The sequence below is a fragment of the Lacrimispora xylanisolvens genome, assembly GCF_002934545.1.
GTDB classification, from domain to species: domain Bacteria; phylum Bacillota; class Clostridia; order Lachnospirales; family Lachnospiraceae; genus Lacrimispora; species Lacrimispora xylanisolvens.
On sequence record NZ_PTJA01000002.1, the window covers coordinates 287,789 to 345,459 of the forward strand.

48 protein-coding genes and 2 pseudogenes (2 of these 50 running past the window's edge) are annotated in these 57,671 nt (G+C 42.6%); 39 read left to right on the top strand and 11 right to left on the bottom strand.

Annotated elements, in window-relative coordinates; genetic code table 11:
* From BXY41_RS04710 to BXY41_RS04740, 7 genes are all read left to right on the top strand, one after another.
* Window positions 1-265: the final stretch of a peptidoglycan recognition protein family protein gene (locus BXY41_RS04710; RefSeq protein ID WP_104435211.1), read on the top strand. The gene continues 467 nt to the left of window position 1, outside the view; 265 of the gene's 732 nt are visible here — the last part of the coding sequence; the start codon falls outside the window, past its left edge; the stop codon is at window positions 263-265.
* Window positions 266-289: 24 nt separating this feature from the next.
* Complete coding sequence (locus tag BXY41_RS04715; protein WP_104435213.1) at window positions 290-1,120, top strand: response regulator transcription factor; 831 nt, start codon at window positions 290-292, stop codon at window positions 1,118-1,120.
* Window positions 1,117-2,856 (top strand): sensor histidine kinase, encoded by a 1,740-nt coding sequence (locus BXY41_RS04720; RefSeq protein WP_104435215.1) that lies wholly within the window; start codon window positions 1,117-1,119, stop codon window positions 2,854-2,856. Before BXY41_RS04715 ends, BXY41_RS04720 begins: the two co-directional genes overlap by 4 nt.
* Window positions 2,857-3,073: 217 nt before the next feature.
* Window positions 3,074-4,435 (top strand): ABC transporter substrate-binding protein, encoded by a 1,362-nt coding sequence (locus BXY41_RS04725; RefSeq protein ID WP_104435217.1) that lies wholly within the window; start codon window positions 3,074-3,076, stop codon window positions 4,433-4,435.
* A 69-nt stretch (window positions 4,436-4,504) separates the two neighbouring features.
* Window positions 4,505-5,377, top strand: coding sequence for a carbohydrate ABC transporter permease (locus BXY41_RS04730; protein WP_104435219.1), 873 nt, complete (start codon window positions 4,505-4,507; stop codon window positions 5,375-5,377).
* A 64-nt stretch (window positions 5,378-5,441) separates the two neighbouring features.
* Window positions 5,442-6,230, top strand: a complete 789-nt coding sequence (locus tag BXY41_RS04735; protein ID WP_432765503.1) for a carbohydrate ABC transporter permease — start codon at window positions 5,442-5,444, stop codon at window positions 6,228-6,230.
* 17 nt (window positions 6,231-6,247) lie between these two features.
* Window positions 6,248-7,585: a glycoside hydrolase family 30 protein gene (locus tag BXY41_RS04740; protein ID WP_242980039.1), complete on the top strand. Its 1,338-nt coding sequence runs from the start codon at window positions 6,248-6,250 to the stop codon at window positions 7,583-7,585.
* 10 nt (window positions 7,586-7,595) lie between these two features.
* On the opposite strand, the gene BXY41_RS04745 is transcribed toward BXY41_RS04740, so the two are convergent.
* Window positions 7,596-8,030 carry a C-GCAxxG-C-C family protein gene (locus tag BXY41_RS04745; RefSeq protein ID WP_104435223.1) on the bottom strand — a complete coding sequence of 145 codons (435 nt, stop codon included), beginning with the start codon at window positions 8,028-8,030 and terminating at the stop codon, window positions 7,596-7,598.
* 45 nt (window positions 8,031-8,075) lie between these two features.
* The gene (locus BXY41_RS04750) at window positions 8,076-8,852 is read right to left on the bottom strand and encodes a TMEM164 family acyltransferase (protein WP_104435643.1); all 777 of its coding nucleotides are present in this window, start codon (window positions 8,850-8,852) and stop codon (window positions 8,076-8,078) included.
* Between the two features lie 181 nt (window positions 8,853-9,033).
* Between BXY41_RS04750 and BXY41_RS04755 the strand changes: the two genes are divergently transcribed.
* From BXY41_RS04755 to BXY41_RS04770, 4 genes are all read left to right on the top strand, one after another.
* Window positions 9,034-9,876 (top strand): basic amino acid ABC transporter substrate-binding protein, encoded by an 843-nt coding sequence (locus BXY41_RS04755; protein ID WP_104435225.1) that lies wholly within the window; start codon window positions 9,034-9,036, stop codon window positions 9,874-9,876.
* 18 nt (window positions 9,877-9,894) lie between these two features.
* A complete protein-coding gene (locus BXY41_RS04760; RefSeq protein WP_104435227.1) occupies window positions 9,895-10,587 on the top strand; it encodes an amino acid ABC transporter permease in 693 nt (230 codons plus the stop codon).
* 4 nt (window positions 10,588-10,591) lie between these two features.
* Window positions 10,592-11,326, top strand: coding sequence for an amino acid ABC transporter ATP-binding protein (locus tag BXY41_RS04765; RefSeq protein WP_104435646.1), 735 nt, complete (start codon window positions 10,592-10,594; stop codon window positions 11,324-11,326).
* A gap of 420 nt (window positions 11,327-11,746) precedes the next feature.
* Window positions 11,747-17,116 (top strand): S-layer homology domain-containing protein, encoded by a 5,370-nt coding sequence (locus tag BXY41_RS04770; RefSeq protein ID WP_104435229.1) that lies wholly within the window; start codon window positions 11,747-11,749, stop codon window positions 17,114-17,116.
* An 85-nt stretch (window positions 17,117-17,201) separates the two neighbouring features.
* Here BXY41_RS04770 and BXY41_RS04775 read toward each other — a convergent pair whose 3' ends face one another.
* A complete protein-coding gene (locus tag BXY41_RS04775; RefSeq protein WP_104435232.1) occupies window positions 17,202-17,696 on the bottom strand; it encodes a GNAT family N-acetyltransferase in 495 nt (164 codons plus the stop codon).
* 158 nt (window positions 17,697-17,854) lie between these two features.
* Between BXY41_RS04775 and hemA the strand changes: the two genes are divergently transcribed.
* From hemA to ftsH, 7 genes are all read left to right on the top strand, one after another.
* Entirely contained in the window at window positions 17,855-19,015 is a 1,161-nt protein-coding gene (gene hemA, locus BXY41_RS04780; RefSeq protein WP_104435234.1) for a glutamyl-tRNA reductase, read from the top strand.
* Between the two features lie 2 nt (window positions 19,016-19,017).
* Window positions 19,018-19,659 (top strand): precorrin-2 dehydrogenase/sirohydrochlorin ferrochelatase family protein, encoded by a 642-nt coding sequence (locus tag BXY41_RS04785; protein WP_104435236.1) that lies wholly within the window; start codon window positions 19,018-19,020, stop codon window positions 19,657-19,659.
* The gene (hemC, locus tag BXY41_RS04790) at window positions 19,649-20,548 is read left to right on the top strand and encodes a hydroxymethylbilane synthase (protein WP_104435238.1); all 900 of its coding nucleotides are present in this window, start codon (window positions 19,649-19,651) and stop codon (window positions 20,546-20,548) included. The genes BXY41_RS04785 and hemC overlap by 11 nt, the downstream gene beginning before the upstream one ends.
* Before the next feature lie 18 nt (window positions 20,549-20,566).
* Window positions 20,567-22,084 carry a uroporphyrinogen-III C-methyltransferase gene (gene cobA / locus BXY41_RS04795; RefSeq protein ID WP_104435240.1) on the top strand — a complete coding sequence of 506 codons (1,518 nt, stop codon included), beginning with the start codon at window positions 20,567-20,569 and terminating at the stop codon, window positions 22,082-22,084.
* A 6-nt stretch (window positions 22,085-22,090) separates the two neighbouring features.
* Entirely contained in the window at window positions 22,091-23,365 is a 1,275-nt protein-coding gene (hemL, locus tag BXY41_RS04800; RefSeq protein WP_104435242.1) for a glutamate-1-semialdehyde 2,1-aminomutase, read from the top strand.
* A 173-nt stretch (window positions 23,366-23,538) separates the two neighbouring features.
* A complete protein-coding gene (bilS, locus tag BXY41_RS04805; RefSeq protein ID WP_104435244.1) occupies window positions 23,539-24,081 on the top strand; it encodes a flavodoxin family protein BilS in 543 nt (180 codons plus the stop codon).
* Window positions 24,065-25,933, top strand: coding sequence for an ATP-dependent zinc metalloprotease FtsH (ftsH, locus tag BXY41_RS04810; RefSeq protein ID WP_104435246.1), 1,869 nt, complete (start codon window positions 24,065-24,067; stop codon window positions 25,931-25,933). Before bilS ends, ftsH begins: the two co-directional genes overlap by 17 nt.
* 170 nt (window positions 25,934-26,103) lie before the next feature.
* Here the strand turns inward: ftsH and BXY41_RS04815 are convergent, their stop codons facing one another.
* The 4 genes from BXY41_RS04815 to BXY41_RS04830 form a co-directional block, all read right to left on the bottom strand.
* A complete protein-coding gene (locus BXY41_RS04815; RefSeq protein ID WP_104435248.1) occupies window positions 26,104-28,686 on the bottom strand; it encodes an ABC transporter permease in 2,583 nt (860 codons plus the stop codon).
* Window positions 28,683-29,369 (bottom strand): ABC transporter ATP-binding protein, encoded by a 687-nt coding sequence (locus BXY41_RS04820; RefSeq protein WP_104435250.1) that lies wholly within the window; start codon window positions 29,367-29,369, stop codon window positions 28,683-28,685. Before BXY41_RS04820 ends, BXY41_RS04815 begins: the two co-directional genes overlap by 4 nt.
* An 82-nt stretch (window positions 29,370-29,451) precedes the next feature.
* Window positions 29,452-30,441, bottom strand: a complete 990-nt coding sequence (locus BXY41_RS04825; RefSeq protein WP_104435253.1) for a sensor histidine kinase — start codon at window positions 30,439-30,441, stop codon at window positions 29,452-29,454.
* Window positions 30,428-31,114: a response regulator transcription factor gene (locus BXY41_RS04830; RefSeq protein ID WP_104435255.1), complete on the bottom strand. Its 687-nt coding sequence runs from the start codon at window positions 31,112-31,114 to the stop codon at window positions 30,428-30,430. The genes BXY41_RS04825 and BXY41_RS04830 overlap by 14 nt, the downstream gene beginning before the upstream one ends.
* 167 nt (window positions 31,115-31,281) lie before the next feature.
* Between BXY41_RS04830 and BXY41_RS04835 the strand changes: the two genes are divergently transcribed.
* Window positions 31,282-31,899, top strand: a complete 618-nt coding sequence (locus BXY41_RS04835; RefSeq protein WP_104435257.1) for an RNA polymerase sigma factor — start codon at window positions 31,282-31,284, stop codon at window positions 31,897-31,899.
* Window positions 31,892-32,668, top strand: a complete 777-nt coding sequence (locus BXY41_RS04840) for a hypothetical protein (RefSeq protein ID WP_104435259.1) — start codon at window positions 31,892-31,894, stop codon at window positions 32,666-32,668. The genes BXY41_RS04835 and BXY41_RS04840 overlap by 8 nt, the downstream gene beginning before the upstream one ends.
* Here BXY41_RS04840 and BXY41_RS04845 read toward each other — a convergent pair whose 3' ends face one another.
* Window positions 32,669-33,616 (bottom strand): helix-turn-helix domain-containing protein, encoded by a 948-nt coding sequence (locus BXY41_RS04845; protein ID WP_104435261.1) that lies wholly within the window; start codon window positions 33,614-33,616, stop codon window positions 32,669-32,671. It lies immediately after the preceding gene.
* Between the two features lie 285 nt (window positions 33,617-33,901).
* Here BXY41_RS04845 and BXY41_RS04850 point away from each other — a divergent pair, with 285 nt between their 5' ends.
* From BXY41_RS04850 to BXY41_RS04875, 6 genes are all read left to right on the top strand, one after another.
* A complete protein-coding gene (locus BXY41_RS04850) occupies window positions 33,902-34,858 on the top strand; it encodes an ABC transporter permease (RefSeq protein WP_104435263.1) in 957 nt (318 codons plus the stop codon).
* Between the two features lie 12 nt (window positions 34,859-34,870).
* The gene (locus tag BXY41_RS04855; RefSeq protein ID WP_104435266.1) at window positions 34,871-35,785 is read left to right on the top strand and encodes a carbohydrate ABC transporter permease; all 915 of its coding nucleotides are present in this window, start codon (window positions 34,871-34,873) and stop codon (window positions 35,783-35,785) included.
* Between the two features lie 32 nt (window positions 35,786-35,817).
* On the top strand, window positions 35,818-37,491 hold the full coding sequence (locus tag BXY41_RS04860; protein WP_104435267.1) for an extracellular solute-binding protein: 1,674 nt from the start codon (window positions 35,818-35,820) through the stop codon (window positions 37,489-37,491).
* Between the two features lie 82 nt (window positions 37,492-37,573).
* Complete coding sequence (locus BXY41_RS04865) at window positions 37,574-38,782, top strand: rhamnogalacturonan acetylesterase (protein ID WP_170072217.1); 1,209 nt, start codon at window positions 37,574-37,576, stop codon at window positions 38,780-38,782.
* Window positions 38,779-40,935: a 1,3-beta-galactosyl-N-acetylhexosamine phosphorylase gene (gene gnpA, locus BXY41_RS04870; protein WP_104435272.1), complete on the top strand. Its 2,157-nt coding sequence runs from the start codon at window positions 38,779-38,781 to the stop codon at window positions 40,933-40,935. The genes BXY41_RS04865 and gnpA overlap by 4 nt, the downstream gene beginning before the upstream one ends.
* Before the next feature lie 132 nt (window positions 40,936-41,067).
* On the top strand, window positions 41,068-43,227 hold the full coding sequence (locus BXY41_RS04875; RefSeq protein WP_170072219.1) for a methyl-accepting chemotaxis protein: 2,160 nt from the start codon (window positions 41,068-41,070) through the stop codon (window positions 43,225-43,227).
* Between the two features lie 598 nt (window positions 43,228-43,825).
* Here the strand turns inward: BXY41_RS04875 and BXY41_RS04880 are convergent.
* Window positions 43,826-44,740 carry a radical SAM protein gene (locus tag BXY41_RS04880; RefSeq protein WP_104435276.1) on the bottom strand — a complete coding sequence of 305 codons (915 nt, stop codon included), beginning with the start codon at window positions 44,738-44,740 and terminating at the stop codon, window positions 43,826-43,828.
* A gap of 96 nt (window positions 44,741-44,836) precedes the next feature.
* Here BXY41_RS04880 and BXY41_RS04885 point away from each other — a divergent pair, with 96 nt between their 5' ends.
* From BXY41_RS04885 to BXY41_RS04900, 5 genes and pseudogenes are all read left to right on the top strand, one after another.
* Complete coding sequence (locus tag BXY41_RS04885) at window positions 44,837-45,547, top strand: AzlC family ABC transporter permease (RefSeq protein WP_104435278.1); 711 nt, start codon at window positions 44,837-44,839, stop codon at window positions 45,545-45,547.
* The gene (locus tag BXY41_RS04890; RefSeq protein ID WP_278321413.1) at window positions 45,544-45,879 is read left to right on the top strand and encodes a branched-chain amino acid transporter permease; all 336 of its coding nucleotides are present in this window, start codon (window positions 45,544-45,546) and stop codon (window positions 45,877-45,879) included. Before BXY41_RS04885 ends, BXY41_RS04890 begins: the two co-directional genes overlap by 4 nt.
* A gap of 413 nt (window positions 45,880-46,292) precedes the next feature.
* Window positions 46,293-47,240: pseudogene (locus BXY41_RS27415) on the top strand (PDC sensor domain-containing protein); the annotation flags it as partial.
* A 186-nt stretch (window positions 47,241-47,426) separates the two neighbouring features.
* Window positions 47,427-48,092 (top strand): annotated as a pseudogene (locus BXY41_RS27420) (response regulator transcription factor); the annotation flags it as partial.
* A gap of 135 nt (window positions 48,093-48,227) precedes the next feature.
* Window positions 48,228-49,274 (top strand): TRAP transporter substrate-binding protein, encoded by a 1,047-nt coding sequence (locus BXY41_RS04900; RefSeq protein WP_242980040.1) that lies wholly within the window; start codon window positions 48,228-48,230, stop codon window positions 49,272-49,274.
* A 54-nt stretch (window positions 49,275-49,328) separates the two neighbouring features.
* On the opposite strand, the gene BXY41_RS04905 is transcribed toward BXY41_RS04900, so the two are convergent.
* Window positions 49,329-49,535, bottom strand: coding sequence for a hypothetical protein (locus tag BXY41_RS04905; RefSeq protein ID WP_104435283.1), 207 nt, complete (start codon window positions 49,533-49,535; stop codon window positions 49,329-49,331).
* A gap of 161 nt (window positions 49,536-49,696) precedes the next feature.
* Here BXY41_RS04905 and BXY41_RS04910 point away from each other — a divergent pair, with 161 nt between their 5' ends.
* Window positions 49,697-50,140 (top strand): LytTR family DNA-binding domain-containing protein, encoded by a 444-nt coding sequence (locus tag BXY41_RS04910; RefSeq protein ID WP_104435285.1) that lies wholly within the window; start codon window positions 49,697-49,699, stop codon window positions 50,138-50,140.
* Window positions 50,141-50,327: 187 nt separating this feature from the next.
* Here the strand turns inward: BXY41_RS04910 and BXY41_RS04915 are convergent, their stop codons facing one another.
* Window positions 50,328-50,984, bottom strand: a complete 657-nt coding sequence (locus tag BXY41_RS04915; protein WP_104435287.1) for a DUF6709 family protein — start codon at window positions 50,982-50,984, stop codon at window positions 50,328-50,330.
* 189 nt (window positions 50,985-51,173) lie between these two features.
* On the opposite strand from BXY41_RS04915, the gene BXY41_RS04920 reads away from it, so the two are divergent.
* The 7 genes from BXY41_RS04920 to BXY41_RS04945 form a co-directional block, all read left to right on the top strand.
* Window positions 51,174-52,214: a LacI family DNA-binding transcriptional regulator gene (locus BXY41_RS04920; protein WP_104435289.1), complete on the top strand. Its 1,041-nt coding sequence runs from the start codon at window positions 51,174-51,176 to the stop codon at window positions 52,212-52,214.
* Window positions 52,215-52,590: 376 nt separating this feature from the next.
* Window positions 52,591-53,958 carry an ABC transporter substrate-binding protein gene (locus tag BXY41_RS04925; protein ID WP_104435292.1) on the top strand — a complete coding sequence of 456 codons (1,368 nt, stop codon included), beginning with the start codon at window positions 52,591-52,593 and terminating at the stop codon, window positions 53,956-53,958.
* A gap of 71 nt (window positions 53,959-54,029) precedes the next feature.
* Window positions 54,030-54,914 carry a carbohydrate ABC transporter permease gene (locus BXY41_RS04930; protein WP_104435295.1) on the top strand — a complete coding sequence of 295 codons (885 nt, stop codon included), beginning with the start codon at window positions 54,030-54,032 and terminating at the stop codon, window positions 54,912-54,914.
* A gap of 1 nt (window position 54,915) precedes the next feature.
* On the top strand, window positions 54,916-55,758 hold the full coding sequence (locus tag BXY41_RS04935) for a carbohydrate ABC transporter permease (protein ID WP_104435298.1): 843 nt from the start codon (window positions 54,916-54,918) through the stop codon (window positions 55,756-55,758).
* A 498-nt stretch (window positions 55,759-56,256) separates the two neighbouring features.
* Window positions 56,257-56,925 carry an exonuclease domain-containing protein gene (locus BXY41_RS04940; protein WP_170072221.1) on the top strand — a complete coding sequence of 223 codons (669 nt, stop codon included), beginning with the start codon at window positions 56,257-56,259 and terminating at the stop codon, window positions 56,923-56,925.
* A gap of 71 nt (window positions 56,926-56,996) precedes the next feature.
* Complete coding sequence (locus BXY41_RS26610) at window positions 56,997-57,173, top strand: hypothetical protein (RefSeq protein WP_170072222.1); 177 nt, start codon at window positions 56,997-56,999, stop codon at window positions 57,171-57,173.
* Window positions 57,174-57,187: 14 nt separating this feature from the next.
* Window positions 57,188-57,671, top strand: partial view of a GNAT family N-acetyltransferase gene (locus BXY41_RS04945; RefSeq protein ID WP_104435301.1) — the 5' portion only. The gene runs 35 nt beyond the window's last position; 484 of the gene's 519 nt are visible here — the first part of the coding sequence; the start codon lies at window positions 57,188-57,190; its stop codon lies beyond the right edge, outside the window.

The window sequence follows — 57,671 nt, forward strand, 5'->3', positions numbered from 1 at the left end:
CTCAAAGGAGAAAAATAAGGATACGGTTTCCATAGAATGCTGTCATCCCGATGAAACCGGTAAATTTAATGACCAGACTTATGCTTCTTTGGTGAAATTTACGGCTCTTTTGTGCAAAGAACTGGGATTGACGGAAAAGGATGTAATCCGGCATTATGATGCCACCGGCAAGGATTGCCCCAGATATTTCGTGGCCCATGAGGATGCATGGAAGCAGTTCTTACAAGATGTAAAAACAGAGAGAAAGGGTATCAAAGAGGAGTAAAACTACAGGCAATGGGGGATTGCAATGTACCGATTATTGATTGTTGACGATGAAGCCATTATCAGACAGGGACTTGGAATGCTGCCCTGGAAGGAAAATGAGATTGAGGTTGTGGGGATTTTAAAAGACGGCATTGAGGCAGAAGAGTGGATCGACAGTCAGGAGATCGATATTTTACTTACGGACATCCGGATGCCCGGGCTATCTGGAATCGAACTGGCAAAACGTACCCTGCAGAATTATCCGGATGCAAAAGTCATTCTTCTCACGGGATACGGTGAGTTTGAATACGCAAGGGAAGCCATTTCACTTGGGGTATCTGACTATATCTTAAAACCATCCACACCAGACGAAATCATGGCATGTGTGAAGAATGCATGTGAGAAATTTAATCAGGAAAAAAAGACGAAAATAAAGCTGGAGGAGCTGGAATCAAAAATTCAGGGATATTCAGCTCTTGTTAAGCCTGCAGAAGAGATTCTGGAAGCAGAAGAAGAACGGATTGGAAAAATCATAAAATATATCTATGAAAATTATGACAGAGAGTTAAGCTTATCGGTTCTTTCCGAAGAATTTCACTTTACCACTGTTTATATGAGCCATTATATAAAAAAAGAAACAGGATATACATTTCTTGAGATTCTCACTTCCGTGAGAATGTATTATGCCGCAAAATATCTTACAGAAACCAAGCTGAAAAACGGAGAAATCTGCAGTAAAATCGGTATCTCAGACGAACGGTATTTCGGACAGATATTTAAGAAGAACTATGGTATGACACCGTATGAATACCGAAAATCAGGAAGCCATGCAGTCAATCCCTTTCAGAAATTTACGGAGACAGCCCAGTTATGAAAAGATGGTATCGCAGACAAAATTTTCACAGTAAGCTGATGTTTCTTTTTCTCACTCTGATTCTCGTTCCCGTCATTTTTCTCTCGTTTATGGAGTTTTCCTATGCAAGAAGAATACTGGCGGATAAAACCAATGATTACTTAAAGAATCTTGCGTCAGTCACACTTTCAAAAATTGAAAGCACAGTGACTGCGATTGAAAATGTTGCTTTTTATATCAATGGAAACGATACCATACAAAGTTCTTTAAAATCAGAACAGGAGCTGGCAGACGACAGACTGGCTTATTACCGTCTCCACAGCAATATCCGGGAGATCCTTTCTTCCTATGCCCTGCTGCGGCAGGAGATTAACGCAATCAGCATCCGGTCTGACTCAGACAGAGAGTACACTTATACGAAAATTCGCAGCGGGACTCCCATGGATATCAGAGAATATATCCGGGATGAGAATCAGTACTGGGAAGTAAAAAACGGGCATATTGTTCTGATGAAAAAGCTGTATGGATTTCCTTCAAAAAAGTCCCTTGGATATGTTGCCCTGGATGTAAATGAGAAAAGTTTATATGATATTATTTCTGATATCGATCTGTCCCAGGAAGGCAACGTTTTTCTTGTCAATGAAGAAGGGCGCATTCTGGCTGCCAGTTCCAAGGAGCTTTCCGGAGAAGTGTTGAAAGAACCTTATATTAACTGCTTCGGGGAGAAGGAAGCATTCTACCGGGATGTAAAAATCGGAGATCAGAATTACAGCATTTATAACAGTGCTCCGATCTCAAATGGCTGGCACATGATGCTTGCCATACCAAGAGATTATTACCTGCGGGATGTAACAAAACTAAAGAACATCGTTATACTGGTCACCGCCATAACGGCTTGTCTGGCAGCCCTCATCTCTGCTCTGGTATCCAGAAATATGACTAAACCCCTTCGGGAACTGACAAAGGCCATGGAGAATTTCGGTCAGGGAGATTTTAATATAAACTGCGAAGTCAATTCCGAAGATGAGATCGGACGGCTGAGCCATACCTTTAATCAGATGGTAAACGATATGAACAGTCTGGTCAGTACGGTCTATGAGCAGAAGGTAATGAAACAGGAAGCCCAGATGAAATCTCTGCAGATGCAGATTAATCCTCATTTTCTCTATAATACCCTGGACACCATTAACTGGATGGCGCGAATCCGTCACGCAGATGATATCGGGGATATGGTGGCAGCCCTGGGTAATATGATGCGTTATTCTCTGGAAAAGAAGTCATTCGTCCGCATTCGGGAAGAGGTTAAGAATTTAGAGGATTATCTAGCGATTCAGAATTACCGTTATCAGGATAAGATGGAGGCAGTCATAAAAATTGATGAAAGCCTGATGGATCTTTCTATCCCCCGCCTTTTAATACAGCCCATTCTGGAAAATGCTATCGTACACGGTATTGAGGAAAAGCTGGACAAAGGACATATTGTGGTTGCAGCCTGGTTAGAGGGTGACGATTTGTATATCCAGGTGGAAGATGACGGCGTGGGCATGACGGAAGAAGCCATTTCCCAAATCCTGTCCGAGGATTACTCCATGAAAAAGAGAGGCCATACTTCCATTGGAGTTGTCAATGTCAATCGCAGAATCCAGATGATTTACGGTCAGGATTATGGTCTTCTGATACAAAGTGTATTAGGAGCCGGAACCAGAATGACCATACACATTCCGGCTGTTTTAAAAGAGCAAAATGAAATAAAGTAAAAATTAATGAAGTTCGGTAGGCATGAATAATGCCTGCTGAACTTTTTTTGATCAATATGATTAATATTTTAAACATTTTCATTAAATTAGTATGTATAAACCATAACTATAAATTGCTATAATAAGGAACAGAAATCAGCGCTGATGGGGAATGATAAGTAATATTGGCAACCAGAATGATATTTTGCCGTTTTATGACGGCAGATTGGAGAGGGCTATGAAAAAAAGACAAATCGGAATGTTGTTATGTGCAGCGGCAGCAGCCATTGCTCTGGCAGGATGCGGCAGCGGGAAAACAAAAACGGAGGACACCAAGGCTGGTCAGGAAAGCAGTAAGGAAACCGGTAAGGAAAGCAGTCAGGCTGCAGCAGGCGGGGATGTGGTAATCAAGGTATTTTCCAACTTACCAGACCGTACCAGCGGCCAGGGTCTCATCGAGCAGATGCTGTTTGACCAGTATATGGAGAAGAATCCCAATGTAAAGATCCAGGTGGAAGCGCTGGACGACGAAAGCTATAAAACCAAATTCAAAGCATATGCATCAGGTTCCGATATGCCGGATTTAGTAAATGCATGGGGGCAGCCGTCATTTCTTGATGAAGTGATTGATGCCGGGCTTCTGGCAGAATTAAATCCAGCAGATTATAAGGATTATGGATTTATCCAGGGTGCTCTGGACGGATTCAGCAAGGATGGAAAATTATATGGACTAGCAAGAAATACCGACGTAATGGCATTTTATTATAACAAGTCCATGTTTGAAAAATATGGAGTAAAGGTTCCTGAGACCTATGATGATTTACTGGCAGCTGTTAATACATTCAAGGCAGCAGGCGTAATTCCGGTATCCATGGATGGTTCTGACAAATGGCCTCTTTCCATCTATATCAATGCATTGTATCAGCAGTATAACGGCAGCTCATCTTCCAAGGAAATCAGAGAGGCAGTAAAAACAGGTGATTATTCCAACGAAGCATGGACAAAATCTCTGGATCAGCTGAAAAAATCCATTGATGCAGGTATTTTCCAGACCGGATTTGAGACAACCGATTATGCCACCAGCATGAATTTATTCACCAATGGCCAGGCTGCCATGTATTACATGGGAAGCTGGGAGATGTCCATGGCAACCAATGAAAATATTCCGGAAGAGATCAGAAATAACATCGGCGTATTCAACATGCCGGCAGTAGAAGGCGGAAAAGGCACAAAGACCGATCTTACGGCATGGAATGGCGGCGGTCATGCAGTAACAGCCAACTCCAAGGTAAAAGCGGAAGCCATCAAGCTGTTAAATTATATGTATCAGCCTGAAAACTGGTCCAAACTTTGCTGGGAAAAGGGAGTATGTATGTCAGCCCAGAATTTCTCACAGTATTTAACAGGCAAAGAAACTGCACTGCAGCTGGAGTTTGTAGATAAAGTAAATCATGCAACAAGCATTTCCGGAGTAACATTTAACGATCTGGGAACCAACCAGTTTAAAACTGTCAGTGAGGATGCCTCTGTTGAATTTGCCATCGGTCAGCTTACAGCAAAGGATTTTACAGATAAACTGGCAGGTGCAATGAAGAAATAGAACTTCGGTTTTCACATAAGGGGGCTGCAGCAACAGCTCCCTTTGTCTTACAAAAAGTGAGGAAAAAATATGCATAAATTATACAGCAATAAGAAAGTCATCTTTTCTTTGATGGCTCCCGGGCTCTTTGTATTTGCAGCTGCCATTCTGGCGCCCATTCTTTTAAGTGTGTATTATGGTTTTACCGACTACTCAGGAATCGGAAAAAGCAGCTTCATCGGACTTGATAACTACAGGACCCTGTTTCAGGATTCCGTATTCTGGACAGCTCTTCGCAATTCCCTGTTTTTAGCCATTGGTTTCATCTGTATCCAGCATCCACTTGCCATGCTGACTGCCATTAAGCTAGACCAGCTCCAGGGAAAGGCAGAGGGACTGTTTCGCTGTATTTTCTTTATCCCAAACGTAATTTCTGTTGCAGTAATCGCCTACCTGTGGAAATTTATCTATAATCCCAACTTCGGTCTGGTGGCTAAGGTGTTAAAGAACTTAGGATTTACGGGCCAGCTTAATCTCTTAGGCTCCGGCAACGCAATCTGGTCGGTTCTGGTGGTCTTAATCTGGCACGGATTTGGCTGGGGAATGCTGATTTATTATACTGGTGTTAAAAATATAGATCCTGTTATGTATGAAGCAGCCTCCATTGACGGGGCAAATGGAAGGGATATTTTCTTTCATATCACTCTGCCCTTAATGAAACCGGTCATTCAGGTGAATGTGACCATGGCGGTAATCGCAGCATTAAAACAGATGGAGACCGTATATTTACTCACGGCAGGTGGTCCCGGCAATGAGACCCAGTTTATGGCAAGTTACTTATACAAACAGGCGTTCCAGTCCTATAAATACGGTTATGGAAATTCCATCAGTGTAATGTTTATTGTGATCTGTCTGATATCCACTGTTGCACTTAACCGCATATTTGCAGAAAGAGGGGAATAGGCATATGGATAAATCAGCGATAGCAACCAGAAATAATCCGGGAAGAGTGCTGACCATCACGGTTATGACGATCATAGCCGGAATCCAGATGTTTCCGTTAATCTGGCTGATTGACTTTTCTCTATGCAACAGCAATGAACTGTTTACAAATGGAATTCTGGTATGGCCGAAAAAAATTCAGTGGGTGAATTATGTTCTGGCTTTTACAAACGGAAATTTTTTCCATTATTTGAAAAACAGCCTGTTAATCAATACACTGGCGGTGGTACTTGTCTTAATTATCTCCATTATGGCGGCATTTGCCTGCAGCAGAATGGAGTGGAAATTAAAGCACGCAGCCTCCATTTTAATGGTGATGGGTATGATGATTCCGGTCCATGCAACCCTGCTTCCCAATTACGTAATTTATGACAAACTGGGGATTACAGATACCATATGGGCACTGCTCATTCCCTACGTGGCATTTTCCCTGCCTCAGGGCTTTTTCCTCACTACCAGTTTCATGAGCTCCATTCCCAAGGAACTGGAAGAGGCCGCTTTGATTGACGGTTGTGGAATTTACCGCATCCTGACCATCATTATTTTTCCACTTATGAAATCTTCAATCGTTACAGTATCAATTATGACCTATTTAAATAACTGGAATGAATTTATGCTGGCAATTACCTATTTAAGCAGTAAAAAATGGAAGACCCTCCCCTTTGCCATTCTGGAATTTACAGGGCAGTATTCATCCAACTACGCAGTTCAGTTTGCGGTAATGGCTTTGTCAGCAGCACCGGCATTAATTATTTATATTATTTTAAATAAGCACATTACAAAAGGGGTAGCACTTGGAGCAGTTAAGGGTTAAGAAAAGGAGGTATGGCGTTGAATATACATCAGTATCTGACATTTGGCGATGCAATGCTTTTGCAGGAAGAATCGGCTGGGGAATTTCTTCCTGATGATGGAACGGAAAATGAGGTGATTAATCTTTATCCTCACATGGGTTATCAGACCATGGAAGGATTTGGAGGTGCATTTACCGATGCAGCAGGATCTGTATTTGCAAAGATGAGCAAAGAGCAGCAGGATGAGCTGATTGGGAAGTATTTTTCACCAGAGCAGATGAATTACCAAATGGTCCGGATTCCAGTGGACAGCTGTGATTTTTCCACCCATATGTACGCAGCAGATGATAAGGAAGATGATGAAGATTTTGAATATTTCAGCTTTCAGGATGTAGAGCAGTACATTCTGCCTCTTTTGGACCGGGCAGAGGCATACTGCAAACGAAAACTGCCGATCATGCTTTCCCCGTGGTCTCCTCCCGCCTATATGAAAACCAATTTAAACCGGAAAGAGGGCGGAGCCCTGAGAAAAAAGTATTACAGCCGGTGGGCCAGATATTTATGCCGTTATATGAAAGAATATACGGACAGAGGCTATCACATTCAGAGGCTTTCCATACAAAATGAACCAAAAGCAGTACAGCCATGGGATTCCTGTGTTTACTCTGCCAGCGAGGAACGAGATTTTATCAGAGATTTCCTGGTGCCGGAGATGGAGAAAAACAATTTAAGCCATATCGAATTGTTTATATGGGATCACAATAAAGAACGGGCATTTGAACGGGCCTGTGAAGTGATGAGTGACAAGACAGAAGAACTGGTTGCAGGCGTGGCGTTTCACTGGTACAGCGGAGATCATTTTGACGCTCTGTCACTGATTCACGAGAAATATCCGGATAAAAAGCTGATCTTATCCGAAAGCTGTCTGGAGTTCTCTAAATTTGGAAAAGAAGATCAGTCTGTCAATGCCGGAAGGCTGGCCCATGATATGATTGGCAATTTAAATCACGGAATGAGCGGATTTTACGACTGGAACGTTCTGCTTGACGAAAAAGGAGGGCCGAATCATACCGGAAATTACTGTGATGCACCATTTCTTTATCATGAAGAGACAAAAGAACTGGAAGAGAGGTTCGTACTTCGGTATTACTGGCATTTTACCCATTTTATTCAGCCAGGTGCAGTGAGAATTGCAGCTACCTGTTATACGTCTTTCCTTGATGTAACGGCCTGGGAAAATCCGGATCATTCCATTGCAGTGATCATTCTGAACAGAAGCAGCAGTGATCTGCCCTATGTGCTTCGAATATCCGGAAAGCTGGTAAAATATACAGCAAAGGCTTCCTCCATTATAACAGCAGTAATAAAAGAATAGAAGAATCGGATTAACGTTCCGATTCTTCTTTAAATAATGTCCGTTCGATTATCATGACCGCATCAGCGATGCAGTCGTTGCAGGGGCGAAGAACCTTTCCGGTTTCAACCCCTTTTAAATCCTTACATACAACGCTTCCATTCTGTTCTTTAAAGCTTTGAAGACATGCTTTGGATGCTTCGTAAGAAGTTCTTTTGGAGTTTGGTTTATCTAGCTGAGCCGTACTGTTTTTTAAACCCGACAAAACGGCAGCAGCACCGATGGCTCCGCATGTCCCCTCCATTCCTCCCATTCCAAGCCCCATGCCTTCCGTGAAACGGAACATAGTTGCTTCATCCACACCGGTTTTATCGCAGAATACGCAGGAAACTGCCTGTGCACAATTATAACCCTCTGCGTGTTTTTCCAGAGCTTTCTTTGCTCTGTCAGTCATTGGTTCTGTCATGTGTCATTCCTCCTGATGAATGATTTAAATTAATATAACTCCTGGTCAGACAGTCTGCCGGGAAGAATAAAGATGAAATTTCCCAAATATGACGTGAAAGATAAATCCTCCCAGGCAGGTAACGGCCAGATAGAGGGCATTCCCGATGGAAATTCCATATTTTATGGCGATATCATGAAATACAATCTGTGCAGATGGATAATAAGGTGAGATATAAAACATATCCGCCTGGCCCAAAGGCTTTGCAGTCCGGTTAATGACTGATGCTACAATACAGCAGACAAAAAATAAAGGCAATGTCCGCACAAATCCCTTCAGGGTGGTGTCAGAACAGCGGGAAAAGGCAATTACCAGGCCGATATAAATCAGCAGCAGGTGCCAGATCAGGCCGTGAATAGTCAGTACCCAGTAAGGATGAAATAATCCTGACGGTTCAGCCAGTGCCATAATTCCGCCAAGGAGGTTAAAATCCTGCATAAAAGTATAGAGCACCGTCTTATTTCCAGCAGAGGGTACAAATGGCAGCACCAGACAGAAATACATGGGAAGGCTGCACAACTGAAATGGAAAATACCACCAGTTGTAAGTCTGGTCATTCACCACATAATATAAGAATAACTGTTTATAGCATTCCGAGGCTGCAAGTACAATGCCGCAGAGAAATAAAAGTCCGGGTATCTGGTTGTTCTTTATTTTTCTTGTGGTGTAATAGGACAGAAAAACTACGAAAATGAGCCCTGCAGAGACAAAAAAAAGGTGAAAAAACGAGTAGGGGGCAGGCGGTGTCATAGGCCATGCCGTTTTTATAAGGATATCCTTCATATCGGTTCCCTTTCTTCCCTGATTATCAATCAGGTATATTATAATGGATGGCAAAAAAACATGCAAGGCAATTGAACAATCTTCCTTCTAAGTACTTGATTAATTCCGAAAATGCTATATAATGTATAACTGATACTTATATTATAATTATGCAGATTTGTGTATAAGAGGAGGAATCATTATGAAGAAAAATAAAATTGCAGTTGCAGTAGCATTATGTATGGCAGCAGTATTAACCGCATGCGGCGGGACAGCAAAAACAGAGACAACAAAAGCAGCAGGAGCTGAGACAACCAAAGCTGGAGCTGAGACAACAAAAGCAGCAGGAGAAACAACAAAAGCTGGAGCAGAGAGCTCAGCAGCAGGCGGTAAGCTGGTTATGGTAACCAATGCAGAGTTCCCTCCTTACGAATATCATGATAACAATGATATCGTAGGTATTGATGCAGATATCGCAAAAGCCATTGCTGATAAGATGGGCATGGAACTGGAGATTCAGGATATGGCATTTGATTCCCTGATCCCTGCTGTTCAGTCTGGCAAAGCAGATTTTACTGCAGCTGGTATGACTGTAAATGAAGATCGTAAAAAGAATGTGGACTTTACTGATACCTATGCACAGGCAGCTCAGGTTATTATTGTAAAAGATGGCAGTGAGATTAAGGCACCGGCTGATTTAGACGGCAAAAAGATTGGTGTTCAGACCGGAACAACCGGAGATATTTATGCAGGAGACATTAAGGATGGCAATATTCAGCGTTTCAACAAGGGAATGGAAGCTGTTATGGCTCTTACCCAGGGAAAAGTTGATGCCGTAGTCATTGACCGTGAACCAGCAAAAGTATTTGTAAAAGAAAACGCAGGCTTAAAGATTCTTGATGAAGCATTTACAGAAGAAGAATATGCAATTGCTGTTAAAAAAGGTAATACAGAACTGTTAGAGAAGATGAATGCTGCAATCAAGGAATTAAAAGATTCCGGCGAACTTCAGAAGATTGTGGATAAATACATCACAGCAAAATAAGAATAAAGGAAGAGTGCCATGTGGGAAAAGCTAAGAGATGATTTCTATCAGAATTTTATCGTAGACAACCGTTGGAAATATATTGCCGACGGATTGCAGAATACGTTAAAAATCACGTTTTTTGCAGTCTTAATCGGAATATTGCTGGGATTTTTAGTTGCAGTGATCCGGTCTACTTATGAAAATACACATAAGCTGAAGGTACTGAACTGGATCTGCGGGGTTTATCTTACGGTAATCCGCGGAACACCGGTAGTAGTTCAGCTCATGATCATGTATTTTGTGATCTTTTCCTTTCATGATCCGGGACAGGTATTTACTGCGGTAGTCGCATTCGGAATCAACTCCGGTGCCTACGTGGCTGAAATCTTCCGAAGTGGTATCAGCAGCATTGAAAAGGGGCAGTTTGAAGCGGGAAGGAGTCTGGGCTTTAATTATGCCCAGACCATGTGGTTTATTATCATGCCCCAGGCATTTAAAAATGTAGTTCCGACTCTGGCCAATGAGTTTATCGTGCTGTTAAAGGAAACCTCAGTAGCAGGTTACATAGGACTGCAGGATCTAACGAAAGGCGGAGATATTATTAAGAGCCGCACCTATTCTGCATTCATGCCTCTGATCGCAGTGGCAGTCATTTATCTGGTTATGGTTATGGTGTTTTCACGGCTGGTAAAGGTACTGGAGAGGAGGCTGCAGAGAAGTGAGCATTAATAATATGGAAAAACCTTTGATTCAGGTACAGAATCTGGGAAAAAAATTTGGCGATATGGAAGTGTTGAAAGACATCTCCGTTGATATTTACAAAGGTGATGTGGTGTGTGTAATCGGACCTTCCGGTTCGGGAAAAAGTACATTCCTGCGTTGCTTAAACAGACTGGAAGAGCCCAGCGGCGGTCATATTCTTTTTGAAGGTGCCGATATCGTGGACAAGAAAACCGATATTGACAAGCACCGTCAGAAGATGGGAATGGTATTTCAGCAGTTTAACTTATTCCCTCATATGACAATTTTAAAGAACTTAACAATTGCACCCGTTAAGTTACAGGGAAAAAGTGAGAAAGAAGCGAAAGAACAGGCTTTAAAGCTCCTTCATAAGGTAGGACTGGCTGACCGTGCGGATGCTTATCCCAACCAGCTCTCCGGTGGTCAAAAGCAGAGAATTGCCATTGTGCGCGCTTTGTGTATGAATCCGGATGTGATGCTGTTTGATGAACCGACTTCTGCACTTGATCCGGAGATGGTAGGAGAAGTGTTAACCGTTATGCGGGAACTGGCAGAAGAAAAGATGACCATGGTAGTTGTTACCCATGAGATGGGATTTGCCAGAGAGGTAGCGACCAGAGTGATGTTTATGGACGGCGGTTACTTCCTGGAGGAGAATGAACCTGGAGAATTTTTTGCTAATCCAAAGAATGACCGGTTAAAGCTGTTCTTAAGTAAAGTACTTTAATGGTATTATAGTTTCAAAACTTATAAAAATATCTTAAAATGTCACTGATTTGTTACTGAATCGGTGACATTTTTGTTTAACAAATCTGATTATTGAAAATATTCTGCAGTATAAAAAATTACATCTATTATTTTCCGAAAACATGTGATATACTACAAAAAAATGTCGAATTTGTTGCTTTTATGTTGAATTATCAGAGACCACTAGGCTAAGATTTAGTCAGGATTGCTGATTTTTTTTAATTAAACTATTTTTGAAAGGGGTTGAACATTAAGATCAATTATAATGTATCATTTATGACATTGCGGCCAAACAACTAGAAGGATGAATCAAGGTTCTATCACGTTTCAGAGCAGGGAAGCCAGTGACAAGGACCGGACATAACTCCGTATCTCTGTAAGAAAAATTGGGAGAAAACGTATGATGAGGAGAATAATAAGCATATTTCTTATAATATGCATGGTCGTTGGTCTGACGCCGATATCGGTAGTGGCAGAGGAAGGGAATCCTGGCCAGACATCGGAAAGTTTTACCACACAAAGTGAAAATTATGAATCAGCAACACCGTCTGAGGCGGAAGAAGAGCCAGAGACGGAAGAACCACAGACAGAACCACAGACAGAAGCACCGCAGGAAACAACCGCAGAACCGGAACAGCTTGCAGAACCGGAAGCAGTTACAGAACCAGCTGCAATGCCTTTTGAGTTTGAAGAAGCAACGCCGGCTCAGGCATTGATGGCAGGTCTGGTGCCTGATATTGAGTATCTTGGGTTAACTTCTTATACATTTAATGCAGCGGATGAAGGCTATAGTTGGATAGCACCAAATCAAATACGTATTAACAACAACGGGGAAGCTTCTACTGGAAATTTGGATATTGTATTAACTGGAAGTAACAAAGATGACTATAGTATTAGTAAAACGTCTCTTCCCAGCATTGGGAAAAATGAATCTGATTATTTTAACGTATCGCCAAAAACCGGGCTTTCAGTTGGTATTTATACGGCTACTGTAACAGTATTGGACGGCAACGACGTACTTGGAAGTACGGAATTAAGTTTTACCGTTACACCTGCTGGATCAAAGTATCCTGTAATAATAAAAACTTATATTGATAACACTCTCTCCGATATGGAAGGAGCGGTGGAATTAAGAAATTTACAGACCACTACTGAGGTTCCTAAAACGGGAACTGGTTCGTATGAAACTACAGCTGCAAATGGTACATATAATGTCTATGTAGACGGCAAGGATACAAACCAGATTATTGAAATAAGTAATGCAACAAAGTATGTATTTCTTGATTATTATACAGTCAGTTTTTCGGCTTCCTATGCCGGAACAGCAACGGGAAGCAGTATTAATGCGACTGCTGGAGGGACAACCATTGCCAACGGTGCAAAGGTTATAAGAGGAACCGTTGTTACGATTATAGCAGCCGGAGTTGGTGCTGCAGGGTATGCTTATGCGTGGAGCGGAAGCGGAATAACCAGCGGTCAGACTACAGAATCACTGACAACGACTTACCTCTCCGGACCGATAAATGCAACATGCCTGGTAACCGGAGTAGGGGTAATGCCAACAGATCCTGATTATAAAATTGGTGACAACAGCTATATGTGGACCGGATCAGATCAGACAATTGTACTGTCAGGAACCAATGATACACTTAGTATTTTAAAATCTCCCACAGCTGTTATCAGAATTGACGTCAGATCTGAGGATTTATCCACAGTAACAATTGATGGAAATGATATTTCCTGTGATAAGACTTATATAGAAGTCTATAATGATATTACGCTGAATCTGATAGACCTTACGATTACTGCGCCTGATAAAGCGGGAGTGGAAAGCTCTGCAATGGTCCTTAATAAAACTGATGACGAAACGGATCAGATGAATATTATTGTAAGTGGAACCTGTAATTTAACCGGTTCCAGCTGGGGAAGTGGTATTCGCTCCATACACGACCAGGATTTATCCATTACCGGTAACGGTACATTAAATGTAACCGGCGGCAGCACTACCGACAGCAATCTTACCGCAGGTCAGGGAATCGATATGGAAGGTTATACTTATGCCAGCAATTCCGGTGCCAGGCTTACCATTGACGGAGGCGTAACGGTTAATGCAACGGGAGGAAATGGTGAGAATAATAACGGGGGAACCGGCATCAGAGTTGGCTGGGGAACGATCCGGATTGGAAATTCGGTGGTTACAGCAACTGGAGGAAATTCAAGCGCAGCCAGTAGCTGGACTCCTGGGCATGGTATTCAGGTTTCCTTCCCTGCCAATAATCATTCCAAGGGAGGAAATATTCTCATTGAGGATGGTACTGTAACGGCAACCGGAGGTGATTCGGAAAACACCCCTGCCGGAAGAGGAATCGATGCAATGAGCCAATTGGACGTCACCGGAGGAACTGTAACTGCAGAAGGCGGCTACAGCAAAAAAGCTCTGGGTGGATATGGAATTTATGCTTATGTGCAGAAGGTAAATATATCTGGGGGGACCGTAACAGCAACGGGCGGTGATAGTCAGGATTCCACTGCCGGAACAGCAATTGCTACCTATTACAAAGATGTGGATATTACTGGAGGAACCGTAACCGCCATTGGTGGTAACGGTAAAACAAACAGTTCGCTTGGATTGTACAGCAATTCGGGTAACATAAACATCTCCCAGGCTTCCGTAACCGCCATAGGCGGCAATGGTCAGGTCAACGGTTCCCACGCCGTTTATACACATACCGGACTAATAAACATTGGTGATGGAGCTGATGTTACTGCCATAGGAGGTAACGGAACTACCGGAGTCGGTGGTGTTGGATTGCGTGCTTACGGAAGCAGTGAAGTATCAAATGCTGACCGGGGAACTGTCAGCATCTCAAAAGATGCAGGAGATATCTATATTCGCGGCGGCCGGGGGGCTTCCGCAACCCGGGATTCTGTAATGGGAAGAAACATATACATTTCTACCGGAAATATTGATCTCATATCAATGGAAGCCGGGGCTTCCCGTACAATTATGAATGCAGAGGGCGGTGATAACGTATATCGTATGAAAGCGGCAGTCAGCCCTGCAGCTGAGACTGTTATTTCCTCAGAAGTAAACGGAACACCAGGAAGATACACTTACAGAGCTGTAACAAAGGACGATGGTGTAGCCTACCTGTGGCTTCCGGCAGGATCACAGACGGTATCCTCATCTGGTTATGCCAGTAAAACCTCAGATATACCTGGAAATGACAGTTCCGTAAAAGAAGTGACCCTCATAAAAACACCTACTGTAACGATTCCAGGAGCTCCCCAAAATGTTACAGCAGTTGCCGGCGATAGAAGTGCGGTTGTAAGCTTCAGTCCGCCAGCAAATAACGGTGGAAGCTCCGTTCTGTCTTACATAGTGACTTCCAGTCCAGGTGGTGTGGCAATCAGTGGATCTTCCAGTCCAATTACAGTAACAGGTCTGACAAATGGAGTTTCCTACACCTTTACTGTCAAAGCTGTCAATTCTGCAGGAGCAGGAACAGACTCCACACCATCTGCTCCGGTAACACCAAAAGCAGTTGTGGAAGGCACTTATAAAGTTTCTGGAAAAGTAGTTGAGGAAAACGGCAACCCCGTACCCGGTGCGTTCCTTGTACTAAAAAAAGGAAACCGTCAGGTAGGAACTACTTCAACGGACGAAACTGGTAATTTTACAATCAACGGTATACCAAACGGTACCTATAATTTACAGGTAACGAAAGATGGTAAAGTTGTGACAGTTCTGGTTGTGGTTGACAATGAAGATTGCGTACTAAGCGATTCAATCAGAATGCCGTCAGGTACGATCAACAGCATCGTCGAAGTAAAGACCGGAGCTCCTGATATTGTGGTGGGTAATTTAGAGGAACAGTTTACCCAGGAAGATAAGGAATTTGCACAGATTTCCGGCAACAAGGTGGAAATCAAACTGGTGGCAGATCTAAAACAAAAAGAAGAAATTAAAGATGATGCAGATAAGATCTTAAATGCTGCCGGTGGAAATCCCATCGGACTATACCTTGACCTGTCTGCATATAAAACACGGACAGAAAACAGCATACCAGGTACACCCGAGAGGCTGGGAAATCTGCCGGAGATTATTGAAATCGTATTTCCATTGCCTGAAAATCTGAGAGGAAAATCAGGGATAAACGTTCACAGGGTCCATAATGGAATCCCACAGACTCTTCAAAATGGCAGTCCGGATGAAAACGGAGAATATTTTGTAGCAGCAACAGATACAATTACCATTTATACAAAGAGCTTTTCAATCTATGCAATCAGTTACACGGAAAGCGGCACAGGAGGAAACGCAGGAAGTGACAGCGGTTCAGAAACATCAAAAGCAGTCTGCAGCAGATGGCCAGGCCAGCCGGTTATGGGTAGGGAAGATATTCCGGTCACTCATACAGAGAATGGAGAGGCTTATGCAGCAATTACAGAAAAAGCTGTTTTAGATGCTGCAACCAGAGCATGGGATGAAGCAAAAGCAAAAGGAAAGACAGCAAACGGCATCGGTATTTCTCTGACTGTAAAAGATTTAGGAGATGAGAAGGTTGTTGGATTTGTAATCCCACAGTACATATTAAAGATCCTGACAGAGAAATATATCAGACAATTTGAGTTAAAGAGCGATATGATAGTCTTAAATCTGGATTTAGAGGCACTGAGAAATCTTCGTGTCCAGAGTACGGGTGACGTTACCATTACCATGGCTCCTGAAACCAGACGTTCCGGCAACGCCCAGACAATGATTATGAACAGACCAGTATACCGGGTAACAGCCGGATATAACAAAGACGGCAATCATATGGAGATTAAATCAATTGGAAATGGAAGCGCCATCTACTCAATTCCATACACTCCGGACAAAGAAGAAACAGGATATCTTTACGCAGTATCGGTTGACGAACAGGGAAATGCAGCCCGTATTACAAACTCTGCCTATGACACTAATACAAAGAGTATAATCTTTACCTCCAATCAGTTCCAGACAGGCGGAGTGGGCTATACCCAGGGCAATCGTTTCACTGACATATCCACCCATTGGGCAAAAGAAGCAATGGATTATGCGGACGGAAGGGGACTGATTACCGGTACCTCTGACACCGTATTTTCACCAGATGGCAACATTACCCGTGGAATCCTTGCCACAGCCCTTGGCAGGCTGGCAAATGTCGACCCAGGGCTTTATCAGGCCAACAGTTTTACAGATGTAAGTTCTGAAAGCAATGCAGCTTCTTACGCAGACTGGGCGAATAAAAAAGGCATTATAAAAGCAACTGGAAACGGACAGTTTTTACCCGACCAGCCTGTAACCAGAGAAGAAATGGCTCTAATTTTACAAAATTATACGAAAGCAGTCATGAGTTGTCCGTTATCCATTACCAGAGATGCAATTAACTATGATGATAACGCAAGTATTGACAGTGTATACAAAAAAGCTGTTACTTCCATGCAACAGGCGTGCGTGATAATGGGCGAAAAGAATAATCACTTTAATCCAAAAAACAACGTCACCCGGGCTCAGGCCAGCATGGTGCTTTACCGTCTGGCAAAGCTCACCATAGATCCTTCCAGTGCACAGGGCTGGGCACGAAATGATGGCGGCCAGTATCTCTACTATAAGGATGGAAAAGCATATACCGGTTGGCTGGATACAAATGGTAAGAAATATTACTTCTATGCCGATGGTATCCTTGCAACAGGCACTAGAATTGACGGACATGATGTAGATGAAAATGGAGTTATGAAAACAGAATAACAGATAAGTAAATAGTAATGAAAATCCCCCTGATCATAAAAAATCGCTTTTTATTCCGCGCTTTTCCAATCAGGGGGATTTTTTACTATAAAAGTTTAGCCATATAATATTCATCAACGGATCTTCCATCTACAATCATAGAACGTTCTTTTTTTCCTTCGATGTAAAATCCCATTTTCTCATACAGATGGCGTGCCTGTTCATTCTCGGTCATGACGGTCAGTTCCAGTCTTGTAATGCCATTTTCTCTTGCCCACTGTTCCATTTTCTGAAAGAGCATCGCTCCGTATCCGTTCCCTCTGTAGTCTTTTAAAATTCCAACAACCAGATAGGCACTGTGGCGGATCCTTCGTGGCTCTCCCCTTAAAGCAGAAATAAAACCGACTAATTCCCCTTCATTTTCCAGCAAAAGAAAAAGAGATCCGGATCTTTCCCACTGCTCAATTCTATGCTTCATATCATCGGCTGTTGCAGTCCGTTCTCCCGGTTCATACATCATGAAGCTGGTTTCTGTATCCAACTGTTTTAACATTTTTACCAGGAGATCAGAGTCTTCTGGTATAACTGTTCTTATGTGCATCTGCATTTACCCCCATTCAAAAGTATTTCTCTTATTATACATGGCATCTGAAAAAATGCAATCGGAGTTTTAACACTCCATTGCCCTGTGTTTGGGGTTGTGGTAGAATAGGGACATGGTTTTGATTACGAGGTTTAGAGAAGAAAGCTGGAAAGAACATGTATTGTATGAGTGTGAGTCACAAGATGGCTCCGGTAAATATCAGAGAGAAATTAGCCTTCAGCACCAAAGAAAAGGCTGAATTAATAGAAAGACTGATGAAAAAGGATTCCATAACAGGCGTCGTCGTGCTTTGCACCTGTAACCGCAGTGAGATCTATGTTTCAGGATCAAAATATGCCGTTAGAGAACTCCAGAGGGAGGCTGCCGGTTTAAAAAACGTTCGTCTGGGAGAATTAATTAAATATTTAAATGTCTATCAGGAAGAAAGTGCCATAAGGCATTTATTTAAGGTTGCCTGTGGTTTTGATTCCATGGTTTTAGGAGAAGATGAGATTCTGGGACAGGTTCGGGAGGCTTATCAGTATTCCAGAGAATCAGGAGCTGCGGATTACGAACTGAATGTGCTGTTTCAGAAAGCGATGGCTGCAGCAAAGCGAATTAAAACAGATACCAGACTATCCAGAACCCCTCTTTCCATTGCAACTCTTGTGGCAAATGAAGTATTTCATTTCAACAATGAGGGAGAGTATAAAGATGTTATGGTAATCGGAATGACAGGGAAAATGGGGGGAACCATAACCAAGAATCTGCTAAGTAAGCCCGGTATCCGTGTAACAGGAACTGTCAGAACCCACTCCTCAGATTTGCTGCTGAAAGTGGACAGCGACCGGATCAGGGAAGTGGATTACAAAGAACGCTACCAATATATGAATGATATGGATGTGGTGATCAGTGCAACTTTAGGACCTCACTATACCATAACCAGAGAAGAACTGGAAAAATGTGCGAATTCGGATAAAAAGCGGCTTTTTATTGATGTAGCCGTACCTGTTGATATGGACCCTGAGATCAGGGAATATCCCGGACTTACATTATATGATATTGACTATTTTGAAACACTATCAAAGAACAATACCCAGATTAAGCTAAAAGAACTGGACTGCGCCAGAGAGATTATGGAAGAAGAACTGGATGGGGCATTAAAGGAAATTTTGTTTCATCCTTATATTTCCCAAATGGATGAATTAAAAGAAGTGCTGTCCGGTAAGCGGCTTGATACTCTTTTATACCGCATCCGGGATCATGTTACCAGTGAGGACTTAAAGGTGGTGCTTCGGACATTAGATGGGTTAAAGGACTGGATGAGAGAGGAGTGACAATGGCTTATTTTCCGTTTTTTGTAGAGCTTGAAGGGAAAACGTGCCTGATAGTAGGCGGTGGAATGGTTGCTTACAGAAAAGCACTTGTGTTAAAGGACTTCGGACCTGAAATTACGGTGGTTGGTTTCGAGATGATTTCTGAGATGGAGCAGCTTGCTGCCGCATGTGATAAGACCATGACTCTCATCAGGCGGGGCTTTGAAGATAAGGATATAGAACAGGCGGATTTTGTGATTGCCGCAACGTCAGACGAAGAACTGAACAGGCACATATCTGTTATATGCAGACAGCAGAAAATTCCGGTGAATGTGGTGGATGTACAGGAAGAATGCAGTTTTATATTTCCAGCTCTGATTAAAGAAGAGGATATCGTTGTGGGAATATCCACAGGAGGCAGTTCTCCCACCATCGCCCAGTATTTAAAAAAACGGTTTAAAGAAGCCATTCCCAAAGGATTTGGCATGCTGGCTGGCCAGCTTGGTACCTACCGGGAACTGGTAAAGGAAAGGGTGCCTTCCCTCCCTGTCCGGACTGAAATCTTTAAAATTATGGTAATAGAAGGAATCAGGCAGGGCGGAGTATTTACCAGAGAACAGGCCATAGAGCTGATAGAAAGGAAACTTGGGGAACATGAAAATTGATACCATACGCATTGGAACCAGAAAAAGTGCACTTGCTGTTGCACAGACTCAGCTGGTCGCCGATGCTTTGATAAAGGTTACACCCGGACTTACCGTGCAGCTGATGAAAAGGCAGACAGAAGGAGACCGCATTCTTAATAAGCCGCTTTTGGAGTTTGGCGGAAAAGGAGTGTTTGTAACAGAGTTTGAAGATGCACTTTTGCGGGGAGAGATTGATTTAGCTGTCCATAGTGCAAAGGATCTTCCCATGGATTTAAAAGAAGGTCTTGGAATTGTGGCAGTCCCGGCGCGTGAGGATCCAAGGGATGTACTCATAACCTTAAAAGGCACTGACTTAAATAAAAGAGAAGAGATTGTAATTGGTACTTCCAGCTTAAGAAGAAGGATACAGATCGAAGAGATCGGAAGTACTTTATGGAAAGAAATTCCGGTCCGGTGCGAGAATTTAAGAGGGAATGTGCAGACCCGTTTAAAACGGCTGGCTGATGGGGATTTTGATGGAATCATTCTTGCAGCTGCAGGGTTAAACCGCCTGAGTATCCAGTCAGATCCAGCCTTTGATTATCATTACTTCGACTGTGAGACCATGATTCCTGCCGGAGGACAGGGAATTCTGGCGGTAGAAGGAAGAGTGGGAATGGAAAACTGGCCGGAGATATGGCCAATTGAAAATAAAGAAGCAAGACTATGCCTGACACTGGAGCGAAAGATATTAAAGCTATTAAATGCAGGATGTCATGAGCCGGTGGGAGTCTACTCCCGCATTGAGGAAGGTCAGTTTGAGGTCTTTGGAATCAGAAGCAGAGACAGCCAGACAAAAAGAATCCATCTTAAGGGTAAAACAGAAGAGTTGGACAGCCTGGCGGAAGAAGCCGCAAAAAGACTTTAATTGAAAATGGAGGATGTCATGAAGAAAAATGGAGTGGTATACTTAGTCGGTGCCGGGCCGGGCGATCCCGGTCTCATCACCCAAAAAGGATTGAAGCGGCTTGGCAGCTGCGATGCACTGGTTTATGACTCCCTTGCTTCGGATTATTTCCTCGATGAGGTACCCGAGCATTGCAGAAAGATCTATGTGGGGAAACGGGCAGGCGCCCATTCCATGAAGCAGGAAGAGATTAACCGGCTCTTAGTGGAGCTGGCAGAGGAAGGTTTGAATGTGGTCCGTTTAAAAGGAGGAGATCCCTTTGTATTTGGACGGGGAGGAGAAGAGATTCTGACACTTTCGGAGGCAGGAATCCCCTTTGAAGTAGTACCTGGTGTGACCTCTGCGGTGGCAGCGCTTTCCATGGCAGGAATTCCTGTGACTCACAGGGCGGTGAGCCGAAGCTTCCATGTAATGACAGGACATACTCTCTCTGAGAATGGAACCCTTCCGCCTGATTTCGATTCCTTTGCCAGACTCTCAGGAACTCTGGTTTTTTTAATGGGACTCTCCAATCTTTCCCTGATTGTTAATGGTCTTATTAGAAATGGAAAGCCGGAAGATACACCGGCAGCTGTAATTGAAAACGGAACCCTTCCGCAGCAGAGAATAGTCCGGGGGACTCTGAAGGATATTGAGAGCAGAGCAAAACAGGCAGAGATTAAAAGTCCTGCCATCATTGTGGCAGGGGACGTGGCAGCTCTGGATTTTTCATCTACCCTGAATCAGCCCCTGAAGGGCTGCAGGATTGGTATTACCGGAACCGAATCCTTTACTGGAAGACTTCGTCAGGAGCTTGCAGAACTTGGAGGAATGACAGACAGTATATTGACTTTATCCATAGATTCCTATCGGTCAGGGGAAGCCATGAATAAAGCATATCAAAGGCTAAAAACCTATTCCTGGCTCATATTTACCAGCGCCAATGCAGTGAGAGAATTTTTCACCGGCCTTTTCGAAGGCGGTTATGATTTGCGCTCACTGGGAGCCATAAGATTTGCAGTGATAGGGAAAGGCACGGAAAATGAACTGGTTAAGTTTGGTTTTCATGCTGATTATATTCCTGACCGCTATCAGGTAACAGATCTTGCAAATGGATTAAAGACCCTATTGTCAAAAGAAGACCGGCTGCTCATACCCAGGTCATCAGGCGGGTCGCCGGAACTGAACCGGGTTCTTGATGAAGCAGGGATCTGTTACGATGATATTGTACTATATGATGTGGCGCTGAAAAAAAAGGAACAGGAAGAGCAGGGAAACGGATTGCCCCCTCTTCATTATCTGACTTTTGCCAGTGCATCCGGCGTAGATGCATTTTTTAGGGAAGAAAGAGAGAAAATCCTCAATTTGCTTTCCGCTTTAAAGGTGGTCTGCATCGGTGATATCACAGCAAAGGCGCTTTCCCGGTATGGGAGAGAAGCTGATTTAATTGCACCGGTTTACAGCGTATCAGGGCTGGCAGAAATCATTTGCCAGGACTGGTGTAAAGAAAAGGAGTAAATTATAATGAACACAGAAGAGTCAAAGAAATTATTTGAAGAATCCGGAAACTATTTCCCAGGCGGAGTTAACAGCCCTGTAAGAGCATTTGGCTCTGTGGGGGGAGTTCCCGTATTTATAAAAAAAGCGGAAGGATCCCGTATCTATGATGAGGATGGGAATGAATACATTGATTATGTGAATTCCTGGGGACCCTGTATTCTTGGACATGGGTATCAGCCAGTGGTAGAAGCGGTGAGAGAGGCATGTCTTTCCGGCTTATCCTATGGTGCGCCTACGAGAAGAGAGCTGGAACTTGGAAAACTGATTACACAATGTATTCCCTCCATGGAAATGATGCGAATGGTCAGCTCCGGAACGGAAGCTGTCATGAGTGCCATTCGTGCAGCAAGAGGGTTTACAGGGAGAGATAAAATCATTAAATTCAAGGGCTGCTACCACGGACATTCTGACGGTCTTTTAGTAAAAGCGGGTTCCGGAGCTCTGACAGGCAGCGCACCGGACAGTGCCGGTGTGCCTGAATCCTATACGAGACACACGCTGTTAGCAGGTTACAATCAGGAAGATACAGTGGAAGAGCTGTTTCGTCAGTATCCCGGAGAAATTGCAGCGATTGTGGTAGAGCCTGTGGCAGCCAATATGGGACTGGTGGCTCCCAAACCAGGTTTCCTTGAGTTTTTAAGAGACATTACAACCAGGTACGGAGCACTTTTAATCTTTGATGAGGTGATTACAGGATTTCGTATGGCTCTTGGGGGAGCTCAGGAATATTATCAGGTAAAACCCGATCTCACCACTCTTGGTAAGATTGCGGGAGGCGGCATGCCCATGGGCGTCTACGGCGGACGCAGGGATATCATGGAAGTTGTATCGCCTCTTGGGAAAGTTTATCAGGCCGGAACATTATCCGGGAACCCTATAGCAACTGCAGCAGGAATTGCAACAATCAAAGCTTTGATGGACAGGACGGATATCTATTCCTCCCTGGAGCAAAAAGCGGATACCCTGGTGCAGACTTTAAAGGAGATTCTCCCAGGCGCACAGGTGAACCAGGCAGGTTCCTTATTCAGTGTATTTTTTGCTAAGCACCCGGTGGTGGATTATGAGTCAGCTTTAAAATCGGATACCCGGATGTATGCAAAATATTTTCACTATCTCCTTGAGCATGGTATCTACACAGCTCCTTCCCAGTTTGAGATTCTGTTTTTGTCAGCAGCTCATACCCAGGAAGATATCGAAGAGACCAAAAGAATTATGAAAGAAGCGGCGGCAAATTTATAATCAGTCATGCATGGAGGATGTTACAGAAATTTATCTGTACCATCCTCTTTTTTTATTGTTATAAAAGAAGAAGTATAAATTCTAAAAGAACCATAAATTGTATTAACATTTACTCGAATCTATTGATAAATGTCCTGATTTGGTATATTTTATTGATAGAGGAGGCGAAATATATGGACTATTTAGTTGTGTATACAAGTAAAACCGGAAATACTCAGAAGGTAGCCATGAAGATATTCGAAGCGCTTCCGGGGAAATCGAAGGATATTGTTAATCTGGAGGAATACCATGGAGAAGAAGCAGATACGTATTTTGTAGGATTCTGGAACAACAGGGGAATTTGTACAACAGAAGTAATTGATTTCCTCTCCGACCTCCATGGCAAACAGATCGCTTTGTTTGGTACCTGCGGAATATTTGAAAATAAAGAATATTTAAAGCAGGTGGAAAATCAGGTTTCTGTTTTTCTGCCGGAAGATAATGAATACCTGGGCTGCTATTTATGCGGAGGTAAGATGGGACCAAAAGTACTGGAGAAATGCAGACAGATGCAGGCTCAGCTTAATACTCCCCAGATCAGGGAGATGATTTTAGCATATGAAGATGCCATGCTCCATCCCAATAAAGAAGATTTAGATCAGGCAGGTGTATTTACAGAATCGGTGTTAAACCGGATTCAAAGAAAAAAGGAGGAGCAAGATGGGATTAAAAGATGATGGAAGTTCTGGAAAGAACCATAAAAAACCATTTATTTATTATTACATGATTGTATTGGTCCTGATGATTATATTCAATGCCATGGCTGTACCGTGGCTTCAGTCCAAGACCGTGACGGAGGTCCCCTACAGTACCTTTTTGGAGATGGTAGATCAGGGCAAGATTCAGGCAGTTGCCAAAACGGAAACGGAAATTCAGTTTAAATCCGATACAGGAAAGAAGGACTGGGAAGGAAAACCGGTCTATGCTGTTTACAAGACGGGTATCTGGCCGGATGAGACGCTGACAGAACGGCTGATTGCCCATAATGTTGAGTTTGAAAAAACTATTGTACAGCAGATGTCGCCGTTAATTTCCATTCTCTTAACCTGGATTGTTCCCATTCTGATTTTTGTATTTCTGGGTAATTTTTTATCCGGTCAGATGCAAAAGAAGATGGGTGGAAATACCATGTCATTTGGTAAGTCCAATCCGAAGATTTATGCAGAATCAGAAACCGGTAAGAATTTCACGGATGTAGCCGGCCAGGAAGAAGCCAAGGACGCATTAAAGGAGATTGTAGATTTTCTTCATAATCCGGGTAAATATGCATCCATCGGAGCCTCACTTCCAAAAGGAGCCCTGCTTGTGGGACCTCCCGGAACTGGTAAGACCCTTCTTGCAAAAGCGGTGGCGGGAGAAGCTCATGTGCCGTTTTTCTCCATATCCGGTTCTGAGTTTGTGGAGATGTTTGTAGGTATGGGTGCTGCGAAAGTCAGGGATTTATTTAAACAGGCCAATGAAAAGGCACCCTGTATCGTATTTATTGATGAGATTGATACCATTGGAAAGAAGCGTGACGGCGGTGGATTCTCCGGCAACGATGAGAGAGAACAGACCTTAAATCAGCTTCTGGCTGAGATGGATGGATTTGACGGTAAAAAAGGAGTTGTGATTCTGGCGGCTACCAACCGTCCGGATTCTTTAGATAAAGCTCTTTTACGTCCGGGTCGTTTTGACCGCCGGATCCCGGTTGAATTGCCGGATTTAAATGGCAGGGAAGCCATTTTAAAGGTACATGGAAAAAATGTAAAGCTTTCGGATGATGTGGATTTTCACGCAATTGCCCTTGCAACCTCAGGCGCAAGCGGAGCCGAACTGGCCAATATGATTAATGAGGCTGCATTAAGAGCCGTGCGTATGGGAAGAAAGACGGTGACTCAGATCGATTTAGAAGAAAGTGTAGAAGTGGTGATTGCCGGATATCAGAAAAAGGATGCCTCCGTGAATGTGGAAGAAAAGAAGATCATAGCTTACCACGAAGTAGGGCATGCCCTGGTTGCCGCGTCCCAGACCCACTCGGCACCTGTTCATAAGATTACCATTATTCCCAGAACTTCAGGAGCTCTTGGATATACCATGCAGGTTGATGAAGAAGAACGCCATTTGCTTACAAAGGAAGCCGCGCTTAATAAAATTGCTACATTTACCGGAGGTAGGGCAGCAGAGGAACTGATTTTCCAGACAGTTACAAGCGGTGCGTCCAATGATATAGAGCAGGCCACAAGAATAGCCAGGGCAATGGTTACCCGTTACGGTATGACTGATGAGTTTGATATGGTAGCACTTGAGACAGTAACCAATCAGTATCTGGGCGGTGACACATCTCTTGCCTGTTCTCCAGATACTGCAAAGCGGATTGATGAAGCAGTGATTGGAATTGTGCGGCAGCAGCATCAGAAGGCTTATGAGATACTAAAAAGCAATCTGAACAAGCTTCATGAAATAGCAGAATATCTGTTGGAACGTGAGACCATTACCGGAGAGGAGTTTATGGAGATATTTAAAAGGGAAGCTGTAAAAAGCTTATAACTCCATGATTTTTCGATAGAACAGAAACAGAGGGAGTGTTGCAGTTTTGCAACACTCCCTGATTTTTTAATCCATATGATTAATAATCTTCATGTATAGAATACCATCTAACGTATTCACAATCAATATATTCTTCAAATGGTCAACAGAGGGTATCCTGATATAATCTATTAAGTCATATCATTTCGAAGTGCATCAATAATATTCTCTTTTTTTATCTTCCCAATGGCGTATAACATAGTAAGGAACACGATAAAGAGTACACTAAATGCGCTGATTACCATACTGGCGAAAGGAAAGAGAAACTTAAAATTCTCCGTCCGTTCTGCGATTACAAATCCTTTGTAAATCAGCCAGGATAGGATTCCAGCCATTGGAAGTCCCAGTAAAAGGGCCTGTATGCCATAAAAGATGCATTCAAATACCATCATTTTATTAAAAGACCACTCTGACATTCCAATTGAGCGCAGCATGGCCAGTTCCCGTCTGCGCAGCCTGATATTTGTGGAAATGGTGTTGAACACATTGGCTATGGCTATCAGTGAAATCATAATGACAAAAACATACGTAAATACGTCCGTGACAAATGTAAGGCTGTGAAACTGCTCAAGTATTTCATGCGCATTGTATAAATGGTATTGAGATGTAATTCCCTCACTCTGTATAATTGTTTCCATTTCCGCCGCTGACTGTGAAGGAGTCTTTGATTGAAAATTCATGCCAATGGCTAATGGACTATCCGGGATTATAAATTTCTCTTTAAGTGAATAAGGCGCTATCACCATAAAAACACAGAAATCTTTTTGAGACTGAGATGACTGTTTTGGTGGCGGATCAATGGGGTAAGTATCAACAAACGTAGTGTCTATATCCAGTTTCTGTTCTGTTTTCTGGTTACCCTCTGTGCCAGGGGTAATCGAAAGGATCATGGAGCGGTTTGGAAACAGATCATACACTTCATCCGGTTGGTCTGTTCTGACATTCCGCTGTTTTGCAATGGCGATCATTTTCCCGTTTGGTCCGGTATATTCTTCTTCGGATAAACCTGATTGGCGAATAAAATCCAGATAGTCACTGTCTGCGATAAACTGAAGATCCAATGGAATATGAACCATTTCATCCGGATTGGTATAACCTTTATATTGACGGTACTGATCCGAAAGATCACCAGCTCTGATGGTGCAGGAATAAGGGCAGATGACCTGATAGGTGCTTTCATAAACACCGTCAGCAGTCTTAAGTCTGTTGTAAAGAGGAAGCATTTCGCTGTCGTTCATGTCCTGAACGTCAAACAGAATGTCATAGTCAATATCCACCTTAAACTGCTGCAAAAGGCGTTTCAGAGTTGATCCAAAGGCATTGCCTGATACGAATAGTACGACGCTTAGAACAAGAGAAAGCACAATGCTTTGATAACGTCTTTTGTTTCTCTTGAAATTTTTAAGAGCCAGAGTACCTTCCAGCCCGTAAATTCGGCGGGATAGCTTTGATATTTTTACATCTTTTGAATGGATTTTCACCTCATTCGTCTGAAGAATATTCTCCATTACCGAAGTACCTGCCGCCTTTCGCGCTGGAATATAGGCTGAAATCAGGATAGTTATCAGACTAACAGCAGCGGAGGCAGCGATTGAAGCGGCGGATACCCACAAGGTTAAAGGTACGGTGCTGTAAAGAATATTATTAAATTTCCCTGCAACTATGGGAAGGATCAAACCAATACTTCCAATTCCTGCCAGAATACCAATGGGAATACCGATAGCACCGATACAAAATCCTTCAAAGAGAACTGAATTTCGAAGTTGTTTTTCAGTTGCCCCCACCGACGCAAAAATCCCAAACTGGTGTGTGCGTTCATTCAGGGAGATTTGAAAGGAGTTATAGATAAGAAGAACCGATCCAGTCATTATAATAGCAATCAGAATTCCCCCAACTGTATATAGAAGTGTGTTGATCAGCCGGTTTTCCGATATGCCTATGAAACGCAGAACATAATCATTTAATAAGTAATCTTGTTTTCCGGCTTTGTCGCTTACATAAGCTTTCACCTGGCGCGGGTTTTTCAGAGTAACAAAAAGGCTGAATCTGTCTGTGTTCTCTTTGCCGTCTGCTTTCGTTATCAGGGTGTATCCCGGAGCGGAATGCTCCTCGAATCCCGGACGCTGGCAGATTCCCACAACCCGATAGGTTTTCTTTGATCTGGACACCAGGGTTTCTCCCCCAGTTCCTGAATGATAGGGGATGTGCTGACTGAGATTCCTGTTTCCATCCACCCGGTCTCCGATTTCAAGGGAAATCGTATCCCCAACCCGGAACCGGACCCCTCCTTTTTCTGCAACGTGTGCCGGTACCAGAACCTCTCCGCTGTTTTCTGGAAGTCTGCCGGAGATCAGGTTTATGGGTAACGTATGAAATGCCTGGTCACTGAATCCTGCAATAAAAAGATAGGGCTTTTCCGGACTCTTTGCTCCTTCAAGCACAGCGTAACCCATATTTTCCACTGTTGCAATGCCGCTAATTTCTTTATCGTCAGCCCGTTCCTGGATGAAAGTAGAATCTACATCTGAAAATTCAACGTGCCAATTTCCGTATTTTACGATGGAACCTCTGATGAGAAAATGAAGGAGAGAAGTGCTAAAGGCGGCGACTCCCGTAATCATGGCAGTGGATAAAACAACTCCGATAATCGTAACAATCGTTCTGGTGCGATTCTTTTTCATGCTTTGCAGAGTGGCTTTATTTAATATATTCATGGCTGCACCACCCTTTGATCCCGTGTTACCTTTCCATCAGATATCCCAATAATACGATCTGCCTGCAATGCAATATTTTCGTCATGTGTAACAAGTATCAATGTCTGTCCATACTTTTTATTGCTTTCTTTCAGCAGTTTTATGATTTCATGCCCATTGCGGCTGTCCAGACTGCCGGTGGGTTCGTCGGCAAGCATGACAGCCGGGGCATTCATCAGGGCGCGTCCGATGGAAACCCGCTGTTGCTGCCCGCCAGACAGCTGATTGGGTAAATGGTTTTTGCGGTCCCATAGTCCAAGCATATGAAGAAGGTCATCGAGCCGCTCCTCATTGACAGGCCGTTTGTCCATCAGAACAGGCAGTGTAATGTTCTCAACCACATTAAGCGTAGGAATGAGGTTATGAAACTGATAAATCAGACCTACCTGACGCCTGCGGAAGATAGCCAGTTTTTCATTGTTCTGGGCGTATACATCCTGCCCATCTAAATATACCTTACCGCTTGTGGGTACATCCACACCCCCAATAATATGAAGCAATGTGGATTTACCGGAACCGGAAGAGCCGATAATAGCTGTAAATCCCCCTTTTTCAATGGTAAGAGAAACATGATCCAGTGCGGTAACCTGACTGTCACCTTTCCCGTAAACCTTGCAGAGATTTTCAATTTTTAAGAACTCCATTCTGTGAGTCTCCTTTCCTTTGGCTTACCCATAGAATAGAACTTTCTGCTTACATCCCAGTGACTTTTTGGTGAGAGATTCGTCACTTTGGAAAGCGTATGATGAAAACAGCGCCTCCCTGGGGATGATTTTTAGCGGTAATGGTTCCTTCATGCCCCGTTATAATCATTTGGCAGAGAGAAAGACCGATCCCGTATCCGCCGGTGTTCTGGTTTTTTCCCTGGTAAAACCGGTCAAAAATACAGGGTAAATCTTCTTCTTTAAAACCGTTCCCGCTGTCATGGATTACAATCTCGGTAAAGAGCGGAGTATCTGTACCGTTAATCTCAAGTTTTCCTGTTTCGCCTGTATTTTCTAAACAATTTTTTAAGATGTTTTGCAGCGCCTGCAAAAGCCAGTTAAAATCCCCATAGATAATAAGCCCGCCTGTTACATTGATTTGCAAATCAATCTGATGCAGTTCCATTTGAATGAGAAAAGGGTGTACAGCAGCATGGATTAAAGAGTTTACATCTACAGGGTCATGCTGAAATATTACGATTCCTGCATCTAAACGGGATAATTTTAACAGGGTGGTAATGAGCCAGTCCATCCGTACCAGCAATTCTTCCATTTCACGAAGCAGTCGCTTTCTTTGACCTTCATCCGGGTTATTTTCAAGCAATGACAAAATGAGATTTATAGATGTAAGAGGGGTTTTCAGCTGGTGGGCGATATCCGCCAGTGAATCTGCAAGATGTTTCTTTTCTTTTTTTAAGGCCTCATTCTGTTCCCGGATGCGCAGTGTCATTTTACCTATTTCACTGTGCAGTATGGAAAGCTCCCCTTCGTCCAATTCTCCAATATAGAGATGATCCGCATTATGAAGTATCAGGTCGATCTCATTGGAAATGCGGGCAATACTTTTATATCTGGCTTTTGTGAATGCAAAAAACAGGGTACCAAAGGCAGCAGAAGAAGAGACTGCAAGAACTCCTGCCGCAGTACTGATTACAAATCCTATAATCACTGTGATGCCCGCCATGACAGAGAACAATAGGGCAGACTGCCGAAATTCCTTATTCCGAAGCATTTCCGCACCCCAATCGATACCCTGTCCCACGGACAGTCGTAATAATCTGTGGGTTAGCCGGATCGTCCTCGATCTTCAGCCGTAATCGTTTGATGTATACAGTCAGTGTATTGTCATTGACATATTCGCCCGCAGCGTCCCATAATTCGTCTAACAGCATACCCCTAGTAATGATATTTTTTGGATTGTTTAAAAACACCAGCAGCAGACGGTATTCCAAAGCAGACAGAAAGATTTCCATGCCGTTTTTTCTTACAATACTACTGGCCGTATCCACATGGAGTCCTCCAATCTCAAACTCAGATCCGGTACGCCCGCTTTTACGCAGGGCAGTTCTGATCCGCGCGATTAATTCACGGGGGCGAAACGGTTTTGTGATATAGTCATCTGCACCGATATTGAGCCCGGTAACCACACTGGCTTCATCCTGGCAGGCTGTCAGAAAGATTACGGGTATACGAAGGGTTTCCCTGATTTGTGTACATACAGTAAATCCATTTCCGTCAGGCAGTGAAATATCAATGAGCCCCAGATCAAATTTATTCTGTCCAAGTGCGGCAAGAGCTTCACCCTGGGTAGAAGCATGGGTGACTGTAAATCCTTCCGAACTCAGCAAAAGCATAAGGTTTTTAGCGATTGCCTTATCGTCTTCCACTAAAAATATACGTGGCATTCGTCTATCCTCCGATTTTTCATTATTGACACTATCACGCCCTATTATATTTCTTTTGACTGGCAGTTACAAGCCGAAGTATAATTTATACATAAAAAAATGAACCAATCCGGGTCATCAGGACTCTAAGTATATAGATGCATCTAAAAAAGGAAAGGAAACAGGTTATGAACGAAGAAAAGAAGGCTTTGGTGGAACTCATGCTTGGCGGAAGCGAAGCTGCATTTGACGAGTTATACCGTTCCTCTTCCAAAAAGCTGTACCGTATGGCGTATTTTATCACTGGAAACCGGTCTGACAGTGAGGACATCCTGCAGGAGACTTTTGTAAAATGCTTTCTTCACAGAGATAAATTAAGAGAACCGGAACGATTTGAATCCTGGCTCTATCAGATTCTGGTGAGAACTGCCTGGCGGATGGAAAAAAGGAAGAAAAGCAGGTCGGAACTCTCCTTTGAAGGGATTCTGGATCAGGAGGAAGATCACGTAAGAGCGGATTGGATTGAAGAGGATGAAAGGGGAAAAGGCCCCCTGGTAGTGATTTTAGAGGCTGAAACAGCTGGGCAGATCCGTGAAGCCCTTAGAAAACTTGATGTCAAATACCGTACAGTGATTCTGTTATATTATTACAATGAGCTAAGCACGAAAGAAATTGCCAGAGTGACAGGAACCATGGAGGGCACAGTGAAATCACGCCTGTTCAAGGCAAGAAAGCTCTTAAAGGGAATCCTGGAAGCGGAAGATATCATGGAAGGAGAACAGGAAAGGGGGATTTGTCATGGCTAGAACCTTAGAAGAACAGTTAAAACGTTTTATCAATACAGAACTGGATTCCATAACTCCGGATATGGACGAAGAACGGCGGCTATTGGAAATCCATAAAGAATTAAATAAAAGGAGTGATTTTATGAAATTTCGAAAAAATAAATTTGCAGTGGCATTGACATCAATTATGGTTATCATGTTATTTGGAACGGTTACAGCAGTAGCGGCGGGGAAAATCACAGGTTATATCAGTACAAGTGACGAAAAAACTCATTCCGCAGCGGAATTGCGTGAATTGTCAAAAACCAAGATGCAAACCTCCCCCAAAATCCCAGACAATTTCTCAAACGGTATGACATTTGTGAACGGTTACATTTCAGAGGTAAAGGGAGTTGACGATGATAACAATCAGGTTATCACCTATTCGGAAGTATACGCAAATTATGGCGGCAATCAGCAGGTGACCCTCACCAGCAATGTGCATCAGGACATGGCCTCAGAAGACTCGGATCTGCCAGGGCAGAATGAGGTCTATCAGGATATTAAACTCACTGCCAAGGAAGAACTGTATTTATTCCTGCCTGAGGGGAAAGAACCTACTGAAGAAGATAAGAAACTGGAAGAGGAAGGAAAGCTGACGATCAGCTATGGATCCGGTCAGGAAGAACGCAAGCTGTTTCGATCAGTAAGCTGGTCAGAGAATGGGATCGATTATCTGATATTCACATTTGCTGATAAAGAACTGAATTCTCTGACCTCCATGGCAAAGGAAGTCATAGATATGAAATAATTATTTTTTCTTTAAAACCTCTGCATACATCCAGCCATTGTATTTAAACAAAGACTGATCTTTTAAAATCGACATCTGTTTCCGCCAGTCTCTGGGAGTCTCTCCCATGATGGCAAGAAAATGCCGGTTAAAGCTTGAGATGGAGTGAAACCCCACCCGCTCAGAAATGTTTAAAACGGATTCCTCAGTCATGCGGAGTAAATCCGAAGCTTTTCTGATGCGGGTGGTATTTAAATATTCCAAGGGCCGGTTTCCCATAATCGAAGAAAACAGCCTTCTAAAATGAGCAGGACTCAGGCTGCATAGGTCAGCAAGCTGCTCCATGGGAAAGTCTTCCATAAAATGATACCGGATAAAGTCCAGAGCAGGGGCAATGACCAGCGCATTTTCAGGCGTCTGGTCTTTTTTCTTATGGTTTAAGGAGGCAGCTCTCATAAGATTGGTTGCCAGTGCCAGAAACAGACCGCGGACTGCGATCTCATAACCCGGTTCCTGTTTTTTCATCTCTTCCATTATTTCAGTGACAATGGAATAAATAACCGAATAATTTATTTTCCCCATAATCAGATTTAAATGATGATCCAGAAAGGAGAAGAGTTCCACATTATGAAGATCTGCACCAGAAAAAAATGGGTGGAGCAGTTCGCCCATATCTACAAACAAATAAGACCATTTGCTGTTGGTTCCGGGTGCGCTGAATGTGGTGTGCGGGATATCACAGGATATGGCAGTGACATCTCCTGCGTAAAAGGAATAAGTGGTATCTTCAAATTTAATGGTTCCGCTGTCAGTCTCACACAGCCCGATCTCCAGGCAATTATGAATATGAAGCCGTCCTGAGGGTACATCAGAGATACGCCAATGATCCCCAGTCAGAAGAAGTACAGGAAAATGAGCCGGTAAATCATAATCCCTGAATTCAATAACGGTCTTTTTCTTTTTAGACATATATTCCTGATACCTCCTTCTTTTACTCCTATAATTATACATGATATCTAATTCTCATTTCAATCAATAATCTTTAAAAAATAATCCTATATAAAGAAAAACCAAGCCTTAATCTGACAAAAAAGCAGAAATGCCCGGAAAATGATGGAATCAAGCCATTACAATTTTCTTGCCTGTAATAATAAATGATTGAAAATGCATAGTTTAAAGAATGATTTGATTGGAAACGAAATTGTGCATTTTTTATAATAGAGTTATAGAAAATTACGGAGATGGGGGGATATTATGGTGAAATCTGAAATAGAGGCGGGCTACGGTTTCAATAAGCAGAAAAAAAAGAATCGGTTACTTCGGTATTTGCAGCGGGACTGGCAGCTATATGTACTTATGGTTCTTCCAATGCTTTTCATACTGGTTTTTAAATTCCTGCCATACAGCGGTCTGTCCATAGCATTTAAGGATTATAAGGTGGCAAAGGGGTATGCCGGAAGCTCCTGGGTGGGATTTTCCATCTTTCATAAGGTCTTTGGCAAACGGGACTTTGGTCAGGCATTAACCAACACTTTGTTGTTAAATATCCTGGATCTGGTATTTGGTTTTCCCATGCCAATTATTTTGGCTCTTATCCTCAATGAAATCAAAAACAGATACTTTAAAAGTATCATGCAGACACTCTTGTATTTACCTCATTTTTTGTCCTGGGTCATTATTGGAGGAATCGGTTATTCCATGTTCTCCGTCAGCAGCGGTGTGGTAAATGTTCTGATAAAGAATGCCGGTCATAGTCCGGTTCCGTTTCTACAGGAGAATACCTGGTGGCTGATCAGCTATGTGCTCATTGGTGTGTGGCAGTCTATGGGCTGGGGAACCATTATCTATCTGGCCGCAATCACCGGTGTGAATTCCGAGCTTTATGAAGCGGCAAGAGTAGATGGTGCCGGAAGGTTAAAACAGTGTATTCACGTAACACTTCCCTGCATACGAAGCACCATAGTAACACTGCTGATTATGAATCTTGGCAAACTGATGGGTGGGTCCTTTGAACGGGTATTTGCTCTGGCAAATGCCAAGGCGACTCAATATACCACCACAATTCCGGTTTTGGTTTACCGATGGGGAATTGAAAGCGGAAAATTCAGCGAAGCAACTGCACTGGGACTCTTTCAGTCCGTGATTGGCCTGGCTCTTGTGGTGGCGGCTGATCTCATAGCCAAACGGCTGGGTGAAGATGGTCTGATTTAAGGAGGGGAAAAGATGGATCAAAATCAATATAAAAAGCCCTGGGCATGGACCAGGACCAGAAAAAAGGATTTTGCAGTTGATGTATTTTTTCATATCCTTCTCATTGCAATTTCAATGACATGTCTGCTTCCGTTCATCCATATATTTGCCAAGTCCGTCAGCAGAGAAGCATATGTAATTGCAAATAAGATCTTTCTGGTGCCAAAAGGAATCAACTTTGATGCTTACAGAAAAGTTTTACAGGATTCATCGATTGTAAGATCTTTATATGTCTCAGTAATCGTAACGGTTTCTTTCACTGCAATCGGGACATTTCTTACCATAAGCGCTGCCTACGCCTTAAGCCGGGTACAGCTAAAGGGCAGAAAAATCATGACATTTTTAATTATGTTCACCATGTATTTTACAGCCGGAACCATACCGGATTATTTACTGATGAACGACCTGCATATGCTGGATACCTGGTGGTGCATGATTTTACCTTTGTCATTTGCAGCCTATAATTTCCTGATTATGAAAAATAACTTTAAGGCCTCCATACCAGACAGCCTGATCGAGTCAGCCTTAATAGATGGTGCCAGCCATTTTAAAATTTTAAGCTATATTGTGGTGCCGCTTTCCAAACCCATTATAGCCACAATTTCTTTGTTTTACGCGGTAGGGCGGTGGAATGCTTATTCTGATGCATTATTCTATATCAAGCAAAGGGTGGATTTACGCCCGCTGCAGTTAAAACTTTACTATCTGGTGGTTGCTGCCAGTGAATCCTTTAAAGCAGAGGGAGGACTAACGGCAGGTCAGATCACCAATCCGGAGGTATTAAAGGCTTCCTGCATTATTTTTGCAACATTGCCCATTATCTGTATCTATCCCTTTATACAAAAATATTTTGTACAGGGAACCATGATAGGTGCAGTAAAAGGCTGATGATAATGGTAAGAAAGAAAAGGAGGATATTCATGAGGAAAAGGATGAGTTTAAAAAGGGCAGCGGCGTGGGGGACTATTTTTGCAATGACAGCTGGGGTGATGTCCGGATGCAGTGCCAAAAAGGAGGCGTCCGTCACTACCCAGGAGACGAAGAAAGAAGAAACCAGTCAGACGGTGGAAACTGAGGCAAAAGCAGAGGGAAAAAGTTACACAGATTATTCCAAGGGCTTTCCAGAAAAAGTAACCATTAAGATCCCTGTGTATGACAGAGGTTTCGAAGGCTGGGATCCCGCAAATAATTATTACACCAAGTGGATTCAAAAAGAGTTTGGCGATAAATACAATGTGACAGTCCAGTATGTGGCAATCAACAGGCAGAAAGAGATTGCAGATTATATGCAGATGATCGCTGCCGGCAATGCCCCTGATATTATTTTCCATTACGACATGCCCCAGGCGGTAAACTACAATTCCGAGGGCGCCATGCAGGAACTGGACCTTGATGAAATAAAATATTATGCACCCGACTACTATAAGAATGCAGAAAAAATAATCAGTCAATACGGAAAGCTGGATGGGAAAAACACATTCTTCTTTGCACAGAGAAATCCAATTTATTATAACTGGGTGACACTTATCCGGCAGGACTGGCTGGATAAAGTAGGAAAACAGAAGCCTGCCACAAGAGAGGAACTTCAAGAGGCAGCCAAAGCGTGGAAGGAAGCCGGGCTTGGCAAGCTGGGAGCCCAGATCGTAAATAAGAGCTATACCTACGAGTATCCATTTATCAGCTCTTCACCGGATAAAAAAGAACTGAATCTTTATCTGGATCTGAATGTTGCACCTCTTATCTGGAGTGCGACGAAAGCTTACTTAAAAACCATGAATCAGGAATTTAATGATGGAATCCTTGATCCTGAGTTTTACCTAAATGCAGATGATGCCGCTTGGAAAGCCGACTTTGTCGCTGGAAATGTAGGAACCTATTCCTTCTATATTTCTTCAAACACAGATGTGATAAGCAGTTTAAAGGCAAACGATCCGGGGGCAGAAGTTTCCGTTTTAAATCCTACAGCCATTTCACCCAAAGACAGCCATCCGTATTATTATAAATATCCCCCATACGGAATGGTAATGGGAATTAACTCTAAAACAGATGAAAAGCAAAGAGCAGCAGTCTGGATGTTTTTAAACTGGATGTCCCAGCCTGAAAATCTTTTCTATTTGCAAAACGGTGTGGAGGGCGCTAATTATACTTTGGATTCCGATAAAATTGCAGTACCTGTCAAGGATTTCAAGGGTGAATCCAAGCTGTCCAACAATAACAACAAGGATTACTGGTGTCTGGTTACTGAGATGGCTGACTACGGCGATGAGGCAAAAAATCTGAAAGCCAATATCAGGATGTTAGCTCCGGCTGGATATGAAGACCTGGTGAAACAATCCTATGATTATGCCAAAGAAGTGGAACAGTATGGGCTGATCAGTCCGATTTTCACCAAGAGCGTTGCTTCAACAGGTGAGTATGCGGCAGACTTAACTGCCATGTGGCAGGAATTTTATGTAGACATGATTACTTGCAAACCAGAGGAACTGGATGCAAAGTATGAAGCGTATTGTAAAGAATATTTAGACAACGGATATCAGGAAATTCTGGATGAAAAACAGAAGCTGATTGATTCCGGTGATTATATCGCTCAATAAGAACATGGGGCTGTTGCGGATCTGGCAGCAGCCCTTTCTTAAAAAGCGGGCGATCAATCATGTACGGGTAAAAGGAGTTATTATGACACAATATGTTTTTTATCAGACAGAGGACAGAAAAACTGGAATTCAAGTAGAACCATCCCGGTATTATGAATCCGGCGAAGGGTTTGGCTTCTCTTATTCCTGCAGACGGCCCGAGCTTAATACTGGATTTATTCCTGGACCAGAGGTTCTAAAGAAGATTGAAGTAAAACAGGATCAGAATGGCTGCTATGTTGATTCCAAAGCAGCATGTTACCCATTATCGTTCCAGGCAGATGTAAAGCAGCAGGGAAATTATCTCATGACGATCACCCTTTACGCCAGGGAAGAAGAAAAAGAGGTACTCTTGTTTGTGGGCAGAAGGCAGCTGGTCTGGCGGGGCAGCTTAAAAGCTCGGGAAGAGTGGAGCCAATCCTTTCCGGTAACCATTACGGATTTTATACCAAGAGGAGAAACAGAACGGTTTCGGGATGGGGCTGTAAAAGTGACTGTAATCAGCCGGTCAGTCCGTTTGAAAAAGCTGGACATAAAAAAATGGAAGGGGAGGACGATGTATCTGGCGGGAGATTCTACTGTGACCGATCAGACTGCCGATTATCCTTACAATCCCGCAGAGAGTTATGGGGGATGGGGGCAGATGTTTCCTGCATTTCTAAACGGCACATATGCGGTTTCCAATCATGCCCACTCCGGTCTTACTACAGAAAGCTTCCGGACAGAGGGGCATTATAAGATTCTGATGGAGTATATCATCAAAGGAGATATCTGCCTGTTTCAGTTCGGCCATAATGACCAGAAACTTGAACATCTGGACGCAGCAGGAGGCTACCGCAATAACCTGATCCGGTATATGGGAGAAATCCGGAAAAAGGAAGCCGTTCCGGTACTCATCACACCCATTGCCAGAAACAGCTGGCTGAAAAATGGAGAAATTTACGACGACCGCTTAAAAGAATATGGGGAAGAAGTTATGCAGCTTTCAAAAAATATGGCAGTACCTGTAGTGGACCTCCATGAAATGAGTATGGAATTTATAAAAGAACATGGTCTTTACCGGTCTGGACGATGGTTTTATCCCTCGGATTATACTCATACCAATGATTACGGTGCGTGGAAAATGGCTGGCTTTGTATGGAAAGGATTGATCAAAGCAGGTGTGATATCATCGGACGATAAGGAGATTCCAGTATGGGAGCCTCCAAAGGGAGCTGTCCGGTTATCAATAAATAAAGGAGAACATTTATGAGTGAGACAGAAAGAGGAAGTTTTACCCTTCCCGGAGAATCGGGCTATGAAGAATTAACCCTGGAGCTTGCAAAACGCTGGGGCGCAGATATGATACGTGACAGTGATGGGACGGTACTTTCTGATGAGCTGATTAACGCAGGATATGGAATTTATTCCACAATCTGCCTGATTCGGGATCACAACCAATGGGCAAACGCTCATCCCGAGCAGCTTCAGCAGACTTTTTTAATTACAGAGCCAAGATCAGCGACCGGTGAAACCCTGGAGATTTCTTTGTTGAAAGATTTTTATAAGGAACAGTTTCGTATCAATGAAAGCCCTGAATCCATAAAGTACTGGCAGGTATATGACCGAACGTCTAACATGGAGTTAAACAGGGATTCCTGGAGCTATGATCCCCTGACCCAGTCAGTAACAATCAGGGATATTGTGCCTTTTCATCAATACACCGTGAATTTTATGGCGTATCGGATATGGGAAGAGATCTCCATGTATAATCATGTAACCAATCACTGGGAGAAAGAACACCTGATGCCTCTGGACCCAAGACACGTGGAAACAAGAAGCTATTTGTACAACTGGCTTAAAACATGGTGTGAGGAGCATCCGGCCACAACCGTGGTGCGTTTTACCTCTCTCTTTTACAACTTTGTCTGGATGTGGGGAAGCAGTGAAAGAAAACGAAATCTGTTCAGTGACTGGGGTTCCTATGATTTCACGGTAAGCCCGGCAGCACTGAGAGAATTTGAAGAGGAATACGGTTATGGTCTGGTTTCCGAGGATTTTATTAATCAGGGAAAATTCCACGTAACCCATATGCCGCCGGGAAGACGTCAGCTTGATTATATGGAATTTATTAACCGTTTTGTGGTGGATTACGGAAAACAGCTGGTAGAGCTGGTCCACAGCTATGGAAAGCAGGCCTGCGTCTTTTACGATGACAGCTGGATCGGTCTGGAGCCCTATCACAGCAGGTTTAAAGAGTTTGGCTTTGACGGGCTTATCAAATGTGTATTTTCCGGCTATGAGGCAAGACTTTGTGCGGGCGTACCGGTTAAAACCCACGAGCTGAGGCTTCACCCCTATCTGTTTCCTGTGGGGCTAAACGGAACGCCTACATTTGCGCCAGGAGGCGATCCTACAAAGGATGCCCTTGAATACTGGAACAGAGTCAGACGTGCACTCCTGCGCCAGAAGATTGACCGGATCGGCCTTGGCGGATATCTTCATCTCACTGCCGATTTTCCGGATTTTTGCAGCTGCATAGAGAAAATAGCCGATGAATTCCGTACCTTTAAGGGACTGCATGAAGCAGGAGAGGTGTATACACTTCCCATAAAAATAGCTGTAGTCCACGCCTGGGGGAAATTAAGGTCGTGGACTTTATCCGGACATTTTCACGAAACCTATATGCATGATCTCATTCACATAAACGAAGCTTTATCCGGTCTTCCACTGCAGGTGGAGTTTATTAGCTTTGAAGACATTAAAAACGGAGCATTAAATAATGTGGATGTTCTTATTAATGCAGGGGCGTACGGGACTGCCTGGAGTGGAGGGGATGCCTGGAAAGAGGATGAGATTGTAGATGAAACAGCCCGGTTTGTCCATAATGGAGGTATATTTCTGGGAGTGAATGAACCCTCTGCTGCAGACGGATATCAGACTTTTTTCCGTATGTCACAGGTACTTGGAATTGATCAGGATACAGGTGCCAGAGTATGCCATGGGCGCATGGAATATAAGATAGAAACAATTCCCGGACTGATTCCAGAGGGAGCCAGGATAAATGGAAAAAAAGGCTTGTACTTAACGGATCAGGAAACCTCTGTCCTGGCAGAGGAAAACAATGTCCCGTCCATTACGTATCATCCATTTGGAACAGGAGCCGGAATCTATTTAAGCAGCTTTTCTTTTAACAATATCAATACAAGAATGCTGTTAAATCTCATTCTTTACAGCAGAAACAGGAATCTGGATCAGAACTATCTGACGGATAATCCAGAGACCGAATGTGCCTGGTATCCGGATTGCCGGACACTTGTAATAGTCAATAACAGTGAGGTTCCCCAGACTGCATCTGTTAAAACAGAGTATTCCGTAGTAAAAACTGTACTCGCTCCTTATGAAACCATAATAAAAGTAATGTGATCCAATTGGAACAAAAGTTCAAAAATAATTGGTCAATTGTTATGAAAAATAACAAAAAAACATTACAATTATTGTATAAATATGGTATAATCTGGTTGACATACAGACATGCTGCGGAAGGGGGATTACGCAATGATGTGGAAACGATTAGGAAAGGGGAAAAAAATACGGTTAGGAAACGGAGGTAGATTTACACATCTTTCAACAAGAATTGCATTTATGGCTGGAATCATGCTGGTGGTGGTATTTGGTATGTTAATCGGGTTTACCTCCCGAATGACAAAGCGTGCGATGCAGCAGTCAGCATTTGGGGAACTAAAAACCCTGGCATCAGAAAACGGGAAAGATATCCAGCAGATCTTTGATACCGCCAATCAGGTGTCAAACCGGATCACCTATTATCTGGAAAATTCATCGGAAAACAGAAGGCTGATGCTGAGTCTTAGAATCAAGGCAGGGAATACGGCGGAACCGTTTTATAAAAGCCGGATATCTGACAAGGTAACACTGGATACCAATGGTATGAGAATTGAAGATTACATGATTTCAACCATTCGGTCTTCTGTGATGTATTCTGAGGATATTAAAGGAATCAGCATTATGTTTGAGCAGTACGGGTTGAGTTCGGCTGCCAGAAGCTACGGGATCTATTCCAGCCAGGATGGAACTGTTACAAGCTGTGGTAATTATGAAGATTACTCATCAAAAGACTATTATCAGAAAGTGCTGGAGACGGGAGAACGGGTCATTACAGAGCCTTATGAGTCTAATGGTGAGATGATTATTACCATGGCAGTGCCGGTCAGTGTCAATGACAGGATGCTTTGCGTGGTTTCTGTCGATGTGGGACTGGATCGGTTCAGCCAGGTAAAAACAGCCGCTTCCTATCCCAGTATGTTTACCTTTATTCTGAACGAAGCCGGAACCATCATATCTGAAAGCACGGGAAAAGGACTTGCCGGAACCAATGTATCTGATTTTGTCAGCACCCAGTCCTGTAAGGAAGGGATAAAAGCAGGAGTTTCATCAGGAGAAGCGTTTCATGTAATTGATGGGGATCGTAAGGGACAAGTATATTATTTTTTTGAGCCTATCCAGTTAAACGGTTCCATCTGGTATTCCATAACAGCGGTAAATGCCGGCGATATGAATCGGGAAGCGGAGCGTATGGCTACCCTGATGACAGTCATATCTGTGGCAGCCATGATCATAATTTTGTTTATGATCACCGCAGTTATTAAGAAACAGTTAAGGCCCTTACATAAATTATCTGCAGCAGCGGAACAGATCGCAGAGGGAGATTTAAGCGGATTTTCCGGAGTGGAATCAAGAGATGAGATCGGTCAGACCGCAAAGTCCTTTGAGCGGATGTCGTCGAATTTAAAAATTATTATCGACCGGATTTCCCTGGCTCTTCATGAGATTTCGGACAATCATCTGGATCTGGATGTGGACATGGGGCTGTCCGGAGATTTCTTCAAACTGGAAGAAGCAGTAAAAAAAATTACATTAAACTTAAATGCGGTTATGTATGAAGTGAATCAGTCAGCCGGCCAGGTTGCTGCAAGTTCGGGTCAGGTAGCAGAGGGGTCCAAGGTTTTGGCAGATGGAGCAGATGCCCAGGAAAAAACCATTGAGCTGCTGTCAGAATCCGTAAATCATGTATCTGGAAATATCAAGAAGCTGGCGGAGAAAGCTGGAGACGTTTCCATGCAGGTTCAGCAGACCGGTACCGAAGTGGTAAACTGTGATATGTCCATGCAGAACTTATCAAAAGCCATGGATGAAATACGTGTTTCTTCCGGAGAAATTGAAAAAATAATTAAGGTAATTGAAGACATTGCTTTCCAGACCAATATTCTTGCACTGAATGCAGCCATCGAAGCTGCCAGAGCCGGAGAATTTGGCAAAGGCTTTGCAGTGGTTGCAGGTGAAGTGAGGAACTTAGCTGCCAAAAGCTCAGAGGCGGCAAAGAATACAACAGACCTGATACAGAGTTCCATATCGGCTGTGGAGAATGGAAACAGTCTTTTGAATGAAACTGCCAACTCTCTGATGAAGGTGCTAGAGGATTCGGCTATGGCAGTGGAAGCAGTGGATTCCATTTCTGCAGACGCGGGGAAAGAAGCCAGAGCAGTAGAAGAGATAACAAAAGAACTGGACCAGATATCTTTAGCAGTCCGCAACAATTCAGCCACAGCAGAGGAAAGTGCCGTTTCCAGCCAGGAACTTTCCAGACAGGCTCAGTTATTGCGCGAATTGGTGGAACGATTCCGGTTAAGAACCGAATAAGGGGAAAACGCAGAGGGATAATTAACATTTAACTCTGCGTTTTCCTTTTTTTCGACAGAAAACAGCAATTATTGTATTAATCTAACCAAAAATATATTCTGCTTTTATATAAAATATTGTATATATAATCTAAATAATTATACACAATATAAAAATTAACAATTAAATCATAAAATAAATAAAAGTATATTGACAAATAACGAAATACAGGTTATAATTATGACATAACAAAGGGAAACCAAAGTTACAAAGAAGAGAAAATCTAATGAAAGGAGGTACAGTCCACCAGAAAGAGCAGATCCGTTTCATTCGAAAGAATGAAACAAAAAACCCCCCACAATCTACCGATGTGAAAGATCAGTGGAGACGAATCAATTGAATGAAGTGCTGCATGATTCGTAGTAAAACAAAAGATGGATTCATTAAGAAACTGGTTGTAGCAACGGAGAGCGTAAAAAATTTATATAGAGCATGTTTAACACATACATAAATTGTAAGTAAACATGAGATGGAAAAGAGGTATTGATTCCAATGGACGAGATAATATAGAAAGGGATATCGATGATAAAATAAATAATCGGTATCCCTTTCTATCTGTTTAATCGATTATAATCCCTTCTAAATCAAATGGCGGTGTATATTCTTCCTTTGCACTGCTTTTTTCCTGCATAAATCCCTGTACCAGATCCAGCTCAATGGCTTTGTTAAGGACCTTATTGTATTCATAAGAGGTGATTCTGCGGTTAATTTCCGGGTACTGAACACTTTTGTAGAACGGAGTGTACTGGCTTAACAGGCTGATATAATACATTCCTTTTTCCAATTCCTCCTTTATCCAGGTAAGCAGAGCCATAGAATCATCTTTCGCTCCCGGAAGAACCATGTGGCGTATGATTACACCCTTTTCCATCAGTTCACCGGATGGGTCAAACCTGGGAGCCCCGGTCTGGCTGATCATCTGTTTAATGGCTTTTGAAGCTTTCTCAAAATAATCGGCTGCATTGCTATAACGGGCAGAGAGGGAGCTGCTTTGATATTTTAAATCAGGAAGCCATATATCCACATATCCATCCAGTGCTTTAATCACTTCTACTGATTCATATCCCCCGCAGTTGTAGACTACCGGAATGGAAAGCTTTGATTTAACAAGATCCAGGGCTTTCAACACGGACGGAAGGTACTGTGTGGCAGTTACCAGATTGATGTTGTGGGCACCCTCATCCTGAAGCCTTAAAAATATCCTGGAAAGCTGTTCTACTGTCAGTTCTCTTCCAAAATGTTCCTGGCTGATGGAGTAATTCTGACAAAAGCAGCAGCGCAGTGTGCAGCCCGAAAAAAAGACGGTTCCGCTTCCCCTGCTTCCGCTGATACAGGGTTCTTCCCAGTGATGGAGGGCAGCCCGGGCTGCCATGACAGTATCTGTGCAGCCGCAGTATCCAGTGCTTTGCCGGCGGTTAACGTTGCAGTTTCTGGGACACAGACTGCATGAATCATACATATAGTCAAAGTTCATATGATAGGCTCCTGTTGTTGACAAATTATTAATGGTACTTTAATATAATAAAAAATATGCCGGAAAAAGGCAATCAAAAACGACAGGAAATACATTATGGAGAATCAGTACAAAAAAATGGAAGCATTGAAATATGCCTTCCCCAAAACACTGCCCGTTATGGCAGGGTATGTGGTATTAGGCGCAGCCTTTGGAATATTAATGAGAGTAAATGGCTTTGGCATTTTCTGGGCACTCTTATGGAGCGTATTTGTATATGCCGGGAGTCTGCAGTATCTTGGTATTACATTTTTTACGGCAATGGTGAATCCCTGGTATGCGTTATTCATGTCTGTGATGTTGAATGCCAGACATTTATTTTACGGGCTGTCAATGGTAGATCAGTTAAAAGATGCCGGCAGGTTCAGGCCCTATCTCATATTTTCCATGACAGATGAGACTTTTTCAGTTCTTTGCAGTGAACAGGTGCCAGACCATCTTTCCAGACACTGGGTTTATTTTTTTATTGCGGCATTGGACCAGCTGTACTGGGTTTTTGGAACGCTTGCAGGAGCCATAGCAGGTACCATGATCCGGTTCGACACTGCTGGTATGGATTTTGCCCTGACTGCTCTGTTCACGGTGATTTTTATCGATCAATGGAAATCCTGTAAGGATCATGGACCGGCATGTATCGGAGTTATTTCTTCTGTTTTGTGCGTTATGCTTTTTGGCAAGGATGTTTTTATTGTACCTGCCATGGTGGTGATTATTTCCGTTATTACCATTGGTTATTGGAAGAGGAAAGATAAGGAGGAACGAAATTGAAACATTATTTAATCAGTTATGCACTAATTACGCTGGCTATGATTCTGGCTACGGTGCTCACCAGGTTTCTGCCTTTTCTCTTTTTCCCCGCAGGAAAGAAAACACCAAAATATGTGATTTACCTGGGCAATACACTTCCCTATGCTACCATAGGTTTATTAGTGGTTTACTGCTTAAGAGGAGTTTCTTTTACGGCCCATCCCTATGGCATTCCTGAGGTACTTTCCATCGCAGTCATAGCTGTACTGCATATATGGAAGGGAAATTCTCTTTTAAGTATTGGCGGTGGCACGGCTCTTTATATGGTACTGATTCAAACTTTTTTTAAATAACCGGGGAGCATGGAGGCTAAAAAAAGATATCTGATTCCTTTTCTTTGTGAAAAATGGAGTAAGATATCTTTTTTTATTTAGATAATAGACGCTTGTCTATTAAAAGATCAATAAAATCCCATTGTCAATTTATGGATACGTTGACAAATAGTTACAAAATATCGTATAATGAAAAAAACCATTTATGAAATGTCATGGTTCACATTTACCAAAGATGAGACAAGGAGCATAAGACTATGAAAACACCGGGGGATAAGAAGTGGAATCGGAAGACCCAAAAGGCAAAAGGAATGGGGTTGGGTAAGAAAAAGAATGGCGGAGCATCAATCAAGGCAAAATTATCTGTGAAATCATTGAAGATGAAGATGCTGATGTTTATTATTGCAATTATTCTTGGTCTTTCCGTGACCAACATGATTGTCAGTATTTCGGTAAGTTTTGGTGGTATAACAGATGTTGTAAAGAGTGATCTGGAAGCAACAGGAAAGCTGGTAAATAATCTGATCGTTCAGAATTTAGACCAGATGAAGGTCAGCATTGAAGCCAGTGCTCAGGGAGGAAGCTTAAAGTCAATTAACTCCAGAGTGGTTACAGAGTACTTAAGTAACCAGTGTACCCTTTATGGTTATAAAGATCTGGAAGTAATCAGTAAAGAAGGCGTAGTAACACGCAGTGCCAGCGGGGAGCACATCGGTGACAGCTTCGCAGGTATGGATTACATAACAAAAGCATTAAACGGACAGACCACAATTTCAACTACGGAATACGACAGCAACAATGCGCTTGTAATCCGGGTGGCTACTCCTTATGATTTTGGAATTCTTGTAGGTACCTATGACGGAAGTGTGTTAAGTAATCTGATTAAAGACTTTAAAATTGGTAAAACAGGAAATGCATTTCTTTTAGACAGTACCGGAACTTTAATCGGCGGCAACAATGCGGATCTTGTTCAGGAACGAAGCAACATGATTGAAAAGGCAAAGAGTGATTCTTCTTACGCCTCTATTGGAAAGATGTTTCAGAAGATCACATCTGGCGGCACCGGAATCGGAAAATACGAGTATATGGGTGTAAGCAGATTCTGCTACTACAGCCCCATAAGCGGCAGTGATGGCTGGTCACTTGGAGTTGTGGCACCGATTCATGAAACAACAACCTCAATTTATGCGGTAGTGGCAGGTATGTCAATTCTCCTGCTTGTATCTATTATTGCAGGCTGTTTCATGGCTTTCTGGTTTGCAGGTTCCATTGCAAGTCCGATATCTGCAATTGCAGACAGAATGAAGCTGTTATCCAATGGAGATTTAACCAGCGAAGTGCCGGTTATAAAACGGAAAGACGAGATTGGGCAGCTTGCTGAGGAAATCGGCAATTATGTTACCAGTGTCAGAGTATATAACAATACCATTGCGGCATCTATGGACAAGATCGCTTCCGGTGATTTCCGCCGTTCCCAGGACATGAACTTCAATGGTGATTATGTTGTGATACAGGATGCCATTATGAAGGCGGAAGATATGCTTTCTAAAACCATGGAAACATTTGATGAGCATGACATTCAGATTGCGGTGCTGGATATTGAAATGCCCGGGATCAACGGCATTGAGGCGGCACAAGAGATGCGGCGGCGCAAAAGTCAGTGCAGTATTATTTTTCTGACCGCTTTTGATGATTTTTCTTATGCCAAAAAGGCTATCGGAATCCGGGTTCTTGACTATTTATTAAAGCCCTGCAAGGGAGAGGAACTGATTGGTGTGCTGGATGAAGCCATGCGTCTGGCTGACAAAGCTCTGCTGGAAGAGAAGGGGGCGGAAGTTCAGACAATAATGGAACCTGTATTCAGGCCTTCTGCTGAATTGAGCGCAGGTGACGGGCAGATAAGGCTTCATAAAGTAGCAGAGGCGATACGGCAATACATGGAGGAAAACTATGTCAGGGACTTATCCATGCAGGATGTGGCGAGGGTGATGAATTATTCAGAAGCATATTTTTGTAAATTGTTTAAACAATGCTTTGATAAAAATTTTACTACATATCTTACGGAATGCAGAGTGGAAGCTGCAAAAAAACTTTTGACAGAGCCGATGGTCAATGTAAAGGAGATCGGAGAAGCTGTAGGATATAATGATTCCAATTACTTTGCAAAGGTATTTAAGAGGGTTACCGGTATCAGTCCAACAGAATACCGTATAAGCATATTCAACAGAAAATAGAGGCGAATATTGTTGAATATATAAAAATTTAACCGTTTCCTTGCGAAAAGCTGCCAGATATAATAAAATATGTTAATAGGATGTTAAGAAGGGGCAGAAAACTATTAAGACAGCGTTAAGGAAGGACGGGGGTTTATGAGAAGGGGACTACCAGGTGTATTGATGGGTGTTGTCATGGCAGTAGTTCTTTCTGGCTGCATAGGATCAGAACAGACAGTTGCGAAGGGGGATCCGGACAAGAATCAGGGTCCGACAGAAGCGGCTACCCCTGAATATGTATTTACCTATGCAGAAAACCAGGCGGAAGATTATCCCACAACCCAGGGAGCATATAAATTTGCAGAACTGATCAGCCAGAAAACCAATGGAAGAATTTTAATCAATGTCCAGGCAGGCGGGGTATTGGGAGATGAAAAGTCAGTATGTGAGCAGCTGCAGTTTGGTGGCATTGATTTTATGAGAATGTCCTTGTCTCCATTGGCAGAGTTTGTTCCAAAGCTGAACGTACTGCAGCTTCCCTATCTTTACCGGGATGCAGACCACATGTGGCAGGTGCTTGACGGAGCCATTGGAAAGGATTTCATGAATTCCTTTGAAGGTTCCAATCTGGTGCCTTTATCCTGGTATGATGCCGGTGCCAGAAATTTTTATAATTCCGTCCGTCCCATCAGGAGGCTGGAAGATATGAAAGGGCTAAAAATTCGTGTTCAGGAATCAGAGATGATGATTGGGATGGTAGAAGCACTGGGAGCAAGTCCTGCACCGATGTCTTACGCGGAAGTTTATTCCGCCCTGCAGACAGGAGCAATTAATGGTGCAGAAAACAACTGGCCCTCCTATGAATCCACCAGTCATTATGAAGTGGCAAAGTTTTACACCATTGATGAACATAACCGCGTACCAGAACTTCAGCTTTGTTCACAGCCTACCTGGGACAAACTTTCCATGGCGGATCAGGAAACAATTAAAGAGTGTGCATTGGAGTCAGCGGAGTATGAAAGAATGCTGTGGTCGGAACGTGAAAGAAAATCGGAGGAAAAGGTCCGTCAGGCAGGGTGCCAGATTATAGAACTGTCGCCGGGCGAGAAGCAGAAATTTCAGGATGCAGTAAAGCCCATGTATGAGAAGTACTGCAGTGATTATATGGATATTGTAGATGCAATTATAGATACTGGAAAATAAGAATGACCCAGCCGGATGTCTTTTGGATATCCGGCTGGGTTTCTCTTTTGGGAATCACTGCTTTTTATCTTTCACCTTTGCTTTGGGAAGATAGGGGTAGAGATCCTGGTATGCTTCCCGTTCTTCGTCTGAGGCCGGTTCTGCCGGTATCAGTCCGGTTAAATCTGTGGTGGAACAGGCCTGAATATCAATGTCATAGTTGTTTTTTGCAGTGACCCGGTCCGCCTTCCCGGCAGAGTCTTTATTTTTATCTGATTTCATATCAAGTCTCCTTTCCGTGTGATTGTTATCCCTTTTTAGTGTGAGAAAATCTACTGTAAATATTCATGGTTTCGTAAAGTCCCCTTTGGCGTTATAATATTGACCAAACGTTATTGAATAAGGGCGATTTGTCCGTAAATAGATTTACAGGGGGATAATTTATGAAAATTGCCTTATTAATTGACCAAAGGCTTAAAATGATTGTCGAAGGAACGGAGTATAATATGATTTTATTATATCCCGAAATGCAGGAAAATTCCAATAAGCTTTTAAAATATGCTGCTTTTTTTAATGGAAAACCATATATTTTCAACATGAAGGAGATCTTATATCTGGAATCCTATTATCGGAAGACAAGCATTGTGATAAAAAATGAAAGAATGCGGATTAAGGCAAGGCTGAATGAAGAGGAAGGAAAATTTCCCAAAGACTGGTTTACCCGTATCAGCCGCCATAATATTGTCAATATGCAGCATATTAAGACTGTAAAAGGAGATGAGATCGAAATGGCCAATGGAGATGTTTTGTATATCAGCCATAGCAGAAGAAAAGAATTTGGAAAGAATTACAGAGCTTTTTTAAAATTAAATGATAGATTGATTTAAAACAGAAAACGCCATAATAATGACAAAAAGTGCACACCCCATTGTCAGGAGCATAGTCGGGTGTTATTGTTAATGCAATGCAAATACTTCCAAGATCGGCAGTTCCTATCTAATTCGATTCTGTTATACGTAATCCAATTGCAGACAGCGAAAGTTCAGCCGATTTCGCTGTCTGTTTTTCTTTGCCTTATGTGACTGGCATATCTTTTGAAAATTCTTCTAAAATGCAGAACCGCCTGTAGATCCTTCTGAAAATCAGGAATGACAGGAAAAGAAACACAGTTCCGGCCGCGAACAAAATCCGGTTTATGATAAAAGCCCTGGGCTGGATTAAGAAAGGGGATCCCATTGCATTTATCTCCTCCTCACTATATCCCGCATCTGATAAATAACTATGAAAATATGGAATCAGTTTCTGTTTCATAGGGATGATCTCACCGTCAATAAATATTTCCATCCGGGGCTTTTGACCGCCTTTTAAGAATGCATAAGTTTCATCAGTCAGTCTGTCAAAAGATAAATTCTGATTATGATCTGTTTTAAGACCCAGATAACCGCCGTAAAAAGGAATGATATAATAGTTTCCAGAGTTCTTCTTTGGAACGATGATACCTTCGCTGTTTTTTTCATAAGTGGTATCGGAGGCGAAATAATCCAGTGCATAAACCACATTCCCCTCAACATGACTCCCGATTTTGATTTCTCTTCCATCAAGAAGATCTTCAAAGGTGACAGGAGGGAGAAATGATGTAATAAAGCCAGAGAAAGAGAGCAGGATGAGAATCATGCCTGCTGTAAATAATATTAAAATACTGCCGTTAATAGACTGCAAGATTTTATTCATTGATCCATAAACTCCTTCTCCATAAGTTTATACAATGTCATGGTAACAAAAGTGATAATAAATGTCAAGAAATATAAATATATGAAACCGAAAAAACAAATGGTCGTTTTTATGAAACGTTTAATATTTCTATATTGACAATTTATAAAAAATCTGAGTTAATAAATAAAAAGATCTCTGGAGGAAATAATGGCGACAATTAAAGAGCTGGCAAAATGCTGCGGCGTATCAGTGGCTACAGTTTCCAATATTTTAAATAATAAACCTGGTGCCAGTGATAAAACCAGGAAGCTGGTTTTGGAAATGGCAGAGCGGCTGAATTATACGCCCAATATTGTGGCAAAAAATTTAAAGATGCAGAAAACCAGAAGCATCGGTGTAATTGCGGAAGATATGACTATATTCAGCATACCGGATATTATTGACGGAATCACGGATTATTGTCAGAAGCAGGAATACCAGATTCTGTTAACCAATCTAAGACTGTTTAAAAAATATAATGATACTTACTATAACAAAGACGATTATTATGAACTGGTCAGGCAGGAAATTAAAAAGCTGATGGAAAAACAGGTAGAGGGAATTATCTACGTGGCTGCTCATGAGCGTGTGATTCACTGCATACCGGATAACCTGCCCATTCCCGCTGTTATGGCATACGGGTATTCCAAAAGCAGGAAAATCCCTTCTGTCGTGGTAGATGATGTCAGTGGAGCCGCTGCGATTGTAACCTATCTGCTGGATCAGGGACACAAAAAGGTAGGGGTTATAACCGGAAAGCCGGACAGTCTTCATGCACAGGCCAGGCTGGTGGGATATCAGCAGGTTTTATTTCAGAATAAAATTCTATATGATCCAGGTCTTGTGGCAGAGGGGGACTGGACAAGAGAGTCCGGATACCGCTGTGCCGCCGAACTTCTTGAAAAAGGAGTTTCTGCCATATTTGCAATGAATGATCTGATGGCAGGCGGGGTTTACGACAGAGTGGAGGAATTAAAACAGACCATAGGCAATGAAATCTCCGTTGCCGGATATGATGACAGAGAACTTTCAGGATACTACCATCCGCCTCTGACAACGGTCAGTCTGCCGCTCCATGATATTGGATATAAGGCCAGCGAGTGGATGATAGAGCTGCTAAACGGAGGAGAGCTGGAACATACAGAGGAAAATGTATGCGCAGTGGAATGCATGCTTCTGATACGGAAATCAGTGAAGAATATCAAATAGAATTTAAGTATTTATTCGAACGTTTATCTGTTGTTAACACAGACAGACGTTCTTTTTTTGCCTTGAAAAGATAATTCGACAAAATTAAACAAAAAATTATATAAAATTACATAGTTAAACGATTTAAATTCAGTTTAAAATTATGCAAAAATACTTTACATTACCCTTTTCATGTGTTAGTATGCAATCATATATATGAATTTTAGTGAAAAACAGGCATCGTGAGCAGAGATAAACACAATAAAAGCCGGATTAGTGAAAAATTATATGAAACGTTTAATAAGCCGGCAGGTACCTCCCTGGGGGGAGCTTTTTAGAATCATGCAGATGGCAGAATCTGTGTTGATAAGAAAGAATTAAAAAGGAGGATTCATTCATGAAAAAAAGAGTATTGGGGGCTCTTGCATGTGCGGCCATGGCGGTGATACTGGCAGCAGGCTGCAGTACTAAAGGCAGTTCGGGTGAAGCAGGAAGCAAAGGGGCCTCTGCCGGAAAGAAGTCAATGGAGGTAGCAGGCAGCGATGTTACTACCATAAATGTGTGGACATTTATTGAATTGCATCAGGACTTTTATGTTAACATGGCTGAAAAGTGGAATGAGGCACATCCTGATAAAAAGGTGAAGCTGGTGTTAAGCAATATGCCTTACGATGACATGCATAATAAGCTGTCTCTTGCATTGGAATCAGGAGAAGGGGCACCTGATGTTGTGGACATTGAGCTTGGCAAGTTTCCGGCCTTCATGGTTGGCAATATCGGTTTAATGGAACTGAATGATGTAATTGATCCTTACCGCGATAATATTGTGAAATCCCGTCTTGGAATCTATTCCAAAGATGGAAAGGAATATGGTCTTCCCACCCATGTAGGTACTACGGTGGCATTTTACAATGAAAAGCTGTTGAAAGACGCAGGAATTAATTATCAGGATATCAAAACCTGGGATCAGTTTAAAGAGGCGGGAGTGAAATATCACGAAGCCACCGGAAAGTATTTCTCCTGTGTGGAGACCTCGGCATCCTGGATGGTGAACCTGATGCTGGCTCAAAAAGGCGGAGATTACGTTGATGAGAAAGGGAATCTAAACTTAAACAGCAAGGAACTGACAGAAGTATTGGAATACATAAAAGGAATGCAGGAAACTGGAGCCTTTGCAACTGTTCCGGGAGGACAGCCGGATAATGAAGAGGCTTATCCTTCCTACAATACGGGAGAGTATGCCGTGCAGATCATGCCGTTCTGGCAGACATCCAGATTTGTAAACTACATGAAAGACTTAAAAAAGCAGGTTGCCATCTCAACCGTGCCTGTCTGGAATGAGAATGATAAAGAGGTAGCAACCATCGGCGGAGGCGGTACAGGAACCGCAATTGTAAAATCAGGCAAGAATGCAAAGCTGGCTGCAGAAGTCATGGCTTATATCAAGCTTTCCGAAGATTCCAACCGTGAAGTATGGAATGTGCTTGGATTTGATCCTGTTAATACGGCAGTATGGACGGATAAGTCTCTAACCCAGAATCCCGATAACCAGTTCATTCAGTATTTTACCAATTACCCCTTTGATACGCTTTTAAAAACAAAGGACAGCATCGGACTTTTAAGAGCATATACCGATGAGAAGTATCCTTCGATCAATAATGAATTGTGTACTGTAACCTTAAACAGTATTTTTGAGGATGGGAAAGATGTAAAAGAAGTCCTTGATTCTTCCCAGGAAACCTTAAAAAATGAATTTAAAAAATAAGATCAGGAACGCCGCAGGGAGTGATACCCCTGCGGCTGCTGTGTAGAAATCATTACTGGAAGGAGGACAAAATGAAGAAATTCTTCTATTCGAAAAAAATAGCTCCTTATGTATTCATCTGCCCTTTTGTGATAACCGTGCTGTTGTTCTGGATCGTTCCTGTCTGCAACGGGGTACTTTTAAGTTTTCAGGATGTATTGAAAAATAAATGGGTGGGGTTTGATAATTATTCCAGACTTTTAACGGATAAAATATTTATAAAAGCTTTATGGAACAGTTTTAAATACATGACCGGAACCTTGATTTTACTGATCCCATTTCCCATGCTGTTTGCAACCATGTTAAACAGCAGGTGGATTAAAAAGACGGAGTTTTTTAAGTCTGTGTATTTTATACCGGCTCTTACCTCTGTTGTAGTTGCAGGTACCATATTCCGGCTGATGTTTGGAGAATCTGCGACCTCTCTGTTTAATCAGGTTCTGGGAATGCTGGGAGTAAGTCCGGTTAAATGGTTAAAAGGGGCAGGCACAAGCTTTTTTGCTCTTCTTCTCCTGGCTTGCTGGAGATGGACCGGCGTAAATATTTTATATTTTCTGGCAGGCTTACAGAGCATACCAACGGATTTATATGAAGCAGCTTCCATAGACGGTGCGTCCGGCTGGCAGCAGTTTATTAAAATCTCAGTACCTCTTGTAAAGCCCACCACCGTTTATGTGCTGACCATCAGCATCTATGCCGGCCTTTCCATGTTCTTAGAGAGCAACATGCTGTTTAAAGGAAACAATTCTCCCAATAACATCGGGCTTACAATCGTGGGATATTTATACAGACAGGGAGTGGAGAAACGGGCTTTGGGTTATGCATGTGCAGTCGGTCTTATTTTACTTCTAGTCGTTATGATTGTGAACTTAATTCAGCTGAAGGTGACTGGAACGTTTGAAGAGGGGAGGGACTGATATGAGCAGAAGCATGAAAAAAAGTGGGGTAACCGTTGTCTTTTATTTGATCTTTACCCTTCTTGCTGTGGGGATTTTTCTTCCCATCTGGGTCCTTTTTATTGCCAGCTTTAAACCGGGAGGCGATCTTCTCCAATATGGCCTGAATCTGGATTTAAATGTTTCCAGAATGAATCTGGATAATTATATTCTTCTGTTTTCAGGGCAGCATGAATACTGGAGATGGTTTTTCAACAGTATTACTCTGACTGTGATCACAGTACTTGGTACTTTACTGATCAGCTCTTTTGTGGGATATGGTTTTGCCGCCTACGATTTCAAGGGAAAAAAGTTTCTGTTTATCCTGGTGCTCCTTATTTTATCCATTCCTCTGGAAGTTGTTATGCTGCCCCTGTATAAACAGATTTCCTCATGGAAGCTGATGGACAGCTATACAGCTATCGTTCTGCCGTTCCTGGCCCATGCATCAACCATCTTTTTTTTCCGGCAGTATCTGCTCAGCATTCCAAGGTCATTAATGGAAGCTGGGAGAATTGACGGTGCTACGGAGTATGGAATCTTTTACCGTCTTATTGTTCCGCTTATGAAACCGGCGTTTTCTGCTATGGCAATCTTAAATGGAATGAATGCATGGAACAATTATCTATGGCCTCTGCTGGTAATCCGGTCTTCGGATAAATATCCGTTGACGTTAGGGTTAAACACACTGATTAATCCTTATGGAGATAATTACAGTCTTTTGATCGTGGGTTCCGTTTTTTCTGTCATTCCTATTTTTCTGCTTTTTGTTGCATTTCAAAAGTACTTTATCGAAGGAATGATGGCAGGTGCAGTAAAAGGCTGACGATATATTATGGCAGATATGCCAGGTGCGATTCATTTTGAGCTTAGTGAAATTTAGACAGGGTGAAAGCTTTCAAGTTATAAAATTCAAATCCTCAGGACAGAGATGTTCAGGGGATTTTTTGCTGCCATGCCTCAAATAGTATAGAACGGATCTAAAATTGAAGAAAAAGGGCATATAAAGAAAAATGTTCTTATCATGCCACGCAAGTTAATAACGGCGAGGCAAGGATAAAGAGCCGATTGCTGATATGCCCTAAACAAGAATAGAGAAGGTTGGAAAATCGGAGATATGTGGCAGAGGGATGAAAAATAGTTATTGATGCCTCATTATATTTAAAATAGTAATGATTAGGTGGTGGTGAAATTTACTTTTTCAAATCATATAGAAAACGTTTTCCTCGTTTTAACTTGATGTACACATCTGGAGACGTTATAATAGAAATGTTACAAAAGATAAAAGGATTAAGTCCTGTTGCATACAGAAATGGAGGGAACTATGGCTGGAATCGAATTGACAGGCAGACGTTTGAACCAATACATAGAAAATTACGTAGTATTTGATTTAGAGACAACGGGAGTGGATACACAGGAAGACTCCATTATAGAGATATCTGCAGTGAAAGTGAAGAATCATGTGATAACGGACCAGTTCAGCAGGTTAATTAATCCAGGGACTCATATACCGGCAGGGGCAACAAAAGTTAACGGAATAACGGATGAGATGGTAAGAGAAGCGCCCAGGCTTACTGAGGTTCTGCCGGAATTTCTTTCTTTTATAGAGGGAGAAGTCTTAATCGGGCATAATATTCAGACCTTTGATCTGCTGTTTTTATATCGGGTATCGGAAGAACTTCTTAGAATATCGTTACCCAATGATTATATTGATACCTTATATATGGCAAAGGAGCGACTGCCCCAGTTGTATCGCCACCGGCTTACGGATATTTCCGAACATTTTAATATACCCACGGAAGGGGCACACCGGGCTCTTTCAGACTGCATGATGAATCAGCAGTGTTATGAGCAGATGGGAAAGCTTTCCGGGACTGGAGAAGAATTCATATGTCCCCAGTGTGGTGGCTTATTAAAGAAAAGAAACGGCAAATTTGGTGTATTTTACGGCTGTTCCAATTATCCCCAGTGCCGTTTTACAAAAAATGGTTGAATCACGCTGACTGTGTGATGCAAAGAAGACAGACTGCATAGACTGTTGTACCAGAAAAAGGAGGGAGCGGTATGGAGGATAAAAATTTATATAATAAGGTCATGTTCATTGCACTTTGTTTAATTGTTGTATTGCTTTGTGCCGGAGTTTACAGTTACATAACGGGCAGTAATGATATAGATGTTCCCAGAGGGAAAGCACAGGTTGTAACAACGGAAGCGACAGTTTCATCTACACTCCTTCTCTGACAGAAAGGAAAAACATGGAATTTAGTATTGAGCGGGCATCTGGGGAAGATGCCGAAATGATGGCGGAAATCATTGAAAAAGTATGGGCGGACATCGATAACAAGCACTGGTTTGTTGCTGATGACAGTGAATATACTACCCGAATCCTGAAAGAAGGAAACGGACTGGGATATAAAGCGGTGGATAAAGATTCCGGCGCGGTTGCAGGTGTTTTTATTGTTGCGCTGCCTGGAATGAAAGAAGAGAATTTAGGCAGGGATATTGGGCTGGCGCAGGAGGAATTGGAAAAAGTGGCACACATGGAATCGGTTGCAATCCTTCCTTCCTACAGAGGCAATGGCCTTCAGTATTCCATGATGCAGCGGGGAGAAGCAGATCTTAAAAAAATGGGATACAAATATCTGATGTGTACCGTTCACCCTGATAATAACTATAGCAGAAATAATGTATTAAGGCAGGGATATGAAGTAGTTCTCACCAAAGAGAAATACGGTGGAT

What these genes read in the sequence shown, in the direction of transcription:
- BXY41_RS04885 (WP_104435278.1), top strand. Translation starts at nt 44,837, where the DNA reads ATGGAGAATCAGTACAAAAAAATGGAAGCATTGAAATATGCCTTCCCC.
- BXY41_RS04845 (WP_104435261.1), bottom strand. Translation starts at nt 33,616, where the DNA reads ATGTCTAAAAAGAAAAAGACCGTTATTGAATTCAGGGATTATGATTTA.
- hemC (WP_104435238.1), top strand. Translation starts at nt 19,649, where the DNA reads ATGAAAATTGATACCATACGCATTGGAACCAGAAAAAGTGCACTTGCT.
- BXY41_RS04760 (WP_104435227.1), top strand. Translation starts at nt 9,895, where the DNA reads ATGTGGGAAAAGCTAAGAGATGATTTCTATCAGAATTTTATCGTAGAC.
- BXY41_RS04820 (WP_104435250.1), bottom strand. Translation starts at nt 29,369, where the DNA reads ATGGAGTTCTTAAAAATTGAAAATCTCTGCAAGGTTTACGGGAAAGGT.
- BXY41_RS04725 (WP_104435217.1), top strand. Translation starts at nt 3,074, where the DNA reads ATGAAAAAAAGACAAATCGGAATGTTGTTATGTGCAGCGGCAGCAGCC.
- BXY41_RS04860 (WP_104435267.1), top strand. Translation starts at nt 35,818, where the DNA reads ATGAGGAAAAGGATGAGTTTAAAAAGGGCAGCGGCGTGGGGGACTATT.
- BXY41_RS04935 (WP_104435298.1), top strand. Translation starts at nt 54,916, where the DNA reads ATGAGCAGAAGCATGAAAAAAAGTGGGGTAACCGTTGTCTTTTATTTG.
- BXY41_RS04830 (WP_104435255.1), bottom strand. Translation starts at nt 31,114, where the DNA reads ATGCCACGTATATTTTTAGTGGAAGACGATAAGGCAATCGCTAAAAAC.
- BXY41_RS04825 (WP_104435253.1), bottom strand. Translation starts at nt 30,441, where the DNA reads ATGCTTCGGAATAAGGAATTTCGGCAGTCTGCCCTATTGTTCTCTGTC.
- ftsH (WP_104435246.1), top strand. Translation starts at nt 24,065, where the DNA reads ATGGGATTAAAAGATGATGGAAGTTCTGGAAAGAACCATAAAAAACCA.
- BXY41_RS04775 (WP_104435232.1), bottom strand. Translation starts at nt 17,696, where the DNA reads ATGCACATAAGAACAGTTATACCAGAAGACTCTGATCTCCTGGTAAAA.
- BXY41_RS26610 (WP_170072222.1), top strand. Translation starts at nt 56,997, where the DNA reads ATGGAGGATAAAAATTTATATAATAAGGTCATGTTCATTGCACTTTGT.
- BXY41_RS04875 (WP_170072219.1), top strand. Translation starts at nt 41,068, where the DNA reads ATGATGTGGAAACGATTAGGAAAGGGGAAAAAAATACGGTTAGGAAAC.
- cobA (WP_104435240.1), top strand. Translation starts at nt 20,567, where the DNA reads ATGAAGAAAAATGGAGTGGTATACTTAGTCGGTGCCGGGCCGGGCGAT.
- BXY41_RS04880 (WP_104435276.1), bottom strand. Translation starts at nt 44,740, where the DNA reads ATGAACTTTGACTATATGTATGATTCATGCAGTCTGTGTCCCAGAAAC.
- BXY41_RS04910 (WP_104435285.1), top strand. Translation starts at nt 49,697, where the DNA reads ATGAAAATTGCCTTATTAATTGACCAAAGGCTTAAAATGATTGTCGAA.
- hemL (WP_104435242.1), top strand. Translation starts at nt 22,091, where the DNA reads ATGAACACAGAAGAGTCAAAGAAATTATTTGAAGAATCCGGAAACTAT.
- BXY41_RS04915 (WP_104435287.1), bottom strand. Translation starts at nt 50,984, where the DNA reads ATGAATAAAATCTTGCAGTCTATTAACGGCAGTATTTTAATATTATTT.
- BXY41_RS04930 (WP_104435295.1), top strand. Translation starts at nt 54,030, where the DNA reads ATGAAGAAATTCTTCTATTCGAAAAAAATAGCTCCTTATGTATTCATC.
- BXY41_RS04730 (WP_104435219.1), top strand. Translation starts at nt 4,505, where the DNA reads ATGCATAAATTATACAGCAATAAGAAAGTCATCTTTTCTTTGATGGCT.
- BXY41_RS04940 (WP_170072221.1), top strand. Translation starts at nt 56,257, where the DNA reads ATGGCTGGAATCGAATTGACAGGCAGACGTTTGAACCAATACATAGAA.
- BXY41_RS04755 (WP_104435225.1), top strand. Translation starts at nt 9,034, where the DNA reads ATGAAGAAAAATAAAATTGCAGTTGCAGTAGCATTATGTATGGCAGCA.
- BXY41_RS04765 (WP_104435646.1), top strand. Translation starts at nt 10,592, where the DNA reads ATGGAAAAACCTTTGATTCAGGTACAGAATCTGGGAAAAAAATTTGGC.
- BXY41_RS04840 (WP_104435259.1), top strand. Translation starts at nt 31,892, where the DNA reads ATGGCTAGAACCTTAGAAGAACAGTTAAAACGTTTTATCAATACAGAA.
- BXY41_RS04745 (WP_104435223.1), bottom strand. Translation starts at nt 8,030, where the DNA reads ATGACAGAACCAATGACTGACAGAGCAAAGAAAGCTCTGGAAAAACAC.
- BXY41_RS04770 (WP_104435229.1), top strand. Translation starts at nt 11,747, where the DNA reads ATGATGAGGAGAATAATAAGCATATTTCTTATAATATGCATGGTCGTT.
- hemA (WP_104435234.1), top strand. Translation starts at nt 17,855, where the DNA reads ATGTATTGTATGAGTGTGAGTCACAAGATGGCTCCGGTAAATATCAGA.
- BXY41_RS04750 (WP_104435643.1), bottom strand. Translation starts at nt 8,852, where the DNA reads ATGAAGGATATCCTTATAAAAACGGCATGGCCTATGACACCGCCTGCC.
- BXY41_RS04850 (WP_104435263.1), top strand. Translation starts at nt 33,902, where the DNA reads ATGGTGAAATCTGAAATAGAGGCGGGCTACGGTTTCAATAAGCAGAAA.
- BXY41_RS04900 (WP_242980040.1), top strand. Translation starts at nt 48,228, where the DNA reads ATGAGAAGGGGACTACCAGGTGTATTGATGGGTGTTGTCATGGCAGTA.
- BXY41_RS04855 (WP_104435266.1), top strand. Translation starts at nt 34,871, where the DNA reads ATGGATCAAAATCAATATAAAAAGCCCTGGGCATGGACCAGGACCAGA.
- gnpA (WP_104435272.1), top strand. Translation starts at nt 38,779, where the DNA reads ATGAGTGAGACAGAAAGAGGAAGTTTTACCCTTCCCGGAGAATCGGGC.
- BXY41_RS04785 (WP_104435236.1), top strand. Translation starts at nt 19,018, where the DNA reads ATGGCTTATTTTCCGTTTTTTGTAGAGCTTGAAGGGAAAACGTGCCTG.
- BXY41_RS04715 (WP_104435213.1), top strand. Translation starts at nt 290, where the DNA reads ATGTACCGATTATTGATTGTTGACGATGAAGCCATTATCAGACAGGGA.
- BXY41_RS04815 (WP_104435248.1), bottom strand. Translation starts at nt 28,686, where the DNA reads ATGAATATATTAAATAAAGCCACTCTGCAAAGCATGAAAAAGAATCGC.
- BXY41_RS04720 (WP_104435215.1), top strand. Translation starts at nt 1,117, where the DNA reads ATGAAAAGATGGTATCGCAGACAAAATTTTCACAGTAAGCTGATGTTT.
- BXY41_RS04905 (WP_104435283.1), bottom strand. Translation starts at nt 49,535, where the DNA reads ATGAAATCAGATAAAAATAAAGACTCTGCCGGGAAGGCGGACCGGGTC.
- BXY41_RS04735 (WP_432765503.1), top strand. Translation starts at nt 5,442, where the DNA reads ATGACGATCATAGCCGGAATCCAGATGTTTCCGTTAATCTGGCTGATT.
- BXY41_RS04925 (WP_104435292.1), top strand. Translation starts at nt 52,591, where the DNA reads ATGAAAAAAAGAGTATTGGGGGCTCTTGCATGTGCGGCCATGGCGGTG.
- BXY41_RS04920 (WP_104435289.1), top strand. Translation starts at nt 51,174, where the DNA reads ATGGCGACAATTAAAGAGCTGGCAAAATGCTGCGGCGTATCAGTGGCT.
- BXY41_RS04835 (WP_104435257.1), top strand. Translation starts at nt 31,282, where the DNA reads ATGAACGAAGAAAAGAAGGCTTTGGTGGAACTCATGCTTGGCGGAAGC.
- bilS (WP_104435244.1), top strand. Translation starts at nt 23,539, where the DNA reads ATGGACTATTTAGTTGTGTATACAAGTAAAACCGGAAATACTCAGAAG.
- BXY41_RS04865 (WP_170072217.1), top strand. Translation starts at nt 37,574, where the DNA reads ATGACACAATATGTTTTTTATCAGACAGAGGACAGAAAAACTGGAATT.